Source organism: Actinoplanes sp. NBRC 103695 (assembly GCF_030269485.1).
Classification (GTDB): Bacteria; Actinomycetota; Actinomycetes; order Mycobacteriales; family Micromonosporaceae; genus Actinoplanes.
The window spans coordinates 1-40,442 of the sequence record NZ_BSTL01000051.1 but is presented as its reverse complement, the minus strand read 5'-3'; the positions used below and the strand labels follow the sequence as shown (position 1 = coordinate 40,442).

Here is a 40,442-nt window from a genome sequence, read left to right as displayed (position 1 = left end):
CTCAAACAGCAAATACCAAGCCCGCGGACCAAACATCAACCGGCGCAGCTACCAAGCCACCACCAGCATCGCCATCATCATTCCCGACCCTTGACCACCACCACAGAGCCTTAACTGAACGACGTTGGATCTAGACCTTGCGGTACTTGGCCTCGGCGACCGAGAACAGGCCGTACGCCGCGAAGCCGAGGGCCACCAGGAGCAGGACCCAGGAGCCGTAGGTGTGACTGGCCAGTTCGCGCAGCGCCGCGTCGAGGCCGCGGGCCTTGTCCGGGTCGTACTGGACGGCGGCGACGACGAAGAGGGCACCGGCGATGCCGTACGCGATGCCCTTGGCCGTGAAACCCACCTCGCCGAGGCGGCGCAGCAGGTTGCGGGTCGCCTGGGTCATCCGGCTCACCCGCAGGTGGCGCTCGAAGCGCTTGGTGAGGCCGGCGACGGCCAGGAAGACGCCGATGGCCGCCACGGCGAGGCCGGCCGCGATCACCGCGACCCGGCCCAGGTCGGAGGCGAGCAGGCCCTCGGCGGCGTTCTGCTGGGTGTCGGCGCTCGACGCGGGCTTGCCGCGCAGCACCTTGATGCCGTTCCAGCCCAGGTAGAGGTAGAAGGCGGCCCGGCCGCCCGACGCCACGCGGTCGCGCAGGCGGCGCGTCTCGAAGATCTCCAGGATCTGCCAGGCGGCCATCGCGGCCAGGCCGATCACGATCAGCACGATCAGCGCCGCGCCGAACGGCTCCTCGGCCAGCTTCTTCATCGCGCCGGACTGGTCGCCGTCCGCGGCGGGACCACCGAAGGCGATTTTCACGATCAGGTACGCGAAGAGGAGGTGCACGACGCCGTAGCCGATGAAGCCCGCGCGTGTCAGGCCCTCGAGCCAGCTTTTACCAGGGGACATGGCCGGGCCTATGACCCAGGACCACCGCTGCGAAACCTGTATGGCGCAGGCGTTCACCGCGTCGCTGCATTTACGCGCTCGACGCCCAGCACATTTCTTCGGGGGAGGAACGCTTCAATCCGGCGGCGCGGGGCGGGGCATTCAGTCGGCTACGGCGTCGCCGCCGATAAGCTTTTCCTGGTTGTTCAGGTGGTGGCGCAAAGCGGCGTGATAGCTGCCGGCGAGGCGGGTCAGACCGTCGATCTCCTCCTGCAGCGCGGCGCGCGCGCCTTGGACCTCGGCCATCGCCTCGGTGTGCCGGCGGTGGGCGTTGTCCGCCAGCGCCAGCCCGGCGGCCTGAGCATCCCGGATCGTGCGTTCTGCCTGCTGGCGGGCCTCGGAGAGCAGCTCGACAGACTCCTGGTGGGACTCGCGGACATGCACGTCCGCGGTCTCGTGCGCCCTCGCCAGAACCCGATCGGTGAGTTGCGTCACGGGGGCGGCCGGTTTGGCCTGCGAGGCGCGCCGAGCCTGCTCCAGTTCCGCCTGCAGGGCGGTGGCGTTCCGCTCGGCGCGGTCGCGCTCCTCGGCTGCCCGGCGCAGTTGCTCGGACGTCCGGCGCAGCTCGTCGGAGCCGGGCGAGGCAGCGGGCGGCTCGGCGTCGGCCGGGTGGCCGGCGCGGCGTTGCAGCTCGTCGCTGTCCTCGAGGAGGGCGATCATCTCGGCGGACACCTCGTCCAGGAGGGCGTCGACCTGTTCCTCGTCGTAGCCGCGCTTACCGAGCGGGGACTTGCCGAAGACGGTGTTGTGGATGTCGGCTGGCGTGAGCGGCACATTGCTCCTCGAAGCCGGGTGCGAGTGGACGGACACGACGCACCCTACGCGCGGTCGCGCGCGCCGACACGCCGCCCCGCGTCGCCGTCGCCCGGTATTCTCCGATGATCGGCAGCAGTGGACGACATTTAATTCCCTTTTCCATGCTAGGGTCATATGCCGAGGAAAATGATTCGCTTTCGATATCAAAATGGGTTCGGCAGCAAAAAGCGATGAATTTCTCGCATTGACTTTTTTCGGTCCCGGATGGGGTGGCGGCCGACGCGTGTCGCTGGTTCGGCTGCGCGCGCGGCCGTCGCCTGTCGCCGGACACCCGGGGGATGACAGCCGTCCATACAGTGAGGCGATGGTGCGGTGGAATCCCTTCAAACGCCCCGGCCCCTCGTTGTCGGCGGGCGCGTCGCTGTCGGCTGCTGCTGAGGCACATTTCCACGCCGGTCGGTTCGAGCAGGCTCGCGTCGGGTTCGCCGCGGCGATCGCCGAGAAACAGCCGCAGCTGGAACAGCGGGCCGACGACGTCGCGCTGAGCGCCGCCATCGCCGGCGACCTCAACAATCTCGGGCTGTGCCTGGGCAAGCTCGCCCGTTTCCGGGAGGCGGCCGACGTGCTCACCGGTTCCGTCACGATCTTTCAGGCCCTCGGCCCGGCGTACGCGCCGTATGCGGCCGGCACCCTGCAGAGCCTGGCCGGGGCGCTCGGCGACGGCGGCGAGCTCGACCGGGCGGTGACGGTCAGCCGCGAGGCCGTCGAGACGCGCCGCGGCCAGCCCGCCGACGACCGGCCGCCGCCCGCGCGTGAACTCGAACTGGCCCGGACGCTGCGCATGTTCGCGCACGTGCGGGCCGAGGCCGGCGCCGAACTGGACGAGGCGCAGACGGCACTGAGCGAGGCGCAGACGCTCCAGCTCAACGCGCTCAACCGGCAACCAGAGATGGCCACGATCAACGAGATCTACACGACCGAGCTCGTCCAGGCCCGCCTGTGGGCCCGGCGCGGCCGGACCGAGGACGCGCGGCGCATCGAAGGGATGGTCCGCGCGCGGCACCTCGACGCGTTGCTCGGGATGATGAAGTAGCAGCTTCCTGTCACGGCACCCCGGACGGTCGCCGCGCGCTCCTACCATTGCTCAATGCGTACCCCACTGATGGTCTGCCTTGTCCTGGTGATGACCGCGGCCGGTTGTGGTGTGGTGGGCGGCTCGAAGGAGAAGGTGCCCGTCGAGTTTGGGAGCGCGCGGCCGGGAGCCGCGATCGCGCTGCCCGACCCGCCGAAGGGTGGAGTGATCCCGGCCGACAAGTGGCCCAGCGCCTGCCAATTCCTGTCCGACGAGGAGATCACCGCGCTGCTGCCACAGGCGGCCGACATCGTCCGGAAACCCAAGGTGGTCAGCGTGCTCACCCTCGACGACGAGCAGCGGGCGAAGGCGCCCGAGGGCGCGTGCACGTTCCAGTTCTGGCTGAAGGGCGCCACGACCGAGGAGATCACCTCCAGCGTCGACGTCGGCATCTCGGGCCTGGCCGACCCCGAGGTGATCACCGCCCACTACGCCGAGACGCTGGTCGTTGACCGCAAGCGCAAGGACAAGTCGCAGGTCGAGGACTACGGCGCCCGGCTCGGACCGGAGGCCTGCTACAGCTATCTGACCGGCAGCTACTTCCACACACTGCTCTGCCGGCAGGGCACGCTGCTCTTCCACGTGGACGGCATCGGCTTCGGCACCTTCCCCGGGGTCGCCGAGGGAGACCTGCCCGCCGGCGGCAAACACTGGCGGGACAAGGTCCAGGCGCCGGTGGCGGGCGTGATCGCCGCCAAGATCAGCCGCTGATCAGCTGGATGTCGTCGACGTAGCCGCGGAAGAGGCCGGTGTTGCGCGGCTGGTCGTAGCCGATGCGGATCTGGTCGATCGTGCCGCCGGCCAAGGGGGCCAGGCTGATCCGGATCTGGTTCCACTGGTTGAGGATCAGGCGGTTGCCCTCACCCTGGAACTGGGGGTGCGCGCGGACGCCGAACTGGTCCACGGCGCCGGAGTCGCGGAGGCTGCGGCCGTCGGTCAGGGACAGGTCGATCGCCACGGAAGTCGCGTTGGCGAGCTGCGGGTAGATCCAGTAGGTGAGCGTGCTGTCGGCGGCTATCGGCGTGTGGACGTCGTAGACCCTGTTGTACGAGTAGGACTGGGTGGCGCTGGTGTCGTTGCCGGAGAACATCAGGGCGTACGCGTCGCTGTGGGCCGTCTCCGCGCGGACGGCGGACTCCATCGCGGTCAGGTTGCAGCAGTAACCGCCGACGTTGAGCGAGCTGTTGACCGTGTTGGACCACGTCGGCGGCGGGGACGCCGGGTCGAAGGCGGTACGCAGCAGCGGCCAGGAGCGGCCCGCGCCGAGCACGGGACGCAGGGCCGAGTACCAGATGTTGCCCATCTTGACGTAGCCGGCGTCGGTGGGGTGGATGCCGTCGGAGCTGATGTCGTCGACGGTCAGCGACGAGTTCAGGTCGGCCAGGTGAACACGGTGACCGGCCGCCTGCTCGTCACGCGCGATCGCCGGGAGCTGGGCGTTGAAGGCCTGGGTCTCGGCGTTGTTGCCGGCGTCGCGGGACGGCACCAGGGTGGAGAAGACCACCGCGATGCCGGGGCGGGCCGCCACGATGCGCTGGACCAGGGCGCGCATGCGAGCGGGCGCGTTGGGCAGGTCGTAGTTCTGGATCGTGTCGTTGGTGCCGACGTTGATCAGCACCACGTCGGGCTGGTAGGTGGCCAGCCAGCCGTCGATGCTCGCGGCGACCTGGTCGATCCGCCAGCCCGGATGGCCCTCGTTGTCGCGGTCGGCCATGGCGCCGGACTGCTGGGAGCCGACATAGTCGACCGTGACCCCGGCGTCGGCGAGACGTTTCCGCAGATCCTCGCGGTACCCGTTGCCGTCGGAGGAGGCGGTGCCCCAGGTGATGGAGGCGCCCAGCGGCATCACCTTGACCGGGTCGGCGGCCTGCGCGGCAGCCTGCGCGGCGGCGGGCGGGGCGGCCTGCGCGGCTGCGGGCGCGGCCAGGCCGGTGAGAGCGAGGGAGGCGGCGACGAAGGCATGAAGCATGCAAGACCCCTGACATTGATGTCAGGCAATCAGACAATGACGTCTGTCAATGTGTCAAATGATGATCCCGCCGAGCCGCCGTACCGAGGCCGTGCCGGCGTCGAAGTAGCCGAGATGGACGTCGCCGTCACCGCTGTCGTCCTCCAGGACCACGGCGCCGAAGTCGGGATCCACCGGATTGGCGCCGTGGTCGCCGCCGACGTACTGGATCAGGCCCTGGATCCAGTCGTCCTCCCCGGTGATCGCATAGACATGCTGTCCGACCTGGTCCGGCGGCACGCCGTCCAGACGCAGCTCGGTGACGTCGTTGACCGGCACGCCGGGGCTGGCGACCAGGACCACGTCGTCCACGTCCAGGCCGAAGCGGTGAGCCGCGATGCCGGTCACCACCGTGCCGTAGCTGTGCGCGATGATCGTCTGGTGTGCGTCCGGCCCGATGTGGGTGGCTCGCAGACCGTCCTCGAAACGGTCGAGCCTCGGCGCCGCGGCCTCGGCCGGCGCGGCCGAGACGCCACCGACGAAGCTGGGGGAGTCGTACCCGACCCAGGCGATCACCGAAGTCTGCCCGAACGTGGTGTCGTCGCCGGCGGCCCGGCCGGCGGCGTCCCGGAGGTTGGCGGCCCGCCCGATGTCGTCACCGACGGTGGCCAGGCCGCTGCCGACCCCGGGGACGAGCGTGCTCACATTGGCTGCTGTGTCCGGGTTGCCGAGCGCCACGATCGCGGTGCCGTCGCCGGTCGCGTCCAGCCCGAGCAGGAAATGGTCCTCCTGCGGGAGCTTGGCCAGTGACTCCAGCCCGCGGACCCGCTCGGCCAGCGCCTGATACTCGGCGTACTCGTCGACGGTGTTGAGTGCGGCCGGATCGATCCGGGCGAGCTGGGCCTTCTGGGTCGCGAGCTCGCGACCCAGCGCCTCGCGGTTGAGCTCGTTGCGGACCTCGGCCGGGATGCCGTCGAGGTTGCGGACGGCGTCCGGGTTCTCCGCCTTCAGTGCGTCCTGCGTGGCGGTCGGCAGGGTCTGCCACCAGTCGCGGATGTTCGCCGGGGTGGTCTCCGGCGGCGGCACCTCGGCGCGGCCCAGGGGAGCGCCGCCGGCCTCGTAGACCCGGGACGCGGCCTCGCGCAGCAGCCGGCTCACCTCGGCGGCAACGCCGGTGACGAACTCGCCGCGCAGGCCCGGCTCGACCTGCGCGTACAGCGGCTCGTTACGGGCCACGGTGTCGGCGATCACCAGCTTCACCGCGGCGACCTCCCCGGCGTACGCGTCGGCTCGTCGCCCCAGTTCGACCATCGCGTTGCCGGCGTCGGCCGTGTTGCCCAGATGGGCGAAGGCCCGCTGGTGGTACGCCCGGCCGGCGTCGTCGACCCACCGGTCCTCGATCTCCTTGAGCGAGAAACCACCGGCCTCGATGAACCCGCCGCCCTGCCCGCGCCAGTTCGCGGACAGCTCGCGGACCGTGTCCTCGTTCGCCTCCGGCCAGGCCGACGGCATCGACAACGCCACCAGCCGCCACAGCTCACCGGTGGGCTCCGCGACCGGCATGATCAGCCCCCGTCCCGGATCACGCCGGCCAGCCCGGCCCGGGCCTGATCCTCGGCCGTCGTGTAGAGCCGGACGCACTCGCCGCCGAGCTCACCGTCGCCGCGGACCTCGCCGGGCGCCTGGTCGGCGATGGCCTTGACGATGTCCCGGTCGCTCTCGTAGATCGCCTTGAAGCTGTCGGCCAGCCAGTCGGCGCCGATCGCGGCCTCGCCGGCGTCGATGGCGGCGCGCCCGGTCCGCCACGCGGTCTCCAGGTCCTCGCCGGCGGCGGCCAGCCGGTGCGCGAGCGGCTCGACCACGTCGGTCCACATGTGCAGATCGCCCATGCGTACGACGATGCCCGGCCGGACGCCCCGCGCCCGGCCGGTGACAGCAACCGGCCTTACTGGCGGAGCCGGCCTTACTGGCGGAGCCGGCCTTACTGGCGGAGCCGGCCTTACTGGCGGAGCCGGCCTTACTGGCGGAGCCGGCCTTACTGGCGGTAGACGGCGAGGAAGCGGGCCAGCCGGTCGGTCGCGTCGTCCAGCACGTCGACCGGGGCCAGGAACACCATCCGAACGTGGTCGGTGGTCGGCAGGTTGAAGCCGGTGCCGTGCGACAGCAGGAGGTGCTGCTGCTCCAGCAGGTCGACGATCATCCGCTGGTCGTCGCGGATCTTGTGGACGTCCGGGTCGAGGCGGGCGAAGAGGTACAGCGCGCCCATCGGCTTCATGCAGGTCACGCCGGGGATGTCGGACAGCTTGCGCCACGCGTGGTCGCGTTGCTCGTACAGCCGGCCCCCGGGTTTGATCAGCTCTTGGATGCTCTGGTAGCCGCCCAGGGCGGTCTGGATCGCGTGCTGGGCCGGCACGTTGGGGCAGAGGCGCATGTTGGCCAGGAGTTGCAGCCCCTCGAGGTACTCCTCGGACTGCGCCTTGGGGCCGGAGACCGCCAGCCAGCCGGAGCGGAAACCGGCCGCGCGGTACGTCTTGGACAGCCCGCTCATCGTCAGCACCAGCAGGTCGGGGGCGAGCGCGGCCGCGCACTCGTGCACCGCGCCGTCGAACAGGATCTTGTCGTAGATCTCGTCGGCGAGCACCAGCAGGTCATGCTTGCGGGCCACGTCGAGCAGCCCGAGCAGGGTCTCGCGCGAGTAGACGGCGCCGGTCGGGTTGTTCGGGTTGATGATCACCATGGCACGGGTGTTCGGGGTGATCCGGGCGGCCACGTCGGCGACATCCGGCTCCCAGTCGCGCTCCTCGTCGCAGCGGTAGTGCACCGGCCGCCCGCCGCACAGCGTCACCGCCCCGGTCCACAACGGATAGTCGGGGCTGGGCACCAGCACCTCGTCGCCGGTGTTCAGCAGCGCCTGCAGGGTCATCACGATCAGCTCGGAGACGCCGTTGCCGAGGAACACGTCGTCCGGCTGGACATCGCGGACGCCGAGGGTCTGGTAGTACTGCGCGACGGCCACCCGGGCCGAGTAGATGCCCCGGGCGTCGCTGTAGCCCTGGGCGTTGCGCAGGTTGTGCACCACGTCGGCCATGATCGGCTCGGGTGCGTCCAGCCCCCACGGGCCCGGGTTGCCGAGGTTCAGCTTGAGCAGCCGATGGCCGGCGCTCTCCAGCTCCTGAGCTCGGCGCAGCACGGGACCGCGGATGTCGTACCGGACATTCTTGAGCCTGCTCGCCTGCGCCACCATGCATCGAGCTTAAAGCGGCCAACTCCCCGCCCGCAGAGTGCCATAACAGGTAGTTTGACCCTTATGCTGCGGATCTTCACGATCATCATCGTGGTGCTGGCGGCCATCGTGGCCGTGACCGCGCTGGCCATCGTCGCCGTCCGCGTCCACCGCCACGTCCGCCGCCGCAAGCAGGCCGCGCTCGCCGCCGGGCCCCGCCAGGCCCTGCTCGCCTTCGTCGCGGACAACGGCGAGGAGGGCAGCCACGGCCTCGTCGCCATCCCGGAAGACGCGTGGAAAGCCGCCGAACCCGGCGCGCTCGGCCTGCTCGGCAAACTGCGCGGCGAAGCCCACCAGGCCCTCGTCTCCGTCTTCCTGCGCCGCGGCACCGCCCGCCGCGCCCTCTACGACCTGCGCTCCCGCAGCCGGGTCCGGCGCGCCCGGGCCGCCCAGGTGCTCGGCGACCTGGAACTACGCCAGGCCGTCCCCGAGCTGTGCCGGCTGCTCACCGACCGGCGCGCCGAAGTACGCGTGGTCGCGGTGCGGGCACTCGGCCGGATCGGCGACCCGGCCGCCGCGTGGCGGCTCATCGCGAGCCTCGACCAGTCCGACCCGGTGCCGTCCCTGCTGGCCACCCACACCCTGGTGCAACTCGGCCCGGAGGCCGAGGTCACCCTCTCCGCCGCGCTCGACCACCCCGAGGCACGCGTACGCGCGGTCTGCCTCGAAGCCCTCGGCCTGCTCGGAGCCACCGGCGCCCTGGACCGGGTGGCCCGGGTCCTGCGCGAGGACGCGGTGCTCGACGTCTCCGTCGCGGCCGCCACCAACCTCGGCCGGCTCGGCACCCGCGGCGCCGTCGAACCACTCACCCAGGCGCTGACCTCGGCCCGGCCCGCCGCCCTGCGCGCCGCGGCCGCCCGGGCCCTCGGCGACCTCGGCGCCCCGTCCGCCGTGGGGGCGCTGGTGGCCCTGCTCGACGACGAGCAATACCGGGTGGCCCACGAGGCCGCCCACGCGCTGCGCCGGGTCGGGCCACGCGGCCGGCAGGCGCTGCAGGACGTACTGGACGCCGACCGGGCCGACCGCGGCGGCCGGGGAGCGCACGCCCAGCCGTCCTCGGCCGCCGCACACGCCCGCGAAGCCCTCGCCATGGCGGCGGTCACCCTCGACGTGCCGGAGCCGGTGCCCGTATGAGTGTCGAACTGGTCCGGCAGATCCTGCACGCCACCGACTGGGCGATCTTCGCCTACTTCATCGCTCTCAACAGCAGCTATCTGATCCTGATCATTCTCGCCGGCATGGAATTCACCCAGCACCTACGGAGATTGCCGTTCGCGGGCAGCGACGACATGTTCAGGTCACCCCTGACCCTGCCGGTCACGGTGATCGTGCCCGCCTACAACGAAGGGCCCGGGATCGTGTTCGCGGTGCAGGCGATGACGTCGCTGCGCTACCCGCGGTACGAGGTCGTGGTGGTCGACGACGGCTCCACCGACGACACCTTCGAGCAGTTGCGCCGGCACTTCGACCTGGTCGAGATCCCGCGCGTGGTGCCCGGCGAAGTCCCGTACACGAGCCAGGTCCTGTCCGTGCACGTGGCCCGCGCCAACCCGGAGACCCTGACCGTCGTCCGCAAGACCAACGGCGGCAAATCCGACGCCCTGAACGTCGGCATCAACCTGGCCCGGCACCCGCTGGTCTGCATGGTGGACGCCGACTCGGTGCTCGACCCCGACGCGCTGCTGTCGGTGGCCAAGCCGTTCGGCGACGACCCGCTGCGGGTGGCGGCCTGCGGCGGCGTGGTGCGCATCGCCAACGGCTGCAAGGTGGTCGGCGGACGCGTGGTCGACGTCCGGATGCCGCGGCAATGGCTGGTCCGGGTGCAGGTCGTCGAATATCTGCGGGCGTTCCTGATGGGCCGCACCGGCTGGTCCCGCCTCGGCGGCCTGGTGGTCATCTCCGGCGCCTTCGGCATCTTCCGCCGCGACCTGGTCGTCAAGATCGGCGGAATGGCGCACGACACCGTCGGCGAGGACGCCGAACTGGTCGTACGCCTGCACCACTACCTGCGCGAACGCCGCGAGGACTACCGCGTGATCTTCGTGGCCGAGCCGGTCAGCTGGAGCGAGGCGCCCAGCAGCATGCGCGTCCTGGGCCGGCAGCGGTTGCGCTGGCACCGAGGCATCGCCGAGATCCTCAGCAAACACCGGCGCATGATCCTCAACCCCCGCTACGGCCGGATCGGGCTGCTCGCCCTCCCGTACTACGTGGCGTTCGAGCTGCTGGCGCCGTTCATCGAGCTGGCGGCTCTGGTGCTGGTGCCGCTCGGGCTCTGGGCCGACGCGATCAACCTGGACTTCGCCTGGCGGTTCGCCCTTGTCGCGTACGGGTACGGGCTGCTGGTCAGCTTGGTGTCGCTGTTCATCGAGGAGGTCTCGTTCCATCGGTATCTACGATGGACGGACATGCTGCGGGGGGTGGTGGCGGCGATCATCGAGAACTTCGGGTACCGGCAGATCCTGGCGGTGTGGCAGGTTTCGGGGGCGGCGCACGCATGGCGGGGGAGACCGGCGGTCTGGGGGGCGATGCAGCGCCAAGGTTTCGACACGGTCCCGGCCGACGCCGACGATCTGGTGGGAGCCGGTTCGAGGACCTGAGGCTGAACCCGCTTGAGGCGTTCCGGAGGCCGTGTATGCTTACCCCGACACGCAAAATGCCCCTGCCGGTTGGCCGGGGCATTTTTGCGCTCCTGGTCCGCCTACTGGCGGGGCTCCAGAAGGTCGACCACACTCAGACCCGTTTCGCCGCCGACCAGTTTGAGGCCGACTTCGGCCCGAGCGGCGAGCTTGAGCGGAGCGAGATTCTCCACGAGCATGGCGTGAGTGACCCGGTCGAGTCCGGCACCCACCAACGGCGCGACGATGCGCAGGGTCGCCTTCAACGCCACGCCTTCCATCGAGCCGCCGTGCAGCACGATGTTGCGAGTCCGGTACAGACGCCTCAGCGCGATCCGAAGAACAGTGACCGCGGTCGAGAGTTCCCTTCTGGGATCGGTGACGACGTGGCGCATACGTTGAGCCGCTGCGATGTCGGAGTCACGTCTGAATCGGTCTGCCGGCCTCACCACGGTCCCCGCCCTCACAGCTTCGGCTACCGCGAACGCCCTGTCGCGGTTGGTCGAGCAGGCCGCCAGTTGCTTGATCAGGGAGTCTGGGGTCTCAGGTCGATGCCGGTGGGAGAGCGCCGTCAGTTCCGCGCGGGGCCAGGAGCAGGCGATGATGGCAGCCAACCGGTCCGCGGCGACCGCCTTGCCTGATCGTTCTGCCTCGGCGGGATCGTCCGGATGCGACAGCAGCGATTCGACAGCGGCCCATGCGCCCGCTACCGCGGGGCCGAGCACGCCTCGGTTCACTGGCGCGGCGAGTTCCAAGGCGGCATCGATCAGACTGCGTCGGCCGTCAATTTGATAGAGGCTTTGCTCGTTCGAGAGAGACAGCACATCGGCACCCCGTGACGGGGTGGCAAACGGGATCGGGACGGGGTGGTCATCGACCCACAAATGTGGGGCCGGCCTGATCCTGCCGCGGTTCCCTCGCATGAACGACGATCGCGCCACTATGTGTTCGACGAGCTCGCGCGCCTGGCTCGCAGCGCTGAACGGATCCCGCGCGGTGACTCGATAGATGAATCCACCACCGGGGTTCACTCCATTCATGGAGTGGCCGCGTTGCTTGAGCCAGTCGATTACTTCCCGGACCGAGACCCACGCCTCGTGCCTCTGAGCCTGTCCTCGTTCGGGCACGGTTTCCAGGACCGCGAGAACGGTGAATTCCCGTGGTCCGGCTGCGTCGAGCGACACCGCGTCCTGGAGAACCTTCTCGACGCCGGCCCGTTGGTGTGCAAGTCGACCGATCCATGCCGCCAGATGGCTTGCGTCGTAACCGAGGTCGAGCAGATGTGCTGCGATGACGCGAGCAAGCCTTTCCGGCCGCGGCCGTTGCTGGTCAGGCAGAGTGGCCGCGTCTGCCCAACGGCGGATGTAGCCGCCGCGGGCATGGTCGATGATCTCTTCGAGCCGACGGTGTGCAGGGCTCGGGTCGGGGAGCGGGTTGCTCAGCAGCGAGGTCAGCTCGGCCCGCAATTCCTTGGCGCCGAGGCCGATGTCGGGCCCGATTGCTCTCAAGAGTTCGCGGCGCTGCCAGTCGACCGCGGACATGGACAGCACGCGGTGCCGAGCCCAGGTGCTTGCCTCCAGCAGTTCCTGCAGGGCGAGCAGCGACCCGACATCCCACAGCCGGCGTGGCCACGGTTGTCCTTCGAGGGTGAAGAAGTCGATCATTCGTGCACGGACATGGTCGTCATAGACGGTTGCTGAAGATTCAGACGTCACTCGTGAACACTAGACTAGTGGTCACTCGACTAGGGGACCGCATTCTCGGGGATCTGGGGGTGGCGGAGGCCGGGGTGGTCGGGCGGGAGGCTGTGGCGGATCACCCACCAGCTCGCGGCGATGACCGCGGCGACCAAGGGCCACGTCAGCGCGATCTGGGTGATACCCAGGGCTACGACCTGGCCGGTGGCGTACAGCGGCAGGAAGACCGCCAGCCGGACGACATACTGCAGGACCCAGACCCAACTGCCTTTTCGGTACGCCGTGAGCAGCGCCGGGTCGCGACGCCATTTCGTGCGCTGGCCGAGGACGCCGCCGACCACCAGGCCCAGCAGGGGGCGGCGGATCACGATGCTGACGATCCAGGCCAGGGCGCTGGCGCCGTTGGTGAGCACGCGCAGGAGGAAGAAGTCCTCGGCTCGGCCGGTGCGCAAGGCCACCAACGCGGCCACGCACACGCCCAGCAGGCCGATCAGGACGGCGCCGGGCTTGTCGCCTCGGCGTAGGCGCCACGCGGCGACGGCCAGTGCCACCAGGACCGCGGCGGCGGAGCCCCAGCCGATCGAGTGGCCCGTCACCAGCCAGCCGGCCAGGAAGCCGGCGACCGGCGCGGTGGCGTCCAAAGCCGCTCGGCGACCGCCCAGCAGATCCGACAGTGACTCGTCCGCCAACGCCCACCCCCTATGAGTTAGGCAAGCCTAACGGATATGCCAGATGAGAAGAATTGTTCAACAACTCTTCTCAAATCGTTGAACGATCTCTACGGTCAAAGCATCGACGGAAATTCCCAGTGATCAGGAGCACGCCATGCCGCCTGAGTCCTCCGTACCGACCGCCACCGCGCCCCGGAGCAGCAAGAAAGACCGGCGGACCGCGCTGGTAGGCGCGATCTTCCTGATGGCCACGAGTGCCATCGGGCCCGGCTTCATCACGCAGACCACCAACTTCACGGTCGCGCTCGGCGCGGCGTTCGCCTTCGGCATCCTGATGTCGATTCTGGTCGACTTCGTGGTCCAGATGAACATCTGGCGGATCATCTCGGTCAGCGGCAAGCGGGCCCACGAGATCGCCAACGCGGTCGTCCCGGGCGCCGGCTACCTGCTCGCCACCCTGGTCATTCTGGGCGGCCTGGTCTTCAACATCGGCAACGTGGCCGGCACCGGACTCGGGCTCAACGCGATGCTCGGCCTCGACCCGAAGATCGGCGGGGCGATCAGCGTGCTCATCGCCATCTCGCTGTTCGTCGTCAAGCGCGCCGGAATGGCCATGGACCGGGTGATCATCGTGCTCGGCATCCTGATGATCGCGCTGACCGTCTACGTCGCGATCGTGTCGGGGCCGCCGGTCGGCGAGGCGCTGACCCAGACCGTGTGGCCGGACACCATCGACTTCGCCGCGATCACCACGATCATCGGTGGCACGGTCGGCGGCTACATCACCTACTCCGGCGCGCACCGGCTGCTGGACAGCGGCACCACGGGACCGGAGCACGTCCGGGAGGTCACCCGCGGCGCGCTGACCGGGATCGCCGTCACCGGCCTCATGCGGTACGTGCTGTTCCTCGCCATCTTCGGTGTCGTGGCCGGCGGCGTGGCACTGAACACCAAGGGCAACGCCACCGCGGACGCCTTCGAGTCGGCGGCCGGTCAGTTCGGGCTACGGGCGTTCGGTGTGGTGCTCTGGGCGGCCGCCATCACGTCGGTCATCGGCGCGGCGTACACGTCGGTGTCGTTTCTCGACGCCTTCTCACGGCGCTTCGCTGAGCCCCGTACGCGAAATCTCGCGACCGTGATCTTCATTTTGGTCAGCGCGGTCATCTTCCTGATCCTCGGCACCGCGCCCGCCGCCCTGCTGGTGTTCGCCGGCGGTTTCAACGGGCTGATCCTGCCGATCGGGTTCACGATCCTGCTGTACGCGGCGTGGCGGCGTCGCGAACTCCTCGGCGGGTATCGCTATCCCGTGTGGCTCATCGTCGCCGGAGTGCTGGTGGCGGCGTTGACCTGGTACATGGGGGTGGTCTCCGCGCGGACCATCTTCGACTACCTGGCCTCGTAGTTCTTTCTTGGCGGCCTGGGCATGGGTGCGGCAACACCCGGCCCGGGCCGCTCCGGACCTTGGAGTGGGCGATGGACCTCAATTCCGACCTCGGCGAGGGCTTCGGCACCTGGCGACTCGGCGACGACGCCGCGCTGCTGGACATCGTGACCAGCGCGAACATCGCCTGCGGCTTCCACGCCGGCGACCCGCGGACGCTGCTGTCCACCTGCGAGCGGGCGGTCACCCGGGGCGTCGCGATCGGCGCCCAGGTGGGCTACCGCGACCTGCCCGGCTTCGGCCGGCGCTTCATCGACTACGAGCCGGCCGACCTGGTCGCCGACGTGCTCTACCAGCTGGCCGCGCTGGACGGGCTGGCCCGGGTCGCCGGCGGCCGGGTGCGCTACGTGAAGCCGCACGGCGCGCTGTACAACGCGATCGTCTCGCACGAACGGCAGGCGGCCGCGGTGGTCGAGGCGATCAGCCGGTACGACACCCGGCTCCCGGTGCTGCACCTGCCCGGATCCGTGTTCAGCGACGTGGCGTCGGCCGCCGGGCTGCGGGTCGTCGCCGAGGCGTTCGCCGACCGCGGCTACACGCCCGACGGCACGCTGGTGTCGCGGCGCTCGCCCGGGGCGATCATCGAGGACCCCGAACTCGTCGCCGAGCGGATGGTGCGGTTGGTCCTGGCAGGCGAGTTGGTCGCGGTCGACGGCACCCCCATTTCGGTACGCGCGGAGTCCATCTGCGTCCACGGGGACACGCCCGGGGCGGTGACCATGGCCCGTACGGTCGCCAAGGCGCTCGCCGACGCGGGCGTACACCTCGAATCCTTCACCGCCTCATGATCGCCGCGCAGCTCCGGTCGTCCTTCCGGGCCGGCGAGGTGCGGCCCACGGCCGGCCTCGCGCCCGGTCACGCCCAGGCCAACCTGATCGCGGTCCCGCGGGACTGGGCCTTCGAGATGCTGCTGTACGGCCAGCGCAACCCGCGGCCGTGCCCGGTGCTCGACGTCACCGACCCCGGATCGCCGTTCACCGATCTGGCGCCGGGGGCGGATCTGCGGACCGACCTGCCGCTCTACCGCGTGTGGCGCGACGGTGAGCTCGCCGAGGAGACGCCCGACGCCACGTCCGCCTGGCGCGACGACCTCGTGGCGTTCCTGATCGGGTGCAGCTTCAGCTTCGAGGCGGCGCTCCTGGCGGCCGGGATCGACGTGCGGCACATCGCGCTGGGGTGCAACGTGCCGATGTACCGGACGAACGTCGCCTGCCGTCCCGCCGGACGGTTGCACGGCGGCATGGTGGTGTCGATGCGGCCGATCCCGGCCGGGCAGATCGCGCTCGCCGCCACGATCAGCGGACGGTTCCCGGCAGTGCACGGCGCGCCGGTGCACGTGGGTTCGCCCTCGGATCTCGGGATCGCGTCCCTGGACTCGCCGGACTTCGGCGACGCCGTGCCTCTCCGGGACGGCGAGCTGCCGGTGTTCTGGGCGTGCGGCGTCACCCCGCAGGTGGCGGTGATGGCTTCCGGCGTGCCCTACGCGGTCACCCACTCGCCCGGACACATGCTGATCACCGACGTTCCCGACACGAGATACCAGGTATGAGCACACGTTTCCTGCGATGCGGCCGCGAGGCCGTGCTGGTCGAGGTCGCCGATCTGGCGGCGGCCATGGCGCTCTACGCGGCGCTGCGGGACGCCTCGCTGCCCGGGGTCGTCGACCTGGTGCCGGCCGCGCGTACCGTCCTGATCCGGCTCGACCCCTCGGTTACTTCTCCCGCACTCGTCCGGACGCTGGTCTCCTCTGTCCCGGTCGCCGACGGCCGTCCGGTGGACGCCGGCACGGTCACCATTCCCGTGCACTACGACGGGCCGGATCTCGCCGACGTGGCGGCCCTGGTCGGGGTGTCGGCGGAGGAAGTCGTGAAGATGCACACCGCGGGGGAGTGGACGGTTGCGTTCACCGGGTTCGCGCCCGGGTTCGGATATCTCATCGGGGGCGACCCGCGGCTGTCGGTGCCGCGGCGGTCGTCACCGCGTACCCGAATCCCCGCGGGCTCCGTCGCACTCGCCGGACCGTACTCCGGGGTTTACCCCAACGAGAGCCCCGGCGGATGGCAGCTGATCGGGCAGACGTCGCTGCGCATCTGGGATCTCGACCGGGATCCGCCGGCGTTGCTGTTGCCCGGTGTCCGTGTGCGGTTCGAGGCGGTGAACTGAGATGTTGATGACTGTGGTGCGGACCGGCCCTCGAGTGGTGATCAAGGATCGGGGGCGGCCGGGGCATGGGGCGTTGGGGGTGGCGCCGTCAGGGGCCGCTGACCGTGGCGCGCTGGATCGGGCCAACGCGCTGGTGGGGAACGCGCCTGAGGCCGCTGTGCTGGAGTGCACGCTGGGCGGGTTGCGGGTTCGGTTCGACGGGCCTGCGGTGGTGGCGTTGGCGGGAAGCGATGCTCGGCTGACCGTGGACGGGGTGGTCCGGGAGTCGCCTGTTTCGGTGCCTGCTGGTGCTCTTGTGCAGGTGGGGACGCCGCGGGTCGGAGTGCGGTCTTATCTGGCGGTGCGGGGTGGGATTGATGTGGCTTTGGTGCTCGGGTCGCGGTCGACGGATGCGTCGGGGCTGGGGCCTGCGCGTCCTGCTGCTGGGGATGAACTGCCCGTGGGCGCCGAGCCGGGTGGGGGCGGCGGATCGGGCGTCCGGCTGGGCGGGGGCGACAGGCCCGGCGGTGGCGCCGAATCGGGCGTGAGCGCCGAGCCCGGCGGTGGCGCCGAATCCGGCGTGAGCGCCGAGCCCGGCGGAGGCGCCGAGCCCGGCGTGCGGGACAGGTCGGGTGTGGGCGAAATTCCGGATTTGTCGGGCGTTGCCGCCGCCACCCCCGCCCCTGCACTGGGTGGGTCTGACGATAGCCCCGCCGACCGACGTTCTCGCGACTTATCCACAGGCGTACTCGAAGTAGATCTCGGCCCGCGCGACGACTGGTTCACCGCCGGGGCCGTCGCCACGTTCCTGCGCGAGACCTACACCGTCACGCCGGCCAGTGACACCGTCGGCCTTCGCCTCGACGGCCCGCCCCTGGACCGCAGCCGCACCGAGGAACTGCCCAGCGAAGGCGTCGTCCGCGGCTCCATCCAGGTCCCGCCGGACGGCAAGCCGATCATCTTCCAGGCCGACCACCCGGTCACCGGCGGCTACCCGGTGATCGCCGTCCTCACCCCGGCCGCCGCCGACCTGGCCGCGCAGCTACGCCCCGGCCGGACGGTCCGCTTCACGACCGCGCCCCAGCCTCGATAAGCTCTCTGACCTGGGCCGTTCCAACGGGCGAAAGAATTCTGAGTTGCCGTGTCGATCCGCGGGCCGCTCGTTCGACGTGGGGGTGCGAGGGCCGGGAGGCGGCCCCGCCGGACGAGGAGAACGCGATGTCGAAATACATGCTGATCATGCGGGGCACCGACGAGTCGAACGCCGCCATGATGGCCAACATCGACGAGATGATGGCCACCAGCCGTCAGTTCATCGAGGACCTGTTCAAGGCCGGCGTCTACGTCGCGGCCGAGGGGCTGGACGACCCGGGCACGGGCGTCGTGGTCGACTTCAGCGGCGAGGCCCCGGTGGTCACGGACGGACCGTACGGGGAGACCAAGGAGTTGTTCGGGGGCTTCTTCCTGATCGATGTCGCCTCGAAGCAGGAGGCGGTCGAGTGGGCCAAGCGAGTCCCGGCCGCCCCCGGTTCCAAGGTCGAGGTCCGGCGCGTGCCGGGGGAGGACGAGGCGCCGCCGCGGATCGACGGCCAGATCTGATGAGTACGGCCGACGTCGAGGCCGTCTGGCGGATCGAGTCGGCTCGGATCGTCGCCGCGCTGACCCGGTTCACCGGCGACTTCGGGCTGGCCGAGGACGCGGCTCAGGAGGCGGTGGCCGAGGCGCTGGTGTCGTGGCCGCGTGACTCCCCGGCCAATCCGGCCGGCTGGCTGATGGCGACGGCCCGGCGGCGGGCGATCGACGCGATCCGCCGCCGGGTCGCCCTCCATGACCGGTACGCCCTGCTGGCGGCCGGTCCGGAACCGGGCTCGGCGGTCGACGACTTGATCGACCCCGACCGGATCGACGACGACGTGCTGGCGCTGATGTTCGTCAGCTGCCATCCGGTGCTCTCCCCGGAGGCCCGGGTGGCGTTGACCCTGCGCGTGGTCGGCGGCCTGTCCAGCGAGGAGATCGCCCGGGCGTTCCTGGTGCCGGTGCCGACCGTGCAGGCCCGCATCACCCGGGGCAAGAAGACGATCGCGGCGGCCGGGGTGCCGTTCGAGCTGCCGCCGGCCGCCGAGCGCCGGGAACGGCTGGGCGGTGTGCTCAGCGTCATCTACGTGATCTTCAACGAGGGGTCGACGGCCACGTCGGGGGACCGGCTGCTGCGTCCCGCCGTCGCCTACGAGGCGATCCGGCTGGCCCGTACCCTGGCCGCGCTGCAGCCGGACGAGCCGGAGGTGCACGGCCTGCTCGCGCTGTGCGAGCTGACCGCCGCGCGTTTCCCGGCCCGGACCGGCCCGGACGGCTCGCCGATCCTGCTCGAGGACCAGGACCGGCGGCGGTGGGACTTCTCGGCGATCCACCGGGGGCTGGCCGCGCTGGCCAAGGCGTCGCCGCGTGGCCTCGGCCCGTACGGGCTGCAGGCCGCGATCGCCGCCACCCACGCGTCGGCGGCGTCGGTCGAGGCCACCGACTGGGACCGGATCGTGGTGCTCTACGAGGCGCTCGGCCGGGTCGCGCCGTCGCCGGTGGTCGAGCTCAACCGGGCCGTCGCCGTGGCCATGGCGTCCGGCCCGGAGCGGGCTTTGACGATCGTGGACGAGCTGGTCGCCTCGGACCGGCTCCCCGGCTCCCATCTGGTTCCGACGGTACGCGGTGAGCTGCTGACCCGGCTCGGGCGGCTGCCGGAGGCGCGCGCCGAGCTGGAGCTGGCCGCCCGGCGGTGCCCCAACCAGCAGGAACGCTCGGTGCTGTTGCGCAAGGCGGCAGCGCTGAGCTGACGGGCGCTGCGGGCGTACCCGTGATCTCGGCGGTCTTCTGCGAAACGGCCGAGGAGGCCGACGCCGCGCTGGCCCTGACCGAGCCGGACCATGCGGGCTGCTCGTACGCCCTCACCGGCGGGCAGTCCCTGCGAGCTGGGCCACGACCACACCCCGGCGTTCGCAGGTTGAGACGGTCCGGCTATTCACTCTTCTCATACATCTCGATATTTGCATGTGTACGGATCTAGGCTGGCCTCATGTGGCGGGCGGTGCTGTTCGACCTGGACGGGACGCTGCACGACAGTGACCCGGCCTGGCAGGACGCGCTGCTCGCGCTCGCCGAGCGGCACGAGCTGGTTGCCGCGGCCGGCGCCTTCGAGGGCTTGGCAGGCATGAGTACGCCCGAAGCGGTCGCCCTGGTGCACGGCCGCCTCGGCGTGGCCGGTGGGGACGTGACCGGTGACGTGTTCTGGCTGGAGGAGCGGGTGGCCCGGCGCCTCGCGAAGCGCGCGGAATGGCATCCGGGGGCGCTCGATCTGGTCCGCGAGGTGCGAGCCCGGGGCTTCCCGACGGCCCTGGTCACGAGCAGTTGCCGGCAGGTCGTGGACGGGTTGCTCGCCGCGCTGCCCGACGAGCCGTTCGACGTCGTCGTCACGGGGGACGACGTCGAGCGCATGAAGCCCGACCCGGAGCCCTACCTGCTCGCCGCGAAACGTCTCGACGCCGACCCGGCGGACTGTGTGGCCGTCGAGGACTCGGCGATGGGTGTGGCCAGCGCCGTCGCGGCCGGCTGCGGCGTCGTCGACATCGGACGGTTGCCGGGCCGCGAGGCCCTCACCGCGGAGCTGATAGCGCGGGGTGATCGCGGAGCTGGCGGCGGGACGTGACGCCCAGTTTGCGGAAGATGTTGCGCAGGTGGGCGTCGACCGTGCGGGGGCTGATGAAGAGCCGCGCCGCCACCTCGCCGGAGGTCGCGCCGGCCGCCACCTCGCGGGCGATGGCCTGTTCCTGGTCGGTGAGCTGAGCGCTGTCCGGGGAGGCGCGTCGCTCGCCGGTGGCGCGCAGCTCGTCGGCGGCCCGGCGGGCGAACGCCTCGATGCCGGCCGCGGACAGCGTCTCGTGGGCTGTGCGCAGGTGCTGGCGGCTGTCGCGGCGGCGGCCCTGGCGGCGGAGCCATTCGCCGTACAGCAGGTGGGCCCGGCCGCGGTAGGGGAGCAGCGGCGACTCGGCGAGCCGTTCCACCGCCTCGCGATAGTGATCCTCAACCCCGAGGACCAGGCCTTTCGCGTACGCCGCGACGCCCAGCCCGGTGGCCGTGCCGCTGGCGTCGGTGCGCTCGGTCAGGGACCGTAACGCCTCCGTTGCGGGGGCGCCGCAGCGTACGGCCGCTTCGACAAGCTCGGGCAGCGCCGCACCGGCGAGGAACAGGTCGCCGCACGAGACCGCCCGCTGGGCCGCCGCGAGCGCGGCCGGATAGTCGCCGATCCCGTTGCGCAGCACCGCTTCCGCCCAGTGCACGTTGGCGACCAGGCTGCCGGGCGCGGCCAGCGCGGCGGCGAACAGGGCCTCGTCCGGCCGTCCGCGCATCGCCGCCACCTGCAGCCGGTGGTAGTACACGCGAGGAAGGCCGGTGGCGTCGGCGATGGCCTCCTCTTCGGCGATCGCGGTCGTCGCCGCGTCCAGGTCACCGGCCAGGGCGGCCCGGGACGCCTCCTGCGCCAGGCCGAGGCGCAGCACCTGCGGGGAGCCGGACTCGCGGCCGGCCTTGATCAGCCACTCGACGATCGCCGCGTGGGTGTGCGGATCCCACAGCTCGGAGGCGATCATGACGGCCAGCCCGGGGTGGCGCGTCCAGAGCGGCTCGGCGAGCGCCGCACGCAGCAGCGGGACGGCGGCGCTATGCCCGTCGGAGGTCAAGATCTTCAAGGCGGAGAGCACATCGGGGGTACGCGAGGCCGGAGCGGCCGCCAGGACGAGGTCGAGTACGCCGTCGGCCCGCCCGGCCACCAAAGCCATCTCGAGGGCGTCGAGCACCCGTTCCCGGGACCACGCCGGATCCGTGCCGGCGGTTCGTGAGGCGGCGCGCAACACCAGCATCGGGCCGTCGGTGTCGTCCCGCCGAGCGAAGGCGATCTGCCCACGCAACAGGTCCACCCGCGCGGCGTGCCGTTCCCCGCCCGGGTCGTCCACCCGCGCGGCCTGCCGTTCCCCGCCCGGGTCGTCCATCCGCGAGGTGTGCCGGTCGACGGCGACGGTCGTCAGCAACCGCTCGGCCGCCTCGGTGTGACCGGCGTCGAGGTTGGCCTGGGCGGCCGCGAGGGTCCGCTCGGCGCGGGCGACCGGGTCCAGCGACAGCGCGGCGGCGCGTTCGAGGAAGGCCGCCGCGGCGACCACGCCGCCACGGGTGCGGGCCCGCGCGGCGGAACGCTCCAGCTCGGCGGCGATGTCGTCGTCGGGGCCGGTGCCGGCCTGGGCGCGGTGCCAGGCCCGGCGATCCGGGTCGGCCGCCGGGTCGGTGACCGCGGCGAGCACACCATGAGCGGTACGCCGGTCCGCCGCCGGCGCCGCGCGATACACCGCGGAGCGGGCCAGCGGATGACAGAACCGCACCCGGGTGCCGAACTCGACCAGTCCGGACGCCGTCGCGGCAGGCACGTCCACCTCCAGCCCGCGCACCGCCGGCCAGAGCAGTCCCGGATCGCCGGTGGGGTCGGCGCTGGCCACGGTGAGCAGCAGACGCGCGCCGTCGGGCAGAGCCGCCAGCCGGTCGCGGTAACTCCGCTCGACCCGCGCCGGCCCGTCCGCGACAGGCCCGAAACCGTCCCCGGCCGGCCCAGACCCGCCCGCCGGCGAATCGGCGCCCGCCGGCCCGTCCGCGACCGGGCCGAAACCGCCCGCCGACGGCAGTTCCAGCAGCGCCAGCGGGTTGCCCCGCGCCTCGGCGACGATCCGCTCGCGGACCTGCTCGTCGAGCGTCCGATGGCCGTCGGCCAGCACCGCCCGCGCCTCCGCGTCGGTCAAACCGCTCACCCGCAGGCCGGGCAGCTCGTCGAGCACACCCGGCTCCCGCGCCGCGAAGATCATCACGATCGGCTCGGCGGCGATCCGCCGGGCCGCGAACGCCATCGCCCTCCGCGAAGCCGTGTCCAGCCAGTGCGCGTCGTCGATCAGGCAGAGCAGCGGGCGCTCGCGGGCGGCGTACACCAGAAGCTCGAGGGTTTTGAGCCCCGCCTGGAACAGGTCGGGCGCGACGGGAAAGGTCCGGGTCAGAGGCACACAGAGCTGGTGCAGTCCGGCGTACGGAAGCTCGATCTCGAACTCCGCCCCGGAGGCCTCGACCACCCGGAAGCCGGCGGCGGCCGACCGCGCGTGACCCAGCAGCGTGCTCTTGCCGATCCCGGCCTCGCCGAGCAGGACCAGCGCACCACCCCGGCCGTCGCGAGCGGCGTGGATCAGCTCGTCGACGCGCCCCGTCTCGTCCCGTCGCCCTCGCATCCAGGTGATTGTCGCCGACGCGAGCACGGCCCCGATCCGGTGCCCCGGACTCGGCTGGTTGACTGGATGTCGTGAGCACCGCACCTTTTACTTCGCCGGAGAAGCAGGAGTCCGGGGCGGCGCGGGCCGTCAACGGGCTGCGCGACCGGATGATCTCGGGCGAGCTGGCACCCGGGACGCGTTTGTCCGAGAGCAGGTGGACCGGCCCGCTCGACGTGTCCCGCAACACGCTGCGTGAGGCCTTCTCGACGCTCATCGAGGAGGGCCTGCTGGTCCGGGTGCCGCACCGCGGCGTGTTCGTGGCGACGCTGACCCCCGCGCAGATCGCCGACATCTACCGGGTCCGGGTCCTGCTGGAGTGCACCGCGCTCCGGCAGGCCCCGGCCGACCCGCCGCAGGCGGGTTTGATGCGCGAGGCAGTCGACGAGGCCCTGGCCGCCGCGGCGACGGGCCAGTGGCGCGCCGTCGGCACGGCGAACATGCACTTCCACGAGCACATCGTCGCCCTGGCCGGCAGCCCCCGCCTGGACGGCTGGATGCGTCAGCTCACCGCCGAGCTCCGCCTGGCCTTCGCCGCGGCGCCCGAGCCCGAGGCCCTGCACCGCCCGTTCGTCCCGATGAATGACGAGATCGCCCGCGCCTACGAGGCCGGCGACCCGGCGCGGGCCGCCGACCTGTTGCACGACTACCTCCTGACCTCGGAGCGCATCGTCCTGGGACTCCTGCCCTGACAGCTGCCCCATCCGCCGGCCCGGAAGATCTTGGAAAACGCATATGTCGGCGGTCGCGATTCACCGATGATTCGTCGGCTCAGATGATGCCGGCCTCGTGAGCCTTGTCCTTGTTTCTCTCGTGCTCGGCGTCCGTCGTCGCGAAGGCCGAATGCCCCTGCTTGTCGATCGCCACGAAGAACAGCCACGAACCCTTCGGCGGGTCGGACGCGCCCTTCAGAGCCTCGGCGCCCGGGTTGTTGATCGGCGTCGGCGTCAGGCCGGCCTTGCCGTGCAGGCGGTACGGGTTCTTCGGATCGCGTAGTTCCTCGCGGGTCATCTTCTTCGACGGTTTCGTCGGCTTGCCGGTGAGCTGGTAGTAGTAGTTGATCCCGACGTCGAACTCGAGGCAGTTGCACGGGAAGTCGCCGCTGTAGATCCGGTTGTAGGCGACCCGCGCGACCTTGCCCAGATCGTCCTTGTTGCCCGCCTCCGCCTGCGCCAGCGACGCGACGATCAGCGCCTCGTACGGACTGATCTGGAGCTCCGAGCGCACCTGCTTGCTGAAGCCGATCTTCTTGTCCTGCGCGAGGAAGTGCTTGACCATCTCCTTGAGGATCGCCTGCGCACTCGAGTCCGGCGGGAACTCGTAGGTGTCCGGGAAGAGGAAGCCCTCGATCGAGTACGTGACCTTCTGGCCGTCCTGACGTTCGAACCACGACTCGGGTACGCCCAGAGCGAGCGGGCTCCGGCCGGCCTTCTCGAAGTCCTTCACCGGCACGTCGGTGGCCTTCGCCAGCGTGGCGTACACCTGGTTGGCGGTCTTGCCCTCAGGGATCGTGACGCCCCCGCGGATCCGTGAGGCCGGGTCGAGCATCAGCTTGACCGCCTCCGCGCCGGACATCTCCTTGCGCATCGTGAACGAGCCGGCCTGGATGCTCTGGCCGCGCGGATTGTCCTGGGCGGCCTCGGTGAACGCCACGACGCTCTTGACCACGCCCGTGTCGCGCAGGACCACGCCGATGTCGGTGAGGGTGGAGCCCTCCGGGACGTCGACCCGGACCTTGCCGCTGCCGGCGCCGCTGTAGTCCGGGACGCTGAACCGGTCCCACACGTAGTAGCTGCCCGCGCCGACGAAGCCCACCAGAATGACGACCAGCAACGTCGTGGTCACCTTGATGCGTGCCCGTTCACCGCGCCGTACGTGACGGGACCGATACTTCTCGTCACCCACTTGGGAGGCCTCTCGTCGACAGTCGGAGAGGCGCAGAGTACGCATGCCTGTCGATAGGCATCCTGGCAGGGCCGCGTTTCCGCACCAGCCGGCGCGACGCCGCTGGTCGCGGCATTGAACGCCGGTCCGATTACTCTCTGTGCAAGATCAACCCGGTCAGGGCTTGCGGCCGACCGCCGTCCAGATGTTGATGTCCGAGCGCGCCGGGATCGCCTCGCCGTCGTCCGGACGCCACTCGCTGGCCGGCACCACGCCCGGCTCGACGAGCTCCAGTCCCTCGAAGAGCTCCGCGAACTCGTCCCGCGGCCGCGTCCACACGTCGGACTTGCCCTCCTCGATCAGCCGCTGGTAGAGCGCCTGCTGCTCCGGCGTGCCGAAGTCGGAGGTGGCGTGCGTCGCGACCAGGAAGCTGCCCCGGGGCAGGGCGTCCAGCAGCGTACGCACGATCGGCTTGGCCGCGCCCTGACCGTGGATGAAGTGCAGCACGGCGATGAGCATCAGGCCCACCGGCTGCGACATGTCCAGGGTTTCGCGCAGCTGCGGATCGTCGAGGATCGACTGCGGGTCGTTCAGATCCGCCTGGATGTAGGCGGTGCGCCCCGCCGGCGTGCTGGTGAGCAACGCCCGGGCGTGCACCATGACCAGCGGGTCGTTGTCCACATAGACGACCCGGGCATCCGGTGTCACGCGCTGCGCGACCTCGTGCGTGTTGTCCGCGGTGGGCAGCCCCGTGCCGATGTCCAGGAACTGCCGGACACCCGACTCGGCCACGAACTGGGTGGCCCGTCGCAGCTGCGCGCGGTTGGCCAGCGCGCCGAGCCGAACCTTCGGGAACAGGCGCTGCAGCTCATCGCCGGACGCCCGGTCCGCGGCGAAGTTGTCCTTGCCGCCGAGCCAGTAGTTGTACCGCCGCGCGGGGTGAGCCACGCTGACATCGATCCCGGCGGGCCCCACCTTGCTGTCGTCCACGCCGGAACGATAGCCCGAGCCCTGTCGCCCCGGCGAGCGACCCTCACCGATGTAGATCATCGCCGGCAGCCCCGCGACCGTCTCGTTCGCATCCTTCCCGGTGTGCCCGATCAGCCACCCGTTCCAGCTGGTCCACCTGGTCGGCCTGCCGATGGGCGTCTGACGGCCCGAGTCTTACGAAGCGCTGACAAGCTGTGCGGAGCGGACGGATCGGGCGGTCGCGTGGCTAGCATCGCCGGATGCGTCTGACCAGGATCCTGCTGCTCGTGACGACGGGTCCGCTGCTGCTGGCGGCCGCCGGGCTCCTGCACCCCGGCGGGCTGTCGGCCGCTTCCGCCGATGACTGGGTTCGGCTGCACGTCATGCTGCTGCCGGTCTTTCCGCTGCTGGGTCTCGGCTTCGTGGTGCTGCTGCGCGGCCGGCCGCGTGCCGATGTGGCGGGGGTGGCCACGGTTGTCGCGTGGGTGGGCGCGGCCGTCTATGCGGTCGGGTACACCGGTCTGGACGCCGTCGCGGGCATCGGGGCGGGCACGATCGCGGGGCAGCCCGGTGACCAGGGCGAGCTGCGCCGGCTGGTGCTCGCCCTCTACGACGTCGCCGACCAGGTCGGCCGGGCGGGTGTCTACGCCCTGCTCGTCGCCGTGCTGGCCGGTACCGTCGCGTTGCTGGTGTGGCACGGACCGGGCGTCCTGGCGGGCACGGCCGTGTTGCTGGGCGCCGGCTGGTCGTTCCTCGACAGCCACATCTTCTGGCCGCGTGGCGTGCTGACCATGCTGGCGATCGCGGTCGGGTTCGCGCTCTGGGCGTGGGCCGCCGAGCGCCGTCCCCGGCCGAACGGCTCAACCCGGGCGGTTGGCGGCCGATGAGGATGGAGTCGCATCCTGCTGCGCCGGCGAGGAGTGAGGACCGTGGTCGCTCGAGCCGTCGGCCTGCTCTTCGGGCCGGCCGCCGCGCTCATCGGCCGGCTGCGATACGCGCAGAAGTTCGTCGTGGTGGGGCTGGTGCTGCTGATCCCGTTGGGGTTCGTCGCCTCGGCGTACGTCGAACTGCAGCGCGACCAGATCGCCTTCAGTGCCAAGGAGCGTGACGGCGTCACCTACATGGCGCCGCTGGTGAACCTGGCGTCCCGGGTATCGCAAGCTCGTCATGTGGCGGTCCTGGGCGGCCCCCCGGCGGTGGCGATCGACGGTGAGATCGGCACGGTGGATGCCGTCGACCGGCGGCTGGCCTCGAGCCTGGGCACCGGCGACGCGTGGGCGGCCACCCGTCTGCTGATCGTCGCCGCGCGGCAGACGACCGGCTCGGGCAGCGTGCGGTACGCGGCCTACAACGCGGCGATGCAGGCGGTCCTCGATCTGATCGTTCGCGTCGGCGACACCTCGAACCTGACCCTCGATCCGGACCTGGACAGCTACTACCTGATGGACACGCTGCAGTTCCGGCTGCCCGTGGTGCTGGACAGCGCCGGACGTGGCGCGGATCTGGCAGTCCTGGCCGCGTCGGCGCCGGCCGCCACCCGGACGGACGCGCTGATCGACATCGGGCTCACCAACGGAGTCCTGTCGAGTACCCGGGCCACCATCGCGCGGGCGGTCGGGACCCTCACCGCCCTCACCGCCGACCCTGGCGTACGCGCCCGGACCCGGGACAGTTTCCACCGCCTGGACGGCGCGCTCGCCACGTTGACCGCCACCCTGGCGGCGGCCGTCAAGGACCGCCGGCCGGACGGGGTACCGGCGCACGCCTCCGACGCGGTGCGGGCCGCTGCCGTTGACTTCGCCGCCCAGGCCGCGGCGTCGCTGGACAAGCTCCTGACTGTCCGGATCGACGGTTTCTCGGGCCGGGCCGACCGGGTCGAACTGGCCACCGGCCTGGCGGCGCTGCTGGCCGCGTACCTCTTCGTGGGTTTCTATCTGTCGGTGGCGTGGCCGATCCGGCGGATCGTGGCGACGTTGCACGCGGTCGCGGCCGGCGATCTGACCCGGCGGGTCGCGGTGGACACCCGGGACGAGCTGAGCTTCGTGGCGCGGGCGCTCAACGAGACGGTGGCCGGCACCGAGGCCGCCACGAACCGGCTCGCGCAGCAGGCCACCCACGACACGCTGACCGGTCTGCCGAACCGGGCCCTGGTGCTCGACCGGCTGGATCAGGCGCTGGCGCGAGGCCGGGAGGACGGCGCCCGGACCGCCGTTCTCTTCATCGACCTGGACAGGTTCAAGCCGATCAACGACTCGCTCGGCCACCACATCGGCGACGAGGTGCTCATCGAGATCGCCGGCCGGCTGACCGCGATCTCGCGCAGCGTGGACACGGTGGCCCGGCTGGCCGGTGACGAGTTCCTGGTGATCTGCGCGGGCTTCGCCCTGCCGGACGCCGCGGTGGAGACGGCGGAGCTGGTGATGGCGGAGTTGAGCCGGCCGATCATGACGGGGGAGGGCGCCTCCGCGCGAGAGGTCACGGTCGGTGCGAGTGTCGGGATCGCGTACGCGGAAACGTCCTCGGACCAGACCGCGGAAAATCTGGTACGCGACGCCGATGTGGCCATGTACCAGGCGAAGCAGCGTGGCCGTGGCCGGGTGGAGATCTTCAACGAGGCGCTGCGGACGGCAGTCGAGCTTCGGCTGCGGACCCGGGAGGAGCTGCGGCACGCGATCGACGACGGGCAGATCCGCCCGTACTTCCAGCCGATCGTCGACGGCGTCACCGCCACGGTCGTCGGCTTCGAGGCGCTCGCCCGCTGGCAGCACCCCACCCGTGGCCTGCTCGGGCCGAACGAGTTCATCGAGCTGGCCCAGGAGACCGGCCTGATCGTCCCCCTCGGCGCCGAGATCCTGGCCCGGGCCTGTGCCGAGGCGGTGCGCTGGCGGCGGGACGGTGCGGGTCCGGCCGTGGCCGTGAACGTGGCGAGCGCGCAGCTGGCCGACCCGGCGTTCGTCTCGACGGTCACCACGGTCCTCGCCGAGACCGGCCTCGAAGCGTGTGCGCTGTCGCTGGAGATCACCGAGACGACCCTGATGGCGGACACGCTCGCGGCCGCGGAGACGCTCCGGGCGATCGCCGCGCTCGGCGTGCACCTCGCGCTCGACGACTTCGGGACCGGCTACTCCTCGCTGACCTACCTGCGCCGGTTCCCGGTCGAGGCGCTGAAGATCGACCGGTCGTTCGTCGCCGGCATCGGCCACGACCGGGAGGACGAGGCGATCATCGAGATGCTCCTCAACCTGACCCAGGTGCTCGGCCTGCAGGTGGTGGCGGAGGGCGTGGAGACGGCCGAGCAGCTCGACCGCCTTCGCGGGTGGGGCTGCTCGCTGATGCAGGGCTTCTACTTCGGCCGGCCGATGCCCGCCGAGCTGATCGACGACTTCCTGCGGGCCCAGCAACCCGTCCTGTCCTGAGTACGGTCGATCACTGGCATTCGCCCGGGACTTCTACCCCGCCGCTGCCTGATCGGGGCGGCCGAGGGCGGGCCCGAGCAGGGTGGCCATGTCGGTGAGGATCTGGATGTAGTCGTCGGGGCGGAAGGTGAACGGCAGGGCGAAGGCGACCTCGTCCACCTCGCGGAAGGCGGCGTGGGCGTTGAGGCGTTCGGCGATCTCGGCTGCCGGGCCCACGATGTCGGGGGCGAACATCATGCGCGCCGGGCCCTGCGGGGTCTCGGTGCGGGGCAGCCGGGTGGCCGCGTACTCGCGGTAGCGCTTCTCCTGGTCGGGGGTCGCGCTGTCGGTCGGGATGACGACCAGGCCCTGTGAGACCCGGGCCTGCTCGCCCAGCGGGTGGGCGGCGCGGAAGGCCCGGATGTGGGACAGCTGGATCTGCGCGAAGTCCTCCGACTCCTCGGCCTTGACCACGCTGCTGGTCAGGAAGTTCATGCCGTGCTCGCCGGCCCAGGTGGCTGAGCGGAGGCTGGCGCCGCCGTACCACATGCGGTCGCCCAGGCCTGGGGAGTGCGGCTGGACGCGGTCGCTGAAGTCCTCGAAGCCGACGCGGCCGCGGAAGTCGGTGGCTCGCTCACCGCGTACCCAGGAAAGAAGTCTCTCCACCCGGCGGTAGGAGAAGTCTTCGGAAGCGGAAGTGTCCGGGTAGAGGGCGTCCTTGATGTCGTCCCAGCGCATCGGCGGGCCGACGCTCACGCCGGGGTTGATCCGGCCGCCGGACAGGACATCGACGGTGGCGAGGTCCTCGGCGAGGCGCAGCGGGTTCTCCCAGCCCAGCGGGATGACCGCGGTGCCGAGCTCGATGCGGCTGGTGCGCTGGGACGCCGCGCCGAGCACCGCCACGGGGGACGAGATGCCGTACTGCAGGTGGCGGTGGCGCAGCCAGGCGCTGTCGAAGCCGAGGTCCTCGCCGAGCTTGATCAGCTCCAGCGTCGCCTCGTGCCCGGCCCGGGGGTCGTCCTCGTCGAACAGCCCGATGGTGAGGAAGCCCAGCTTCCGCAGCGGTCGTGAAGTCACGTGATCACGGTAGCGCGAGAAGAGGCATTGCCCATATTGCCTACTGACTATATAGACTATGGCTCATGCGCCGTGCCACCGCCTTCGTCACCGCCTTCGTCCTCGCCGCAACGGCCGCGCTGACTGCTTGCGGCGATCAAGAAGAACAAGCCGGCGGGGTGCTGCGGATCGGCTACCAGCGCTTCGGCGGGCTCAGCCTGGTGAAGGCGCGCGGCGACGTCCCGGGAGTGGAGTGGTCGCTGTTCGAGAGCGGGCCCGCTCTCACCGAGGCGATCAAGGCCGGCGCCATCGACCTCGGGCAGACCGGTGAGGCGCCGCCGATCTTCGCCGCCGCCGCCAAGACGGAGTTCGTGGTCGCCGCGGCCGGCGCGCCGTCGCCGCGGAGCGAGGCCGTGCTGGTGAAGAAGAGCCGCGGCTTCAAGACCTTCGCCGACCTCAAGGGCAGGACGATCGCGCTGAACAAGGGCTCGAACGTGCACTGGCTGCTGGTGCGGCTGCTCGAGGCCAACAAGCTGACGCTCGCCGACGTCAACGTGAAGTACCTCAAGCCCGCCGAGGGGCGGCCGGCGTTCGACAACGACCAGGTCGACGCGTGGATCATCTGGGATCCGTACTTCGCGCTCGCCGAGCGGCCGGACGTGCAGGTCCTGGCCGACGCGACGGGCGTGGCCAACAACCGGGAGTACATCCTGGTGTCCAAGGACGCGGCGGAGGCTAAGACCGACCAGATCAAGAGCTTCCTTGCGGCGTACGAGAAGACGACGGCCTGGGGCATCGCCAACCCGGACGAGCGCGCCAAGGTCCTCGCCCCCGAGCTGAAGATCGACGAGCCGACCACCAAGCGGGCCCTGGCCCGTGCGGCGCAGCCGGTGGCGCCGCTGACGCCGGAGATCGGCGACGAGCTGCAGGGCATCGCCGACGGCTTCACCGAGCTGAAGCTGATCCCGGTCAAGGTCGACGTGAAGTCCCTGATCGACTCGCGGTTCGGCGGGACGAGCCGGTGAGCAGCCTGCTCGTCGCTCCGGACGTCGAGGTGGCGCACGACCAGAAGGTCCCGAGGAAGCGGCGGGTGCGCTGGCAGCGCGTGGTCAGCCCGGTGCTGATCCTGGCGCTGTGGGAGGCCGCCGCGCGGGCCGGGCTCATCGCCGAGGACAAGCTGCCCGCGCCGAGCGCCGTGCTGGCCACCGGGTGGCGCCTGGCCAGGGACGGCACGCTCGGCGACCACCTGCTCAACTCGCTCAGCCGGGCGGCGATCGGGTTGCTCATCGGCGGCGTCCTCGCGCTGGTGCTGGGCGCCGCGGCCGGCCTGCTGCGGCTCGGCGACGACGCGATCGACCCGCCGGTGCAGATGGCCCGGATGCTGCCGCACCTCGCGCTGGTGCCGCTGCTGATCATCTGGGTCGGCATCGGCGAGTCGATGAAGATCACGCTGGTCGCCCTGGGGACGTTCTTCCCGCTCTACTTCAACGTGTACGCCGGCATCCGGGACATCGACGAGCGGCTGGTCGAGGCGGCCAAGACCTGCGGGCTGGGCACCTGGGCGCGGATCCGGCACGTGGTGCTGCCGGGCGCGCTGCCCTCGCTCTTCCTCGGGCTGCGGCTGGCGATCGGCGCAGCCTGGCTGAGCCTGGTGGTGGGCGAGCAGACCAACACCCAGAACGGCATCGGCTTCCTGATGATGGAGGCCCGGGAGTTCAGCCAGACCGACGTCGTGGTGCTGGGCCTTTTCGTGTACGCGACGCTCGGGCTGCTCTCCGACGTGTTGCTGCGAGTGCTGGAACGCAGGGCGCTCGCATGGCGGCAGGGGTTGAAGGCGACATGAGGGCGAACGGGGTCCGGCGGTCCTTCGGGGCGGTCCGCGTGCTGGACGGCGTCGACCTGACCGTGGGTGACGGCGAGGTGGTCGCCCTGCTCGGCGGCAGCGGCTCCGGCAAGAGCACGCTGCTGCGTATCCTGGCCGGCCTCGACCCGGACGCCACCGGCGAGTTCACCGTCCCGCCCAGACACGCGGTCGTCTTCCAGGAGCACCGCCTGCTCCCGTGGAAGCGGGTCATCGACAACGTCGGCCTGGGCGTGCCGAACGCCCGGGAACGCTGCCGGGCCGCCCTGGCGGAGGTCGGTCTCGCGGACCGGGCGCGGGCCTGGCCGGCCGAGCTGTCCGGCGGCCAGTTGCAGCGGGTCGCGTTCGCCCGGGCGCTGGCCCGGGAGCCGGAGGTCCTGCTGCTGGACGAGCCGTTCGGGGCGCTGGACGCCCTCACCCGGCTGCGGATGCAGGAGCTCTTCGGCCGGTTGCGGTCCCGGCACGGGTTCGCCGCCCTGCTGGTCACGCACGACGTCGACGAGGCGCTGCTACTCGCCGACCGGGCGCTGGTGCTGGACGGCGGGCGGATCGCCGCCGAGGTGGCGGTCCCGCTGGCCTACCCGCGGGCGCAGGACATGCCCGGTTTCGGGGAGTTACGTCGGGAATTGCTCGATCTGCTCGGTGTGCCCGTCGCTCTCTCAGGTTCGGGGGAGGGCAGCCGATAGCACGGTTGTGCGTTCTGGGCGGATCTGGTTGGGCTGGCTGGTGGCGGGTGTGCTCGCCCTGGCCGGGTGGCGCCTGCTGCCGGAAGGACTGCCGCAGGACATCGCCTACAACGTGATCGGGCTGGCCTCGGTGGCCGCGATCCTGGCCGGCGTGCGGATCCATCGGCCGCCGCGTGCGGCGATGTGGCTCTGGTTCGCCGCGGGACAGTTCGTCTGGGTGATCGGCGACCTGGTCTACGAGTTCTACGAGTACGTGCTGCAGCAGGAGCCGTACCCCTCGATCGCCGACGCGTTCTACCTCTCGGCGTACCCGATGATGGTCGTTGGTCTGTTGACCCTGCTGCGTGCGCGGCGGATCGGGTCGGGCTTCATCGACGCCGCGATCGTGGGGACGAGCCTCGGGCTGGTGCTGTGGATCTTCGTGATCCAGCCGATCGCGGTGGACTCGGACGCCTCGCTGCTGGAGCGGCTGATCGGGGTCGCCTATCCGGCCGGCGACGCCATGCTGCTCTTCCTGCTCGCAGGGCTGTTCACCGACGGGCGGAAGGGGTCGCCCAGCTCGCGCCTGCTCGGGGTGGGCGTGCTGCTGCTGCTCGCGTCCGACATCAGCTTCGCGGTGCTGTCGCTCTACTCCGACGGCAACTCGGCTGTCCTCGACGCCGCCTTCCTGTTCTCGTACCTCTTCTGGGCGGCCGCCGCGCTGCACCCCTCGATGAGTGCCCGGGGCGAGGGCCGTCCGGAGGGCCGGATGACCCGGCGACGCCTCGTGCTGCTGGCCTGCACGTCGTTGTTCGCGCCGGGCCTGCTGTTCCTGCCGACCGTGGACGCGAGCCGGCGCTACGCCATCGGCGCCTGCGGCATCGTGCTGTTCCTCCTGGTCCTGGTACGTCTGTCCGGTTCCGTCGCGATGGTGCAGCGGCAGTCCCTGCAGCTCGCCGACCTGGCCATGCGGGACGACCTGACCAGCCTGGCCAACCGCCGCCGCTTCGAGCAGGAGGTGCGAGCCGTCCTGGTACCCACCAAGCGGCCGCACGTGCTGCTGCTCGACCTGAACGGCTTCAAGGAGGTCAACGACGACCTCGGCCACGCGGTCGGCGACGGGCTGCTGATCGTCCTGGCCGAGCGCCTGCGCAACGCGGTGCACCCGGACAGCCTGGTCGCGCGGATGGGCGGGGACGAGTTCGCCGTGCTGCTGCCGAACGCCCGCCCCGGCGACCTGCCCGTCGTGGTGGAACGGCTGACCGGGACGCTGCACGAGGCGATCCGGGTGGGCGAGCACGAGCTGCTGATCTCGGCGAGCATCGGCAGCGCGGACGGCACCGGCCTGGACGACCCGTTCGAGGTGCTGCGCCGCGCCGACATCGCGATGTACGCCGCCAAGAAGCAGGGCGTGCGGCACCGCGAGTACGACCCCGGTCTGGACGAGCGGGCGAGCGCGGAGGCCCAGCTCGGGGCGGAACTGCGGGCGGCCCTGGACGCCCAGCAGTTCCGGCTGTTCTTCCAGCCGATCGTGACACTGCCGGAGGGCCGGATGGTCGCGGTGGAGACGCTGGTGCGCTGGCAGCACCCGGAGCGTGGCCTGGTCGGCCCGGTCGACTTCATCCCGGTGGCCGAGCGCAACGGCCTGATCGTCGAGCTGGGCGCGTGGATCCTGCGGTCGGCCTGCTTCCAGGCCGCGGCCTGGCGGGACGAGTACGGCGACCGCGCGCCCGAACGCGTCAGCGTGAACGCCTCCGCCCGCCAGCTCGGCCAGCAGGGCTTCGTCGACCTGGTCCGGGAGGCGCTGGCCGCGAGCGGGCTGCCCGCCTCGGCGCTGGCGATCGAGGTCACCGAGACGGCCGTCTTCGAGGGCGGCCGGGCGCTGGAGGCGCTGCACCAGATCCGGGCGCTGGGCGTCCGTATCGCGCTGGACGACTTCGGCACCGGCCACTCCTCGCTGGGCCTGCTGCAGTCGGTGCCGGTGGACATCCTCAAGGTCGACAAGTCGTTCATCGACAACATCACCGCGTCGGGCCGGCACGCGGTCATCGCGACGTCCCTGATCGACATCGGCAACGGGCTGGGCCTGACCACGGTCGCCGAGGGCGTCGAGACCGCCGAGCAGGCCGACGAGCTGTACCGCCTCGGCTACCGGCTGGCCCAGGGCTACCATTTCGGCAGGCCGGTTCCGGACCCGATGATGCGGCTCACTCTTCCGATAACGGCCCGCTGAGCAGAATCATCGGGGGATGCTGCCGACCTGACGATCAGCGGCGGCATGATCTCGCCCGTCAACTGACAGCTGGATCTCAGTTTTCGGGTGTACCGAATGGTTTCATGCGTGTTCTGGCCCGGCTCGGTGGTGTCCTTCTGTTCGTGACCGCGCTGGCCGTGGCGGTGGCCGTACCCACCGGTCTCGCGGCCCGCGCGGTCACGAGGACGCGCCGGCCGGAGCTGCCGGCGCAGGTGCTCGACCCGGTCACCGACCAGGTCACCCGGGTGTACGCCGCGGACGGGAAGACGCAGATCGCCACGTTCTACGACGAGGACCGGCACGACGTCGCCCTGACCGCGATCGCGCCGGTCATGCGGCAGGCGATCGTGGCGGCCGAGGACACCCGGTTCTACGAGCACGGCGGCGTCGACCCGCGGGGCGTGCTGCGGGCGCTGGTCGCCGACGCCGGGTCCGGGCATGCCGGGCAGGGCGCGTCGACGCTGACCATGCAACTGGTGCGCAACGCGCTCAAGGAGGACCCGCACGCCACGCCCGCCGCCCGAGCCGAAGCGACCGCCGACACCCCGGCCCGCAAGATCCGCGAGGCGGAGTACGCGGTCGAGCTCGAACGGCGCCTCAGCAAGCAGCGGATCCTCGACAACTATCTGAACATCGCGTACTTCGGCGACGGCGCCTACGGGATCGACGCGGCCGCCCGGCGCTTCTTCGGGGTGTCGCCCGGGCGGCTCGACCTGGCCCAGGCGGCACTGGTCGCGGGCGTCGTCCAGTCGCCGGACTCGGACAATCCGGTCAGCGGGGACCGTGCTCAGGCGCGTACCCGTCAGCTCTATGTCCTTGACGCGATGGCCCGGACCGGCGCGATCAGCGCGGCCCAGCAGTCTGCCGCGGCCTCCGAGAAACTGCACTTCACGGGTACGACCACAGCGAGCGGCTGCCGTGACTTCTTCTGCGACTACGTGCAGCGGTGGTGGGACGCCCAGCCGGGACTGGGCGGGGACCACGCGCTGCGGACCGGTGGCTACACGATCGTCACGACGCTCTCTCCGGAGGTGCAGTCCGCCGCGGGGAAAGCGGCGCGGTCGGTCTATTCGGACAAGAACCGGAAAGCGCTGCCGATCGCTGTCGTGCAGCCGGGGACCGGGCACGTGCTCGCGCTGGCCGTGAACCGGCATTACGGCACCGCGCCGGGTGAGACGGTCGATCCACTGGTCAGCAATGTGGCGGGCTATCCCTCCGGCTCGACGTTCAAGCTGTTCACGATGCTGGCCGCGCTGAGGGCCGGGATGCCGCTCAACACCGGCTTCGACGCGCCGGCCAAGCTGAGGACGCACTGGCCGGACGACGGGCCCGGCAACTGCGACGGTCGCTATTGTCCCGGCAACGACAACCCGGCCTGGATGGACGGGCAGCGGACCATGTGGGACGCGTTCGGCCGGTCGGTGAACACCTACTTCGTGCACCTCGAGGAGCAGGTCGGGCCGTCGGCGGCGGTGGACGAGGCGAAGAACCTGGGGATCAGCTTCAGCGCGCCGGCCGACGCGCGGATGGCCGCCGGGGACACGTCCGGCTGGGGGTCGTTCACGCTGGGCGTGGTCGACACGACGCCGCTGGAGCTCGCCTCGGCGTACGCGACGATCGGGGCCGGCGGGGTCTACTGTGCGCCCACGCCGGTGTTGTCGATCAACGGGACGGCGGTCGCTTCGCGCTGCCGCCAAGCGCTGCCGCCGGACATCGCCCACGCGGCGGCGGACGCGGCCAGGTGCCCGGTCGGGGAGCAGAGCGCCTATCAGAACTGCGACGGCGGGACGGCGCAGCAGGTGGCGGGCATCTTCGGCGGGAAACCGGTGGCCGGGAAGACCGGCAGCACCGAGGACAACACCACCGAGACGTTCGTCGGCTTCACGCCCGCGGTCGCCGCGGCCGGCATCGCCAACGACCCGACCGACCCCGCCGACCACGTGGGCAGCGCGATCGAGTCCCGGGTGGTCACCGCCGTCGCGCGCACCCTGCGTGCGGCTGCGCGCGACAGCGGCTACCCGGACTTCCCCGTTCCCAGCCCGGCCCTCGCCTTCGGCGGTTAGAGGTCGAGCTCGATCAGAGAATGCCGCGGTCCACGAAGGCGGCCTTGACCTTGGCCTCGGCGCCCTTGCCGAGCAGCGTGCGGGCGGTGGCCACGGTGTGGGTCGCCGCGGCCGGCATGTCGGTGTCCGGGGCGAACAGGAAGTGCGCCTCCAGGATCACGCGGTTGGCGTTACGCCGGCCCAGCGACTTGTTGATGTCCCACAGCGCGCGCGACCAGATCTCGCCGTCGTCGTGGACCTCGCCGTCCAGGTCCTCCGGGTAGACCTTGGTGCCGTCGGTGCGGCGCAGGCAATGCGGCTCGTCCGACGTGTACGACGTGGCGTCCCAGTCCATCACGCAGGCCCACGGCGTCACCGCGGTGTCCGGGCTGGTCGCCTGGGTCATCGTGACCGCGAAGTAGTCGCCGAAGCCCTCGCCGATCGCGCCGGCCTCCTCGGACAGGCCGTAGTCGGGCACCTGGTCGGCCTGGATCGCGTGGCCGTACTCGTGCCAGATCACCTCGTTGTCCTCGGCGTCGTCCACGCCGCCGGTGCCGAACGTGATCGAGTCGTCCGAGTCGTCGTAGTACGAGTTGTCGTCCTCGAACCCGGTGGTCCGGAAGTCCTGCGGCTCGTTGTTGACGTCGGTGAAGCCGAGCCGGTGGATGTACTTCTGCGCCTCGGTCAGGCTGTAGTAGGTGTTGACCTCTTCGAAGTGGTCGTTCTCCCGGTCGAACTTGTAGACCCGCTTCGGCGAGGTGACCGCGTTGTCGCTGATGTTGTTGGCGTACTCGCCCTGCAGCGTGTCCTTGCCGTCGTCCAGGTTGGTCAGCTTGACCGTCCGGTAGGCCGCCGCCGGGATCGCGCTCGCCGCGTCGTCCTCATCGGTCAGCGACTCGTCCTGCAGCTTCACCACCGGGTTGGGGTCGAAGACCTGCCCCCTGCCGTCCGCCTCCTGGATCGTGCGCTCCTCCTTGAGCAGCGCCCCGGAGCTCGCGTCCAGAACCGACCGCACGGTGCCGCCCGGCGACGCGGTCAGCGTCACCCAGGCCAGCTTCGCCGGGCTGCCCGGCACGACCATCAGCTGCGCGCCCTGCGGCTGCCGCTTGAGGCGACCCGCCACTGCCGACTTCGCCCGGTCACCGGTGATGCCGGCGGACGTCCTGGCCAGGCCGGTGACCTGCTTGCGGCCGTCGGTCACGGTCGGCTTCGCAGCCGCCGCGGTGTGCGTCGCGTAGTAGCCGCCGAGCACCGGGATGCCCTGGTAGAGCTGCTGGTACCAGGTGTGGGTGCCGAGCAGCGACTGCCGGACCTGGACCTGGCGGAGGCCGTCCGGCACGGTCGGCGGGGCGGCCTGCGCGGGTGTGCCCGCCGCGGCGACGACACCGGCGATGACCAGGGGAGAGAGCAGTTTCAGCATCTTCACAGCGGGGATGCTAACGCTCACGGAGACGGATGGAAATCCTTCGACGCCTGTATGGCGCAGATTCACACCGGAGCTAGGACCGGGTGACCTCGAGCGGGGAGGCGGCCGGCACCAGCAGGACCCCGTCCGGGAGCTCCCAGCGCGCTTTCGGGTTCGCGGCCCAGTCCGGCTCGTCCGGCCAGTCGCTCAGGTAGCGGCGTCCCAGATAGACCGCCGCGAGCGGCTGCTCGAGCTGGACCGGCGGGTCCTCCTCCATGAAGGACAGGTCGTCATCGTCGTCCACGGTGACGAACCCCAGGTACGAGCCGGCGAACTCGGTGCCGATGCCGATCAGCCGGGCCAGCGCGTCGACGGCGCCCCGGTTCTCGTCGAGGTCCTCGTCGAGCCGGGTCTCGTCGACGGCGATCTGGAGCATCCAGGTGTCACCCACGCGGACCGAGGCCAGAAAGCTCGACGGGTCGGGCAACCACACCTCCAGCGACGGCCCGACGTCGGCGGGCGCGGACGCGAAGCCCTGCCCCCGCAGGACGTCGGCGAGGCGCTGCTGGTCGGCCGCGGTGGACTCGTCGCGGTCGTCGTCATAGGCCAGGCCGATGAACCGGATCTTCTCGTCCATGCTGGCATCCTGTCACGTGCGGGCGGGCATCAGAAAGGCGCTTCCTTGACCGTGCCGTACTTCGCGGCGATGGCGGTCAGCTCCGCCGGAACGTCGGTGAGCGGAGCCTTGAAGACGAATTCGAGGACGGCGTCGGGCCACCGTTCACGGTGCCTTGCCGCCTGCGCCTCGAACTCGTTGAGTCGTTGCTGTTGCAGTTCCCGCCGGCCCTTCTCGAACTTCGCCAGCTTCACCGGATCGGCGACCGTCGCCGGCTTGGGCGCGTCCCACGGGAACTTGTCCTTCATGCCCTCGTAGTTCTTGAACTCGATGACCTTCTCGCCGAGATTCACGACGATGTCGATGCCCTTGACCGACTTCCCCGACTTGGCGCTGATGTAGGTCTCACCCAGCAGGGTGACCTTCACGCCCTCGTCGAGCAGCCAGGCGGCGTACCGGATCTCGCCGATCGCGCCGGTCACGGTGGTGTGGCTGGTCGCGACGTCCTTGAGCACGTTCTCGGCGCCCGGGATGTGGGCGATCTTGGCGAACCAGGTGAGGACCTCGGTCGTCTGTCCGCCCAGGTTCTTCACCGCCTTCAGCAGGAACGGCTCGAACTTGGCCTGCGAGAGCAGCGGGCCCAGCGGAGGTGGCTGCGCGGTCATCGCGGTGTGCAACCTGGCGGCGAGCGCTTGCGTGTCCTCGCCGACCTTGTGGTATTCGTCGGCGAGCGCCTTGACCTCGTTGTCGGGCACGCCGCCGGTCAGCGCCTTGGCGTATTTCTGGGCGTTGCGCGAGTTCGACCGGAAGTAGAGGTCGAGCTTCTTCTCCGACTCCTTGACGTCCTTGGCCAGGTCCTTGTCGACCTCGAAGACGACCGGCGCCGGGTATTTGGCCTTGGAGGCCTCCAATTCCTTCGCGGCGATGCTCGCGATCTCGTGGTTCTTCTTGAGCAGCGCGGTGTTCGGGTTGGCGTCCGGGTCGGGCTTGGCGATCTGCTTCTGGTCGCCACGCACGGTCTGCACATGTACGACCTCGCCCGAGTCGTTGCGCGAGTCGGTGACCAGCTTGAGCGACGGGACGCCGTGGGTGCGGGCGATGCCGGGCAGGCGGCCCTGCACCCCGGCGTGGGTGGCGTCGGGCGTGAGCAGCTTCTGGGCGTCGGCGACAGCGGCCTTCTCACGGTCGGCCGGATTCTTCGCCCCGTCCTTGCCGTCCTTGCTGTTCTTGCCTTTGGGCTTGATCTTGGCCCAGATTTTCTTGCCGAGTCCGACGATCTTTCCGACCACCCAGTCGACGGCCTTCATCACCGGCTTCGACAGCGCCTGGAAGAAC

The 40,442-nt window shown here is 70.8% G+C and carries 35 protein-coding genes and 1 pseudogene; 21 read left to right on the top strand and 15 right to left on the bottom strand.

Annotated features, from left to right (window positions below; translation table 11 throughout):
- Positions 1 to 130: 130 nt before the first annotated feature.
- Both QSK31_RS45800 and QSK31_RS45795 read right to left on the bottom strand, forming a co-directional pair.
- Positions 131 to 895 carry a DUF1206 domain-containing protein gene (locus QSK31_RS45800; protein WP_285691425.1) on the bottom strand — a complete coding sequence of 255 codons (765 nt, stop codon included), beginning with the start codon at positions 893 to 895 and terminating at the stop codon, positions 131 to 133.
- Positions 896 to 1,036: 141 nt separating this feature from the next.
- The gene (locus QSK31_RS45795; protein ID WP_285691424.1) at positions 1,037 to 1,708 is read right to left on the bottom strand and encodes a DivIVA domain-containing protein; all 672 of its coding nucleotides are present in this window, start codon (positions 1,706 to 1,708) and stop codon (positions 1,037 to 1,039) included.
- Positions 1,709 to 2,054: 346 nt separating this feature from the next.
- Between QSK31_RS45795 and QSK31_RS45790 the strand changes: the two genes are divergently transcribed.
- Complete coding sequence (locus QSK31_RS45790) at positions 2,055 to 2,783, top strand: hypothetical protein (protein ID WP_285691423.1); 729 nt, start codon at positions 2,055 to 2,057, stop codon at positions 2,781 to 2,783.
- Positions 2,784 to 2,837: 54 nt separating this feature from the next.
- Positions 2,838 to 3,533: a hypothetical protein gene (locus QSK31_RS45785; protein WP_285691422.1), complete on the top strand. Its 696-nt coding sequence runs from the start codon at positions 2,838 to 2,840 to the stop codon at positions 3,531 to 3,533.
- Here the strand turns inward: QSK31_RS45785 and QSK31_RS45780 are convergent.
- The 4 genes from QSK31_RS45780 to QSK31_RS45765 all read right to left on the bottom strand — a co-directional run bounded on the left by QSK31_RS45780 (position 3,523) and on the right by QSK31_RS45765 (position 8,014).
- Positions 3,523 to 4,791: an SGNH/GDSL hydrolase family protein gene (locus QSK31_RS45780; protein ID WP_285691421.1), complete on the bottom strand. Its 1,269-nt coding sequence runs from the start codon at positions 4,789 to 4,791 to the stop codon at positions 3,523 to 3,525. The two genes, QSK31_RS45785 and QSK31_RS45780, sit on opposite strands and share 11 nt — an antisense overlap.
- Positions 4,792 to 4,845: 54 nt before the next feature.
- On the bottom strand, positions 4,846 to 6,333 hold the full coding sequence (locus QSK31_RS45775) for an alpha/beta hydrolase (protein ID WP_285691420.1): 1,488 nt from the start codon (positions 6,331 to 6,333) through the stop codon (positions 4,846 to 4,848).
- Positions 6,334 to 6,335: 2 nt separating this feature from the next.
- Positions 6,336 to 6,659: a hypothetical protein gene (locus QSK31_RS45770; protein WP_285691419.1), complete on the bottom strand. Its 324-nt coding sequence runs from the start codon at positions 6,657 to 6,659 to the stop codon at positions 6,336 to 6,338.
- 146 nt (positions 6,660 to 6,805) lie between these two features.
- The gene (locus tag QSK31_RS45765) at positions 6,806 to 8,014 is read right to left on the bottom strand and encodes a pyridoxal phosphate-dependent aminotransferase (protein WP_285691418.1); all 1,209 of its coding nucleotides are present in this window, start codon (positions 8,012 to 8,014) and stop codon (positions 6,806 to 6,808) included.
- 63 nt (positions 8,015 to 8,077) lie between these two features.
- Here QSK31_RS45765 and QSK31_RS45760 point away from each other — a divergent pair, with 63 nt between their 5' ends.
- Both QSK31_RS45760 and QSK31_RS45755 read left to right on the top strand, forming a co-directional pair.
- Positions 8,078 to 9,187: a HEAT repeat domain-containing protein gene (locus QSK31_RS45760; RefSeq protein ID WP_285691417.1), complete on the top strand. Its 1,110-nt coding sequence runs from the start codon at positions 8,078 to 8,080 to the stop codon at positions 9,185 to 9,187.
- A complete protein-coding gene (locus QSK31_RS45755) occupies positions 9,184 to 10,650 on the top strand; it encodes a glycosyltransferase family 2 protein (protein ID WP_285691415.1) in 1,467 nt (488 codons plus the stop codon). The genes QSK31_RS45760 and QSK31_RS45755 overlap by 4 nt, the downstream gene beginning before the upstream one ends.
- 101 nt (positions 10,651 to 10,751) lie before the next feature.
- Here QSK31_RS45755 and QSK31_RS45750 read toward each other — a convergent pair whose 3' ends face one another.
- On the bottom strand, positions 10,752 to 12,383 hold the full coding sequence (locus tag QSK31_RS45750) for a hypothetical protein (RefSeq protein ID WP_285691414.1): 1,632 nt from the start codon (positions 12,381 to 12,383) through the stop codon (positions 10,752 to 10,754).
- A 29-nt stretch (positions 12,384 to 12,412) separates the two neighbouring features.
- Positions 12,413 to 13,054, bottom strand: coding sequence for a DUF3159 domain-containing protein (locus QSK31_RS45745; protein ID WP_285691413.1), 642 nt, complete (start codon positions 13,052 to 13,054; stop codon positions 12,413 to 12,415).
- A gap of 136 nt (positions 13,055 to 13,190) precedes the next feature.
- Here QSK31_RS45745 and QSK31_RS45740 point away from each other — a divergent pair, with 136 nt between their 5' ends.
- From QSK31_RS45740 to QSK31_RS45705, 9 genes and pseudogenes are all read left to right on the top strand, one after another.
- Complete coding sequence (locus tag QSK31_RS45740) at positions 13,191 to 14,438, top strand: NRAMP family divalent metal transporter (protein WP_285691412.1); 1,248 nt, start codon at positions 13,191 to 13,193, stop codon at positions 14,436 to 14,438.
- Positions 14,439 to 14,509: 71 nt separating this feature from the next.
- Positions 14,510 to 15,265 carry a LamB/YcsF family protein gene (locus QSK31_RS45735; protein ID WP_285691411.1) on the top strand — a complete coding sequence of 252 codons (756 nt, stop codon included), beginning with the start codon at positions 14,510 to 14,512 and terminating at the stop codon, positions 15,263 to 15,265.
- On the top strand, positions 15,262 to 16,026 hold the full coding sequence (locus QSK31_RS45730; protein WP_285691410.1) for a putative hydro-lyase: 765 nt from the start codon (positions 15,262 to 15,264) through the stop codon (positions 16,024 to 16,026). Before QSK31_RS45735 ends, QSK31_RS45730 begins: the two co-directional genes overlap by 4 nt.
- Positions 16,023 to 16,640, top strand: a complete 618-nt coding sequence (gene pxpB / locus QSK31_RS45725; protein WP_285691409.1) for a 5-oxoprolinase subunit PxpB — start codon at positions 16,023 to 16,025, stop codon at positions 16,638 to 16,640. Before QSK31_RS45730 ends, pxpB begins: the two co-directional genes overlap by 4 nt.
- Before the next feature lies 1 nt (position 16,641).
- Positions 16,642 to 17,100, top strand: a pseudogene (locus tag QSK31_RS49370) (5-oxoprolinase subunit C family protein); the annotation flags it as partial.
- A complete protein-coding gene (locus tag QSK31_RS49365; protein ID WP_502873118.1) occupies positions 17,080 to 17,712 on the top strand; it encodes a 5-oxoprolinase subunit C family protein in 633 nt (210 codons plus the stop codon). The pseudogene QSK31_RS49370 and the gene QSK31_RS49365, both read left to right, overlap by 21 nt.
- A 125-nt stretch (positions 17,713 to 17,837) precedes the next feature.
- The gene (locus tag QSK31_RS45715) at positions 17,838 to 18,218 is read left to right on the top strand and encodes a YciI family protein (protein ID WP_285691407.1); all 381 of its coding nucleotides are present in this window, start codon (positions 17,838 to 17,840) and stop codon (positions 18,216 to 18,218) included.
- A complete protein-coding gene (locus QSK31_RS45710) occupies positions 18,218 to 19,444 on the top strand; it encodes an RNA polymerase sigma factor (protein WP_285691406.1) in 1,227 nt (408 codons plus the stop codon). Before QSK31_RS45715 ends, QSK31_RS45710 begins: the two co-directional genes overlap by 1 nt.
- A gap of 239 nt (positions 19,445 to 19,683) precedes the next feature.
- A complete protein-coding gene (locus QSK31_RS45705) occupies positions 19,684 to 20,313 on the top strand; it encodes an HAD family hydrolase (RefSeq protein WP_285691405.1) in 630 nt (209 codons plus the stop codon).
- On the opposite strand, the gene QSK31_RS45700 is transcribed toward QSK31_RS45705, so the two are convergent.
- The gene (locus QSK31_RS45700) at positions 20,261 to 22,921 is read right to left on the bottom strand and encodes a LuxR C-terminal-related transcriptional regulator (protein WP_285691404.1); all 2,661 of its coding nucleotides are present in this window, start codon (positions 22,919 to 22,921) and stop codon (positions 20,261 to 20,263) included. The genes QSK31_RS45705 and QSK31_RS45700 overlap by 53 nt on opposite strands.
- A gap of 71 nt (positions 22,922 to 22,992) precedes the next feature.
- On the opposite strand from QSK31_RS45700, the gene QSK31_RS45695 reads away from it, so the two are divergent.
- Positions 22,993 to 23,652 carry a GntR family transcriptional regulator gene (locus tag QSK31_RS45695; protein ID WP_285691403.1) on the top strand — a complete coding sequence of 220 codons (660 nt, stop codon included), beginning with the start codon at positions 22,993 to 22,995 and terminating at the stop codon, positions 23,650 to 23,652.
- A 79-nt stretch (positions 23,653 to 23,731) separates the two neighbouring features.
- Here QSK31_RS45695 and mltG read toward each other — a convergent pair whose 3' ends face one another.
- Positions 23,732 to 24,910, bottom strand: a complete 1,179-nt coding sequence (gene mltG, locus QSK31_RS45690) for an endolytic transglycosylase MltG (protein ID WP_285691402.1) — start codon at positions 24,908 to 24,910, stop codon at positions 23,732 to 23,734.
- A 111-nt stretch (positions 24,911 to 25,021) separates the two neighbouring features.
- On the bottom strand, positions 25,022 to 25,834 hold the full coding sequence (locus tag QSK31_RS45685) for an SAM-dependent methyltransferase (RefSeq protein WP_285691400.1): 813 nt from the start codon (positions 25,832 to 25,834) through the stop codon (positions 25,022 to 25,024).
- A 239-nt stretch (positions 25,835 to 26,073) separates the two neighbouring features.
- Here QSK31_RS45685 and QSK31_RS45680 point away from each other — a divergent pair, with 239 nt between their 5' ends.
- Positions 26,074 to 26,700 carry a hypothetical protein gene (locus tag QSK31_RS45680; protein WP_285691399.1) on the top strand — a complete coding sequence of 209 codons (627 nt, stop codon included), beginning with the start codon at positions 26,074 to 26,076 and terminating at the stop codon, positions 26,698 to 26,700.
- 42 nt (positions 26,701 to 26,742) lie between these two features.
- A complete protein-coding gene (locus QSK31_RS45675) occupies positions 26,743 to 29,229 on the top strand; it encodes a putative bifunctional diguanylate cyclase/phosphodiesterase (protein ID WP_285691398.1) in 2,487 nt (828 codons plus the stop codon).
- Between the two features lie 33 nt (positions 29,230 to 29,262).
- Here the strand turns inward: QSK31_RS45675 and QSK31_RS45670 are convergent, their stop codons facing one another.
- Positions 29,263 to 30,285 carry an LLM class flavin-dependent oxidoreductase gene (locus tag QSK31_RS45670; protein ID WP_285691397.1) on the bottom strand — a complete coding sequence of 341 codons (1,023 nt, stop codon included), beginning with the start codon at positions 30,283 to 30,285 and terminating at the stop codon, positions 29,263 to 29,265.
- A gap of 65 nt (positions 30,286 to 30,350) precedes the next feature.
- Here QSK31_RS45670 and QSK31_RS45665 point away from each other — a divergent pair, with 65 nt between their 5' ends.
- The 5 genes from QSK31_RS45665 to QSK31_RS45645 all read left to right on the top strand — a co-directional run bounded on the left by QSK31_RS45665 (position 30,351) and on the right by QSK31_RS45645 (position 37,107).
- Positions 30,351 to 31,289 carry an aliphatic sulfonate ABC transporter substrate-binding protein gene (locus QSK31_RS45665; protein ID WP_285691396.1) on the top strand — a complete coding sequence of 313 codons (939 nt, stop codon included), beginning with the start codon at positions 30,351 to 30,353 and terminating at the stop codon, positions 31,287 to 31,289.
- The gene (locus tag QSK31_RS45660; protein ID WP_285691395.1) at positions 31,286 to 32,107 is read left to right on the top strand and encodes an ABC transporter permease; all 822 of its coding nucleotides are present in this window, start codon (positions 31,286 to 31,288) and stop codon (positions 32,105 to 32,107) included. Before QSK31_RS45665 ends, QSK31_RS45660 begins: the two co-directional genes overlap by 4 nt.
- Positions 32,104 to 32,811, top strand: a complete 708-nt coding sequence (locus QSK31_RS45655) for an ABC transporter ATP-binding protein (protein ID WP_285691394.1) — start codon at positions 32,104 to 32,106, stop codon at positions 32,809 to 32,811. The genes QSK31_RS45660 and QSK31_RS45655 overlap by 4 nt, the downstream gene beginning before the upstream one ends.
- 7 nt (positions 32,812 to 32,818) lie before the next feature.
- Positions 32,819 to 35,023, top strand: coding sequence for a putative bifunctional diguanylate cyclase/phosphodiesterase (locus tag QSK31_RS45650; RefSeq protein WP_285691393.1), 2,205 nt, complete (start codon positions 32,819 to 32,821; stop codon positions 35,021 to 35,023).
- 104 nt (positions 35,024 to 35,127) lie between these two features.
- Complete coding sequence (locus tag QSK31_RS45645) at positions 35,128 to 37,107, top strand: transglycosylase domain-containing protein (protein WP_285691392.1); 1,980 nt, start codon at positions 35,128 to 35,130, stop codon at positions 37,105 to 37,107.
- 13 nt (positions 37,108 to 37,120) lie between these two features.
- Here QSK31_RS45645 and QSK31_RS45640 read toward each other — a convergent pair whose 3' ends face one another.
- The 3 genes from QSK31_RS45640 to QSK31_RS45630 form a co-directional block, all read right to left on the bottom strand.
- Positions 37,121 to 38,506 carry a M36 family metallopeptidase gene (locus QSK31_RS45640; RefSeq protein ID WP_285691426.1) on the bottom strand — a complete coding sequence of 462 codons (1,386 nt, stop codon included), beginning with the start codon at positions 38,504 to 38,506 and terminating at the stop codon, positions 37,121 to 37,123.
- A gap of 79 nt (positions 38,507 to 38,585) precedes the next feature.
- On the bottom strand, positions 38,586 to 39,128 hold the full coding sequence (locus QSK31_RS45635; protein ID WP_285691391.1) for a hypothetical protein: 543 nt from the start codon (positions 39,126 to 39,128) through the stop codon (positions 38,586 to 38,588).
- Positions 39,129 to 39,157: 29 nt separating this feature from the next.
- Positions 39,158 to 40,442: hypothetical protein (locus QSK31_RS45630; RefSeq protein ID WP_285691389.1), on the bottom strand; the 1,285-nt coding region annotated here is incomplete at its 5' end.

Excerpts from the sequence above, each read along its gene's own strand:
- QSK31_RS45800 (WP_285691425.1), bottom strand. The coding sequence starts at position 895 with ATGTCCCCTGGTAAAAGCTGGCTCGAGGGCCTGACACGCGCGGGCTTC.
- QSK31_RS45790 (WP_285691423.1), top strand. The coding sequence starts at position 2,055 with ATGGTGCGGTGGAATCCCTTCAAACGCCCCGGCCCCTCGTTGTCGGCG.
- QSK31_RS45785 (WP_285691422.1), top strand. The coding sequence starts at position 2,838 with ATGCGTACCCCACTGATGGTCTGCCTTGTCCTGGTGATGACCGCGGCC.
- QSK31_RS45780 (WP_285691421.1), bottom strand. The coding sequence starts at position 4,791 with ATGCTTCATGCCTTCGTCGCCGCCTCCCTCGCTCTCACCGGCCTGGCC.
- QSK31_RS45775 (WP_285691420.1), bottom strand. The coding sequence starts at position 6,333 with ATGCCGGTCGCGGAGCCCACCGGTGAGCTGTGGCGGCTGGTGGCGTTG.
- QSK31_RS45770 (WP_285691419.1), bottom strand. The coding sequence starts at position 6,659 with ATGGGCGATCTGCACATGTGGACCGACGTGGTCGAGCCGCTCGCGCAC.
- QSK31_RS45765 (WP_285691418.1), bottom strand. The coding sequence starts at position 8,014 with ATGGTGGCGCAGGCGAGCAGGCTCAAGAATGTCCGGTACGACATCCGC.
- QSK31_RS45760 (WP_285691417.1), top strand. The coding sequence starts at position 8,078 with ATGCTGCGGATCTTCACGATCATCATCGTGGTGCTGGCGGCCATCGTG.
- QSK31_RS45755 (WP_285691415.1), top strand. The coding sequence starts at position 9,184 with ATGAGTGTCGAACTGGTCCGGCAGATCCTGCACGCCACCGACTGGGCG.
- QSK31_RS45740 (WP_285691412.1), top strand. The coding sequence starts at position 13,191 with ATGCCGCCTGAGTCCTCCGTACCGACCGCCACCGCGCCCCGGAGCAGC.
- QSK31_RS45735 (WP_285691411.1), top strand. The coding sequence starts at position 14,510 with ATGGACCTCAATTCCGACCTCGGCGAGGGCTTCGGCACCTGGCGACTC.
- QSK31_RS45730 (WP_285691410.1), top strand. The coding sequence starts at position 15,262 with ATGATCGCCGCGCAGCTCCGGTCGTCCTTCCGGGCCGGCGAGGTGCGG.
- pxpB (WP_285691409.1), top strand. The coding sequence starts at position 16,023 with ATGAGCACACGTTTCCTGCGATGCGGCCGCGAGGCCGTGCTGGTCGAG.
- QSK31_RS45715 (WP_285691407.1), top strand. The coding sequence starts at position 17,838 with ATGTCGAAATACATGCTGATCATGCGGGGCACCGACGAGTCGAACGCC.
- QSK31_RS45710 (WP_285691406.1), top strand. The coding sequence starts at position 18,218 with ATGAGTACGGCCGACGTCGAGGCCGTCTGGCGGATCGAGTCGGCTCGG.
- QSK31_RS45705 (WP_285691405.1), top strand. The coding sequence starts at position 19,684 with ATGTGGCGGGCGGTGCTGTTCGACCTGGACGGGACGCTGCACGACAGT.
- QSK31_RS45700 (WP_285691404.1), bottom strand. The coding sequence starts at position 22,921 with ATGCGAGGGCGACGGGACGAGACGGGGCGCGTCGACGAGCTGATCCAC.
- mltG (WP_285691402.1), bottom strand. The coding sequence starts at position 24,910 with ATGCGTACTCTGCGCCTCTCCGACTGTCGACGAGAGGCCTCCCAAGTG.
- QSK31_RS45680 (WP_285691399.1), top strand. The coding sequence starts at position 26,074 with ATGCGTCTGACCAGGATCCTGCTGCTCGTGACGACGGGTCCGCTGCTG.
- QSK31_RS45665 (WP_285691396.1), top strand. The coding sequence starts at position 30,351 with ATGCGCCGTGCCACCGCCTTCGTCACCGCCTTCGTCCTCGCCGCAACG.
- QSK31_RS45655 (WP_285691394.1), top strand. The coding sequence starts at position 32,104 with ATGAGGGCGAACGGGGTCCGGCGGTCCTTCGGGGCGGTCCGCGTGCTG.
- QSK31_RS45645 (WP_285691392.1), top strand. The coding sequence starts at position 35,128 with ATGCGTGTTCTGGCCCGGCTCGGTGGTGTCCTTCTGTTCGTGACCGCG.
- QSK31_RS45640 (WP_285691426.1), bottom strand. The coding sequence starts at position 38,506 with ATGCTGAAACTGCTCTCTCCCCTGGTCATCGCCGGTGTCGTCGCCGCG.
- QSK31_RS45635 (WP_285691391.1), bottom strand. The coding sequence starts at position 39,128 with ATGGACGAGAAGATCCGGTTCATCGGCCTGGCCTATGACGACGACCGC.